The sequence below is a fragment of the Mucilaginibacter sp. cycad4 genome (assembly GCF_034263275.1).
In the GTDB taxonomy this organism is placed as follows: Bacteria; Bacteroidota; Bacteroidia; order Sphingobacteriales; family Sphingobacteriaceae; genus Mucilaginibacter.
In genome coordinates this window covers 2,363,363-2,421,033 of record NZ_CP139559.1, presented here as the reverse complement: position 1 = coordinate 2,421,033, position 57,671 = coordinate 2,363,363, and the positions used below count along the sequence as shown (strand labels likewise).

The following is a 57,671-nucleotide window of genomic DNA, read 5'->3' as shown; positions in this document are numbered from 1 at the left end:
TACCCAACTGGAAGGTATATTCCACGCTGTCCACATCACGCCCTGGCTGCAATGCAAAGCGCGGATTTGACTGGCCTAAATCAGTGAAGCCACAATATAGCGGCGCGGCATCATAGGTCATCCCCCAAAAAAACATACCACCGTCATATTGCCAGTGCGTACGCGCAAGGGTACCCGGAAAGCCATAGATTACCTCGGAATTAAGCGTAGTATTGGTATAATCAAAAGGAGCATCCCAGCGGGTATCAAGTTGATAAGCCCCGTATTTGCCGCTGATAATGTCCCGGCAAACAGCTTCGCATTCAGTGTATTTCTCAGTGCCAATATATACTTTGGCGTTGAGATAAAGGCGGGCCAGCAAAGAGGCGGCACCTGCTTTTGTCCACCGCCCAATGCCGGTGGCACCAAGTTGCTCACGCGTAGGCAGACCATCAATAGCACCTTTTAGTTCCGACTCAATGAAGTTAAAGGTTTCCTGCGGGGTAGACTGCGGATTGCCTTGTGTTGAGTTTTTTACATCGGTAACTATCTCGATATTGCGGTAAAAATCAAAAGCCCTCAGGTAAAACCAGGCCCTCATGGTGTGCAACTCAGATTTGAAATCGGTAAGCTCAGCATCAGTTACACTTAATTTCGATGGATCTTTGATACTTTCCATGTCCTGCAATGAGTTGGTTGACAATACAATACCCTGGTAAAAGTTTGTCCACGCACCGCTGGTGAAATTATCAGTAGGTGTCCATGTATGGTAATGCATCCGCTGGTAATAGCCACCGTCCTGCCAATCGCCCTGGCGGTTGTAGGTACCTATTTCGTCGGTGCAATCTTCGCCTGCAGCATATACATCGTTACCCTGTATACTCCAGTAACCGTGTTCAAAGGGGCGCAGAAAATCCCTGATCACGTCATCGCGCCTGGTCAGGAAACCTGCTGCATCTACCTTATCATATACGTGTTCATCCAGTTTGGTACAGCTGCCGGTAAGTAATGCCGACAGTAAAATACCGCTGATATATAGTTTATACTTTTTCATGTTGTAATTTTTAAAAGGTTGCCTGCAGGCCAAGGATCAGTTGCAGTGTTGATGGATAATAACTCAGCGAAGTGTTTACACCCGGTGTAAGCCCATTAACCTGTACCAGGTCAGGGTCACCGCCGGTAAAACTTGTAAATGTGTGCAGGTTTCGGCCGGTTGCGTAAAGCCTTACGGATTTAATGTATTTGGTTTTAATCGGTTGGGTATAGCCTAATGCCACATTATCTATCTTCACAAACGATCCGTTCTCCAAAAAATAATCGGAGGCGATAGATGTTGTTGCCGGATTGGTCAGGCGCGAATATTTGCTTTTGCTGTCATAGGCCGATTTTAGCACATTGGCATCACTCTGGCTCGACGGTGTGCCAATGTAAAAGGCAGATGTATTGAAGATCTTATAACCGAACGTTCCTCGCAGGAAAACACTCAGATCAAAGCGTTTATACCTGAAAGTATTACCTATAGAGCCGTTAAACTTAGGTAACCCGTTTCCTACAAATTGTTTATCATCGTTAGATGCCTGGTTAGCCTGGACTATGGTACCGTCTTTTTTGTAAACCTGCAGGGCGCCGGATTCGTTTACCCCGGCCGAGCGTAAGGTATAAAATTCACCAATGCTATGGCCTTCCTGAATCCGCTGAATATTACCTGGTGAGCCCGGGGCCGGTAAACCGGCTACCTCCTGGAAAATGGCACCTTTATATATATTATTTGAGAAAGAAATAAACTTGTTACGGTTATAGGACAATGCCAGAGTCAGATTATAACTGAAGTCGGTATGCCGGATGATACTGCCGTTCAACGCAAGTTCAATTCCGTAGTTTTTCATTGTACCTACGTTGGTGTAAGTAGTTGATTGAGAATTTGGCGGTAAGGGTACGTTATATGATCCCAGTAAATCCTTATTTCGACGGATGTAATAATCAAGCGAGCCGCTGATGCGGTTATCAAGGATAGAAAAGTCGAGGCCTGCATTAAAATTGATCGATTTTTCCCAGCGCAGGTCCGGGTTTACATTGGATGACGGCCCATAAACCTGGTAAACCTGGCCATTGTACGGAAAATAACCTGCACCGCCATATAATAATAACGACAGGTAATTATCAAAGTCCTGGTTACCCGTAACGCCATAATCAGCCCTTAATTTCAGTTCGTTTATCCATGGAAGCGCACCTTTCATGAAGTTTTCTTCCGATACGCGCCATGCAGCAGAAGCTGCGGGGAAATTCCCCCATTTATTGTTAGTGCCAAATTTTGATGAACCTTCACGGCGCAAGCTGGCAGTTACAATATACCGGTTATTGAAATCATAATTTAAACGCCCGAAGAAAGAGATAAGTGTAGAACCGTTTTGCGTTGAACCAACAGCCGATTGACCCTGCCCGGCGGCACCGCCATTGTATAAACCCGAACCAAGGTTGTTCCATAAATAAGAATCAAACGGGAAATCATAGTTCTGTGCATGGAATTCTTTGTAGTTGTATAATGAATAAGAATAGCCGCCAAGCAGCTTGAAATGGTTAGGCCCCAGGTCAAGCGAATAATTGCCCGTCCATTCAATGTTTTTCTGGTCGTTTTCCTGTTGTTGCTGCGAAGCAAAATTGGTTTGGTTAGCTTTATTGGCGTGGATAATAGATGAAAGGGTAGAAGGCGTGAAATTCATATTTCTTGCCGAGCGGCTGATCTCTGACAGTGTTACCGTTGTGCTCAGGTTCCGGAGGATATTTACTTTTAATGAACCGTTGATGTCCATCTCTTTGATATCGGCCTCTGCTTTGATAAGGTTGGCATTTTCAACCGGGTTGTTGGAAAAGAAGCCGGTATTGATGTAATTGTATTTGCCGTCTTTATCATAGATAGGATATGTTGGATTAAGCGTGAGCGCGTTGTTGAAGTTGCCCTGGTCGGAATTGCGGGTATTCATATACCTCGGGGCGATACTTAATGTACCTACAAAAATGTTATCGTCGGTAGCATGGTTTACGGTAATCCTGGCACCATATTCTTTTTTATGCGCGCGCAGATCAACACCATCGGCGTTGCGGTAATCGGCCGATGCGAAGTAATTCGTTTTACCAGAACCGCCCGACAATTGAACGGTGTGTTTTTGAGCAAAAGCCGGCGAGTTGGTAACGTTATCCATCCAGTTGGTTTTAGCCCCATAATCCTGCCCCTGGCTGTTTTTTACACGATCGGCAATAAACTCGTCGGGCGTAAGGTTTTGCAGCCGGTTGGTAAGGTAGTCGAAACTGGCGTATCCCTCATAAAACATGCGCGATTGTGATGAACCCCTTTTGGTGGTAATGATAATAACGCCATTACTGCCGCGCGTTCCGTAAATTGCTGATGCAGCGCCACCTTTAAGCACATCAATGCTTTCAATGTCATTTTGGTTGATGTTATCTATATTACCGCCCGGTACACCGTTTATCACGTACAGCGGACCTAAGCCTGCATTGCGCGATGAAACCCCCCGAAGCTGCACGTTAGGAGAGGAGTTGGGGTCGCCGCTGGCTGTATTGGTAATGCTAAGTCCGGCTACCTTACCCTGTAACGACATTAAAGGGCTGTTTGATGCAACAGGGAGCAAGTCTTTAGATGAAACGTGTGTGATGGCGCTTGATACCTCGCGCTTGTCGAGCGTGCCGTAACCAACGCTCACAACAACAACTTCCTGAAGTGTATTGCTGGAGGCCGTTAGCACTACATTAAGCGTAGCTTCATTGGTTACCGGTACCTGGCGGGTTGTGTAGCCGATATATGAAAAAGAAATGGTTTTTGCAGATGCAGGTATGCTGAGGGTATATATGCCTTTAGCATTGGTAGTAGTGCCTACCGACATGCCGGTCACCACAACGCTTACACCTGGTAATGGCGAACCGTCGGCGGCGTCTGTTACGGTGCCGGACACTGTTCTGTTTTGAGCCAGTGCGGTACTTGTAAATATACAACAGAGCGCGAAGGCGCTTAGCCTGAGTAAAAGTTTTTTGTACATAAAAAGAAATTATAGATTGATTTTTAAAGGTTAATTAAGCCCGGGGATGATGCCGCCGGCAACGGCGGGATACAAGCCGCTAAGGCGGCATATGTGCTTTCGTCATGTTTTTCATTATAATAGATTTTAGGCGATAACCGGGTGGTATTTCGCTAATAGGTTTCATGTGCAAATAAGCCTGATAGGCGCTAAGACACAAGCCCTGGCGGGTAAGCCAAAGAAAAATCTAACTCAAAAAAAATGCAATGTTTTGTTTTGTAGTGCTTTACAAAAAATGCAGGTTGGAAAAATCCAGGTTATTGGTACTGTAACTAAGCTGTTGGAGGGGCCAACTGAATACTCATGATACGTTGTTCGAACTCATCTGCCGGTACAATTGCCTTTGAGCGGGTACGGAAACGGTAGGTATAAACTGTGCTCACAGTATATTCAAGAATTGCCGCAATCATTTCATTGCTGTTAATGCCTAAACGCATTAGTGCAAAGATCCTTAAATAAGAATTTAAGGTACCGGCTTTTTTTGGCTTTACACGGTCTTCCTCCCGAAGTAAGGCATTAAAGGCATCCGGAAAATCGGGAAATAGTTTAAGAAATACACTGTCAAATGTGCGGAACAATTGCCTGCGTTCTGAGGCTATGTCTATGCCGTCAACCATTCGCAAAACATCCTCAGGGGTGGCAGTTTTTATTTTCCGGTGAAGATTGTTCTTTAATTTATCGATTTTGAGGATAAAGCCAGACAATTCATTAAAGAAGAAACCGATATACTCTTCCTTAATACGACCTTCCTCCCAAAGCTGTTTATTGATTTTTTCAAGTGCCCTGTTGTTTTCTTTAATAATACGCTCTGCCCGGCGAACTTTCTTTAATTGAAAAAAAATGATAAAGCAAACTAAGCCCGTGATTATGGCAATAACAAATACGGATATCAGATAGATCAGGAAGCGCTCCCGCTGTTGTTGTTCCAATAAAACACGTTTTGCTGCAACCACCGGCAGGACACGTGCTACCTCATTTTGGTTAAGGCGTGAACCAAATCGATTTGCCTGTGCCGAGGCCTGTTGTAAAAAATAAAAAGCTTCTTCCAGGTTCCCTTGTTCAGAAAGGGCTGTCCCCAGCGATAACATGGCCTGGGCGCGGTAAGTTGAAGTGCGAATGTCATCGATGGCTGCTTTTGTCAGAAGCTGTATCTTTTCATCACCGTTACGATAACGGCTCAAACCGGTAACCACCATAGCTTCTTCATGAACAGACAGTTTCCTTTTCATTAATGCAAGGTAATACCCATAGGGATGGGATCCTTTGCCGGGTTTTTGCTGGGCTTGCAGTATCAGCCGTTCAAAGGTGCCGGGCGTTGTTAAATTAATGGCTGAGTCAAGATAACGATATTTCCTGTCGAGATCGTCCGGCGAGTAGAATACGTCCCGATTATATTTGGCCAGGTCTGAATAAGCCCACGAATAAAGAATATAATATTGTTTTCTTGAGTCGGAATTCAAAAGTTTGGGTGATGTTTCTCTTAAACAGTCGAAAGTCTCTTTGAACATACCCGACGCTATGAGTGTAGTACCAAGCCTGAGCCGGTTTTCGGCAAGCCGGGTGCTGTTTTTTGACTGCCTGCTCAGCCCAATCAGCCGTTGTGCATAAACAAAGGTCGAATCATACCGGTAATCTCTGAACGCCTCAAAAAGTCGTTGAGTGGCCTGATATCTTGCCTCCACATATCCTGCAGGCAACGATTTCAACAGCTTACGCAGTTGTTCAATTTGTTTTTCTTTCCGGTTGTCATACTTTGTCCTCCCGGCAATTTCCCGTTTAAGAACATTCAGCAAACTGTCTGTTTTTGTTATGGCAGGTGTTGTTACCGGGCATAATACAAGAGTGAAAATGAACAGTATCGATAAAAGCAGGTTCTTCATGGCGTCGCTTCCCTAAATGGCAGTGGCGCAAAATTAACGCAATCGGCAGTCTATTGCTACTGCCGTAAATATGTTGCGTAAAATTATTTGTGTATCTGTCCTGAGAAATTATGTCACACCTGGTGCAAAGGTTGCTGAGAACTGTAATCCCAAAACCTTCAGGGGACGTAAGGGCCGCGCACGATCAGCTTGTCACCCGAGTCATCTACTTCAAATAAATGTGGGGTACGGCGGTAGTGGCCGTTAATATCCTGGTGACTATGTACCGCCATTAACAACCTGCCCTGCAGTGTTTTAAAAATCATACCATGTCCGAAATCAGGTGGTGTGACCGGTTCTTTTTCCTGTATCCAGGGACCGTCCAATGTACCACTTGATGAGTAAGCAACCCCCTGTGTATAAACTGAATATACCCAACTCGTCCAGATCATGCCCAGACGCCCGGTTTGGGTACGGAAAAGGTATGGCCCGTCAGTCACTTTATTGGGGTGAATATTTCCGTTTTCGTCCTTTTCTCTGCTCCAGGGGGAGTCGCTGGCACGGAATAATACTTTTCCTGTCCCAACCGATCCGCTCAAGTCAGGTTTTAGTTCAATTTTTTCGATAGTGCCGTTCCAGTTTTGCAGCCATTCATAACAATATACCATGTAGGGTTTTCCGTTTTTGTCAATCCAAAAAGTTCCGTCGAGGGTTGGTTTATCAGCAGGCAGATAAGCCGCATCTTTCATCGGCACATAAGGCCCCTCCGGCTGATCGCTCACCAGGATATGAGATGCCCGGCGTTCTATAACATTGCCCCTTACAGTATCAATCTTGATATCGCGGTTAGTGAACGTAGCAAAGTAATAGTATTTACCCTTATACTCATGCAACTCGGCTGCCCAGATCATTGGATGAGGCCCCATCCATGATTGGGGATCGGTTTTGGCAACCGGGAAAGGCCCTTCCCACAATTTAAGGTCCTTGCTTTTCCAAAGCATACCACCGGTGCCGGTCATATAATACATCGCAGTTTTATGGTCGGCCAAGATAAAAGGATCGCTCAGCCTGATGGAGTCAAGGGGGACATTTTTTTTAAGGATATTTGGCCTTTCCTGTGCGGAGATGAAATGGGAAAGTATTAAAAAATATAAAAGGGCTAAAAGCTTTTTCATTTTAATATATATGTACGTGGATCCAACCGGTTTATGGCTCTTTAAATTGTCCGGATACGAATTACGGTACTTTTTAATTCAGCTATAGGGGGCAAAATAATATTTTGAAGGGGCTATAATCATTGCTACTAAATTACCGGCTGTCGTGTTTATTAATTTAACAATATAAATTTTCCTTATCATAAAAAGAAGATACGGTTCATATGTCTATAACTGTTTTTAAATTCTATTTTCGCAAAAAAATCTCTTAATGAAAGAACAATTGGCTGATTTAATTACTGCCCTAAAAGAGGGTACTGTGACGTTTAATGAAGTTATCGAATTTATAGCTAATTATTACGATCATCAACCTACGGCATTTAAAAATGGCAATATTTATAACGAAACTACGCAGAACCAGGGCAGTGCCAGGGTTTTCGCTTTTGCTCAGATCAATAACCTGAGTGAGCCGGATACGCTTTATTTATTTGCTGAGCACTATAGGGCCGTATTGGCAAATCCGGATAGTACAGATCATCAGAATATCCGCCAGTTTATGGCCTATGGCTGGCCGGGAATCACGTTTGAGGGGGAGGCCCTTGTGTTGAAGCCGGGGCAGGTCTGAACGGTAGCTTAAGATTCTGTTATCAACACGTTTAGCAACGATGCGCGTTACATCACCCAAGTAATTCGGATGTGTCCTGAATTTTAAAACCCGCATTTATTTGATATCTAATTAGCTGACCTTGTGTAGAATGTATTATTAATTGTATTCTAAACAATCATTTATTCATTTGCTTATTGATTAATTGAATAATAGATTGTTACTTTATGATTCCAATTATAATATTGCATTGTTCAACCATTTGGGTTCATCCGGTATAGGTGACGAAATATCAACTTCGTTGCACCAACGTCTGTCATTGGGCGATGAGCTCGCTTTTAAGCTATTCTTCCAAAAAAACCAACCCCGGCTTTTCGCCTATATTTATAAAGTTGTCAAGTCGCGCGAAATTGCAGAAGAGCTGGTGCTTGATATTTTTGTGAAGATCTGGTCGGCCAAAGAGGTGTTAAGTGAAGTAGAAAACGTTGATGCTTTTCTTTACCGGATGGCTGTAAATAAATCACTCGACTTTTTACGGACAGCGGCGCGCGAAAAAAGAATACAACAGCTCCTTAACCAACATATGCTGCATGAGCAGGCAACTGCAGCCTCAAATCACGATTTTAAAGAATATAACCAGCATGTTATACATTGCCTGCAAAAGCTTACTCAACAGCAGCAATTGATACTCAATTTAAGCCGGGAAGAAGGGCTTACCCATGAGCAGATTGCCGACAAACTAAATCTGTCAAAAAACACGGTAAAAAATCATATTGTTACCGCTTTGAAAAAAATGCGCGAATTTATAAAGCATGGTCAGCTATCTATTTTGCTCACAATCTCTCTTTTTTTTATTTTTTTTCAGATCTGATTAGTCCTCTCTTCTTATTTTATCGTCATGTATATGAATTGGTTTTAACCAGCCAAGCGTAGCATGTCAACAGCCTCGGTTTTTCGCATAAAATACTTATTTCAAAAATACCTGGACGCCTCATGTACAGCAGAAGAGTTTGCCGAACTTTTTGAACTGATGGCCAAAGAGGATAACCTGGCAGAAATTGAAGGTTTATTGGAAAAACTATGGGCAGATACCGAAGTTAAACCTGGTGCTGACGCAGAAGGCGACCACCAGGAGGTTTTATACAATAAGCTGCTTGAGATTGTAAAAAAGGAAAAAAACGTTTACTCATTTCAAAAAAGAAGCTCCAAAACAATTATCCGTTCGGTTGCCGCTACCATTGCATTGTTAATATGCGCGGGCTTGTATTTTTTAAACACCCGGCCCAAACCAATACCCCTGCAGGCGCGGGTGGCTATGCCTAAACCAGTCCGTCATGTGCAGGAGATCAGGCTGGCCGACGGAAGCGTCGTTACATTAAATAAAAACAGTCATTTAGATTACCCGGCAAAGTTTATCGGGAAAACCCGGGAAGTGTATTTAACCGGCGAAGCCTATTTCGATGTCAGACATGATCCGCTTCACCCTTTCCTGGTACATACTGGGCAAATTACAACCCGCGTGTTAGGTACAGCATTTAATATTAAATCAACAGGCAGTTTGATTGAGGTAACGGTAACACGCGGAAAAGTTAAAGTATCTGCTCCTAAAAAAACCTTAGGCATTGTATTGCCCAATCATCAGATAAGCTATAACGAAATCAATAATCAATCTTCAATAAATATATTGAATGCCAAAACCACAATACTTTGGAAAGAGACCGACCTGGTAATGGACCATATGACCCTGAAAGAAGCCGCTGCCGTTTTAACAGAAAGGTATGGTATAAAAGTTATCCTTGATAACGAAAAGATTGGGAGCTGCCGTTTTAGCGCAACCTTCTTAAATACTACCGGGATGGAACAGGTTGTCAAAGTATTATCGCACCTGAATAATTTGAGCTATAAATGGAATGGAGCGGGTGAAGTTATACTATCAGGTTCCGGCTGTGAATAATAACCAATTTTTTACCTCTTAATCAAAAACCTATGAAACAATGATACTTTAAACCTCCAGATTAAAAAAGCCCCGTTGCTTACGACTTCTCACATCTTTCGGCGACAGGGCAAGTATTTAACCAATTATTATTAACCGATTAAAACCAATGCAAGTTATGAAAAAAACTCTTGCGTTTAAGCAGTGGCGCACATTATCCGGTGCCTCTGCACGCCAATTATTAAAAACATTCCGAAAAGTTATGCGATTCAGTTTTATTATCCTGTTGGTATTACTGGTCTCCGGCCAATTGCTCTTAGCTTCATCAAGCAAAGGGCAATCGCTCGATAAGATCAACGTCAAGCTGGAAGTGGGTAACGAAACACTAAAATCGGTAATCAAAAAAATTGAAAAGCAAACCAATTTACGGTTTGCTTACAAAGACAATGTGCTGTCACCCAACTCCCGTGTTACTCTTTCTTCGCGGGATAAATCGGTGAAAGATATCCTGGACGAGCTTTTTGCCAACCGGGGAATTGGCTACAGCCAGATAGACAATAATATTATTTTGTTTAATAACACAACTGCAGGGCCTGCAGCGAGCAACAACAATGGTCAAATTGAAACAATAACCATAAATGGCAAAGTAACCGACGAAAAAGGCGAACCACTGCCTGGTGTATCAGTAAAGATAAAGGACACTGATATAGGTGTTGCAACTAATGTTTCAGGAGATTTTACCATTACAGTTCCCAACGCCAATACTGTATTGGTATTTACTTTTTTAGGGTTCAGGCCATTAGAACAGAATGTTAACGGCAAAACATTTTTAAAGGTGGCTTTAGTGCCCTTAAGCAAATCGCTCGAAGAGGTTATTATTGTGGGTTATGGTGCAGTAAAAAAAAGGGACCTTACCGGTTCAGTTGTTTCTGTTAAGGGCGATGAGATCACCAAAGTTGCGGCATCAAACCCCATGGAGGCACTGCAGGGAAAGGTTTCGGGTGTAGATATTGTACGCACAAGCGGTGCCGCAGGTGCAAATGTAAGCGTAACCGTTCGTGGTAACCGGTCACTATCTGCAGGTAATGGCCCGCTTTATATAGTCGACGGGATCCAGTACAGCAATTATGAAGATATCAATCAAAACGATATCGCATCAATGGAGTTTTTGAAGGATGCTTCATCTACAGCTATTTATGGTTCGCGCGGAGCAAACGGCGTAATTATTATTACAACAAAAAGAGGCAGCAGCGGGCAACCTAAAGTAGCAGCAGGTTCATATTATGGAATTTCGGACGTTGCAGGCTATCCGGTACCCATGACAGGGCCGCAATATGCAAACCTGAAACGCGAAAGCTTCAGAACTATCGGAACATGGAATTCTCCGGCCGACGATCCGAAAGTTTTTACCAGTGCCGGTGACCTGGCTGCAGTTCAAAGCGGTCTGTCATATTACTGGCCGGGGTTTCTATTACATAAAGGCTCCCAACAGGACTATAATGCCAGTGTTTCCGGTGGAAGCGAAAAAACAAAAGCTTATTTTTCTTTTGACTATTTCAAGGAAAAAGGATTGTATGCTAATGATTATTCAAACAGGTATACACTGCGTTTAAATATAGATCACCAGTTATTCAAAGCTTTTAAAGTCGGGCTGCAAAGTCAGCTTGCTTATTATGATCAAAACCTTCGTAATGATGGCGTATTATCCGTAGCTAACAAAATTATTCCCTATTTTAATCCGTACAATGCTGATGGCAGTATAGCTAAATTTCCGGGTAACGGTAACCAGGCTAATCCTCTTTTTGATGATGATGCATCCCAGTTTGTAAATAAAAACAGAATTACGCATTTGCTTTCAACCGCCTATGCAGAATGGAAGCCAATAAGCAGCTTAACCATCCGGTCAAATTTAGGTATCACCCTGTCCGGTTCACGAAACGGGCATTTTGAAAGCGCCAATACTATAAACAGGGCCTTATCTTCCGGGTCATTAGCATCGGTAACCAATTCAAATGAAACTAATTTGCTTTGGGAAAATATTATCACCTGGCAAAAAAGAATAGCGAAGCATAGCATGGTTGTAACGGGTGTTACCAGTTATCAATCAAATGTTATGGACCAATCCTCGGCACAAGGTACCGGGCAATTAATACCCGACCAATCCTTCTATGCGCTGCAAAACAATCCGGCTAACTTAAAAATATCAAGCAATTACGTTGGGCAACATTTAACTTCAGGTGCATTACGTTTAAATTATGCATTTAAAGACAGGTACTTACTAACCCTCACCGGGCGTGCAGATGGTTCATCTGTATTGTCATCAGGGAATAAGTGGGCATTCTTCCCGTCGGCAGCGGCAGCCTGGCGTGTGGTTGATGAGGGATTTATGAAAACTCAAAGCGTGTTTTCTGAATTGAAATTACGTTTAAGTTACGGGGTTGCCGGCAATGCTGCAGTAAGCGCATACCAAACCCAAAGCAAGGCGGCGCTAATTCCATTTTCATGGAACGATATAACGGCATTAGCGTATGGCCTTGATCCCAATATCGGGAACCCTCAATTAAAGTGGGAGTTAACAGGAACCTTAAATGCCGGTATTGATTTCGGAATTTATAAAGACAGGGTTTCGGGCACTATAGATTATTATGATTCGCATACTAGGGATTTGTTGTTGCCACAGCAATTACCGGCATCAACAGGGGCATTGAGAACACTGGCCAATGTTGGCAAAAGTCGTAATACAGGTATTGAGATTGCGTTGAAAACCATTAACATCCAATCAGAAAACTTTACATGGACATCTAATATCACCTATACACGCAATAAGGAGCGCATAACGTATTTACCAAATGGCGTGAATGACCTTGCCAATGGCTGGTTTATAGGCTACCCGGTTGTATCTTTTTACGATTATCAAAAAACAGGGATCTGGCAAACATCCGAAGCTGCCCAGGCAGCAACCTATGGGTACAAACCGGGTGATATTAAAGTAGCTGATATCGATAATGACGGCAAATTTACAACAACATTTGACCGTAAAATACTTGGCTCAGCTGTTCCAAGGTATAGCTTTGGCTTTAGCAATGATTTTAAATATAAAGGCTTCGATTTGAATGTGCAGGTATTTGGGCGCATCGGGCAGATGTTCGTATCTCAATATGCATTAAAGTATGAGCCTAACGCAATTGAAAATGGTGCCAATGTAGACTATTGGACACCTGAAAACCCAACAAACGCTTACCCAAGGCCAAGTGCCAATATCACAAAGGCATCCGAGCCATTTGCTTCAACATTGGGCTACAAAGATGGTTCGTATGTTAAAATAAGGAACGCCACGCTCGGGTTTACTTTCCCGGCAAGTGTAACCAAACCCATTCATGTATCTAATTTAAGGGTATATGTGAGTGCAAAAAACTTTGCGACATTCTCAAAGATAAAGGATTATGATCCTGAGGGAGGTGGTTCGTTTGACAGGCCCCTTACTAAATTGTTCCTGGCCGGTGTAAACCTTTCCTTTTAACAAATACTAATATCTTAAAAAATATATTATGAAAAATTTACTAAAAAGTTGGGCGCTGTTGCTTATAGCCATTGCCACTTTATTTAGTGCCTGCAACAAAAAGCTTGAAGAATATAATCCCAGTAATTTAACCGCCACAACTGTTTATACCAAAGCAGTGGGTTTTGAAACATTGGTTAATGCAGCCTATACTTATACCCGGTTTTGGTATGGTAAAGAGGAGGGTTACCTGGCCTCCGAAATGGGGACAGATATCTGGACAAGCGGTACCGGCGATCCGTACCCTATGTTTACCCAATATATCAATTTACAAGGTACTGCAGATCCGCTGCCGCTTTTGTGGAACAATTTGTATGCCGGCGTAAACTTATGCAATACGGGCATAGCTCAGATTGCTGCTGTTACAGATTATACGGCAACCCAAAAGCTGAACCGCGAGGCCGAACTGCGTTTTTTAAGAGCATTTTATTACTGGCATATTGTTGAAACCTGGGGCGGTGTAAACTTTACCACCCAGCCAACCGCAGGTGCCAATACAGAAGCCAATAAAACGCCTGTAGAGACTTTTTACAAGCAGATATTTGAGGACCTCACATTTGCAGTAGCTAATCTGACCCCTGCCACCACCGATTATGGACGGGCAACAGTGCCGGTAGCTAAAGCCTTTTTAGCACGGATGTATTTAACCCGCGGTATGAATGCCGAAGCATTTAACATGGCAGATGATGTAATTAAAAACTACGGCTATGTATTGCAGCCTAAATATTCTGATCTGTGGAACATGGGGAACCTGAAAAACAAGGAAGTAATTTGGGCAATTGATTATTCAACCAACCTGGCCAATAATGACCTTACCTCGGCAACATATCCAAACGGTCATTATCGCGGCTCAAACAACGGGCACTTACTGTACCTGATGGTTTATGACCAGGTAAATTCAAGCCTCCTTATCAGGGATATTCCAAACGGAAGGCCATTTAACAGGTATATGCCTACTTTGGCTTATTTAAATATGTTCGATCAGCAAAATGATTCGCGTTATGCCGGTTCCTTCCAGAGTGTTTGGTATGCCAATAAAGCCGGCACCTATAATGGCAATGCTGTTAAAGTTGGTGATACGGTTTGCTACACCCCCAATGCAACAATACCTGCAGCGTCGCAAAGCAATAAATACGTTACATATGACCTGGCCAAGGTATATGCATCAAATGGGGTGCCCATTCAGCGTAAGTTTTATGTTTCTTTATCAAAATTTAAAGATTCAACACGCGCAAGCGTAGCTGAGGCCCAAAGTGCCCGCGATGTTTTTGTGATCAGACTGGCGGAGATGTACCTGATTGCTGCCGAGGCAAAATTAAACCTGGGCGATGCAGGGACTGCGGCAACTTATATTAACGTACTCCGAACAAGAGCAGCAAAAACAGGTCGCACGGCAGAAATGCAGATCACCCCTGCACAGGTTACGCTCGATTTTATTTTGGACGAAAGAGCACGTGAGTTAGGAGGCGAACAACTACGGTGGTTTGACTTAAAGCGGACGGGCAAATTGGCAAGCCGGATCCAGGCCATGAATCCGGATGCTGCTGCTAATTTCAAGCCCTATGAACTGGTACGGCCGATACCACAGGGACAAATTGATGCTGTAACCAACAAAGATGTGTTTAAACAAAATCCGGGTTATAATTAATTAAAAACGGTATAAAAGGGATCTGATAATAGATCCCTTTTTATAATTTTCTCTCCTGCTATAAGTATGCAGCAGGCGAGAAGAACATTGTGCTAAAAAACGAAATATGATGTACAGAAGCGGTAATTTTAAAATTAGAGGCTTATTATTTATCTGCGTTTTAATGAGCGCGGTGTTGCTGATGTCTTTTCTGATCACTCCCGGCCAGACCACTGTATACCTGGCAGGCGATTCAACGATGGCCAACAAGCAGCCAAAGGCTTTTCCGGAGACGGGCTGGGGGATGCCTTTCAGCTCTTTTTTTGATAGTACGGTACTTGTTGATAACCGTGCGCAGAATGGCCGAAGCACCAAAACATTCATTAGTGAAGGCTTATGGGATTCTATTATCAGCAGTTTAAAGGAGGGCGATTACGTATTTATACAATTTGGCCACAATGATGAGGTGCCGACCAAAAAAAGCTATATTAATGAGCAGGGGTACCGGGATAATTTAGCAAGGTTCGTCCGCGAAACGAGGGAAAAAAAAGCCACTCCGGTATTGCTGACGCCTGCAGCACGAAGAAAGTTCGATACAACAGGAACTATCGTCAGTACGCACGAAGTGTATTCGGCCATAGTACGTAAACTGGCAGCAGAACAAAAGGTTCCGCTGATTGACCTGGACAGGGAGAGCCAGGCTTTATTGCAAAGGCTCGGTCCCGAAGGATCAAAAAAGTTGTTTAATTACCTTGCTCCGGGAGAAAGTATTAACTATCCGGAAGGCCGGGCCGATGATACGCACTTTAGTGAGCTGGGGGCCCTGAAAATGGCCGAAATAGTTTTAGGAGGTATCCGGTCGTTAAAGCTTGGGCTTACCCCGCATATTGCGCATTCAAATGTTAAACCTTTATATGAAAAATAAACTGCTGTTCATTATTCTATTATTAATTATAAGCGGGCAGGTTCTTGCGCAACAAAAAAAGCGAATATCCGTAGCCGGTACCAATTATATCTCTAAAGTATGGGTGGCGGACCAGGGTAACGGCACCTATAAAAATCCGGTAATAAATGCCGATTATTCCGACCCTGATGCTATTCGCGTTGGCGATGATTTCTATCTTGTTTCTTCCAGCTTTGAAGCAATTCCCGGTTTGCCTGTATTGCATTCAAAGGACCTGGTTAACTGGAGCATCTTAGGCCATGCGTTATTGAAGCAACCTCCTTTTGATCATTTCGACGTACCGCGGCACGGCGACGGGGTTTGGGCTCCTGCTATCCGTTATTACCATAACGAGTTTTATATTTATTATCCCGATCCTGATTTTGGGATTTACGTGGTAAAAGCTAAAAATCCCGCCGGCCCTTGGAGTAAACCTGTTATGGTGATGGAAGGCAAAGGTATCATAGATCCCTGTCCGCTGCTGGATAGCGATGGCAGCATGTACCTTGTACACGGCTTTGCAGGCAGTCGGGCCGGTATAAAAAGCGTAATAGCTGTAAACAAATTGAACAACGACGGAACCGGGGTAGTTGACGATGGCGTGATTGTTTATGACGGACATGAAACTGACCCTACCATAGAAGGCCCGAAGTTTTATAAGCGCAACGGGTATTACTACATTTTTGCTCCTGCTGGCGGTGTACCCACAGGCTGGCAGCTGGTACTGCGTTCAAAAAATATCTATGGGCCATACGAGCGGCGGGTGGTAATGGATCAGGGGGAAAGCGCCATCAACGGCCCGCACCAGGGTGCATGGGTGGATACACCAACCGGAGAAGACTGGTTTTTACATTTTCAGGATAAGGGTGTGTATGGGCGCGTAGTGCATTTACAACCAATGACCTGGAAGGATAACTGGCCTGTTATTGGCGTGGATAAGGATGGTGATGGTAAAGGCGAACCTGTATCAACTTATAAAAAGCCCAATGTTGGTAAAACTTTTCCGGTAAACACTCCGCAAGAAAGCGACGAATTTAACGCCACATCTCCGGGCTTACAATGGCAATGGATGGCCAACGCGAAGCCCGTATGGATGTTTATGAATGCCAATAAAGGAACTTTGAGGCTTTATAGTTATCAACCGCCAAATGATGCCGCTAACCTGTGGTTTACGCCAAATGTGCTGTTACAAAAGTTTCCGGCTGATGAATTTATAGCTACTACAAAAATCACCTTTACGCCTAATTTAAAGCTGGAAGGCGAAAAAACGGGGCTTACTATTATGGGGTTCAGTTACGCTAACATAGCCATGCAAAGTAAAAAGGATGGCACATACCTGGTATTTACTACTTGTATGGAGGCAGATAAAGGCAAAAAAGAGCAGGAGGAAGTGATTACTAAGCTATCGTCGCCAACCGTTTACCTGCGTGTTAAAGTAACGAAGAATGCCGTATGTACCTTCAGCTATAGTACGGATGGAGTAGATTTTAAAAATACAGGCAGGCCATTTACCGCCGGGGCCGGCCGTTGGGTTGGGGCCAGGATTGGCTTGTTTTGTACACGCACGAGCCAGATCAATGATTCGGGTTATGCCGATGTAGACTGGTTCAGGATCACGGCTAATAATTAGCACAACATGTTGTGGATATATATTAAAACTGATATCAATAATTTGTTAATCAACAATAAAAAAAATAAAATGAGGATGATCCGGTTGGTTTATCATCACTAAAATGAATTTTGTATGAGGAGTGATCAGCTTATAAAAAGGTGCCTGTTTATTATTGCCATCTTTTCACAGTATTCGTTAGTATTACAGGCTCAAAATAAGCAGCCTTATTCACAGCGGATGGCACAAACGGTTATGACTATCTGGAAAGATAGCCTCACAACCGGCGACAAGTGGACTTATGACCAGGGAGTGATCTTGAAAGGCATAGAAGGCGTTTGGCAGCAAACAGGCGACAAAAAATACTTCAGCTATATACAGCAATGTATGGACAGATATGTTACGCCCGACGGCAATATCCGTACCTACCGGCAAGCTGATTATAATATAGATAACGTGTTGTGCGGCCGTAATTTGTTGACGTTATATAAAGTGCTGGGCACCAAAAAATACTATAAAGCGGCAACATTGCTGCGCGAACAACTGCGGAAACAACCGCGTGTACCCGAGGGGGGCTTTTGGCATAAAAACCGCTACCCAAACCAGATGTGGCTGGACGGTTTATATATGGGCGAGCCTTTTTATGCCGAATATGCTGCTGCCTTTCATGAAGATACCGCTTTTAATGATATAGCCAGGCAATTTATCCTGATGGAAGAAAAAGCCCGCGACGCAAAAACCGGGTTGTTATATCATGGCTGGGATCAAAGTAAAAAAGAACGCTGGGCTAACCCTGAAACCGGCCGGTCGCCTAATTTTTGGGGCAGGGCAATGGGCTGGTATGGGATGGCATTGGTTGATGTGCTTGATCATTTTCCGGCGCAGCATCCCAAACGCGCGGAGCTATTGGCGATACTTAACCGGTTTGCCGCTGCAGTTGTTAAATATCAGGATGAAAATTCCGGCTTGTGGTACCAGGTACTTGACAAAAGTGACGCCAAAGGAAATTATCCTGAAGCATCAGCATCATGCATGTTTGTATATACCATGGCAAAAGCGGTAAGGCTGGGATACTTACAACCAACCTATTTGCCCGCCATTCAAAAAGGCTATAACGGAATTATCAAAAAGTTTATTGAAACTGATGCAAATGGACAGTTAAATCTTAATGGCACGGTGAGCGTATCAGGTCTTGGAGGGAAGCCATACCGTGACGGGAGTTATGAATATTATTTAAGCGAAAAGGTAATAACTAACGATGCTAAAGGGGTTGGAGCATTTATATTGGCCAGCGTAGAGGTAGAGCGCCTGGCCGATCTGCATGGCGGAATAACAAAACCATAATTCCCGGTAGCCCAAAAAGGCCTTACAGGTATTATGATTATTACAAATTACGTTGCCGATTATAGGAATGGCACCTCTGCTAATACGCTTTAGATTTTTAACTTTGATCCACTATGAAATGGATCACGCGTGCCCGTCCTAAAATTGACCGTATTGCCTGCCCATGGCTCATCAAACGCTTCATTGATCCTGAAGGTGAAATCATCTACGTTCCATATGAGGAAGTGCTGACGAAAGCGGCGGAGCTGGATGCTATCCCTTTTGATATTCCCAATGTAGAGTATACTCATTATGAAGATCAATGCACTTTTGATTATTTCCTCAAAAAACACCAGTTAAAAGATGCAGCTTTAAGCCGGCTGGCTGCGATAATCAGGGGGGCAGATACCGACCGCCACGATTTTGCACCGCAATCTGCCGGGCTGGAAGCGGTATTTTCGGGGTTAAGATATGATATTGCCGATGACCAGCAACTCCTGGCATTAGGCATGGTGATCTACGACGGGCTATACAACTGGGCTAAATATCTCCATAAACAAAAGCATACCGATGGGCCTGTTGAACAAAGGCTTATACAGGTTTATCACCAGTACCTTAAAAGTAAAGGCGATAAAAAAGCACCATCCTGGACAAAGGAACTTAAAGAGATGATCCAGGATCAGATTGATACCAATATGAGCCTAGGGCCATTTTTCCAGGATTTTTAGGCAGCATACCGGCCAAAGCCCTTCGGAGTATAAAAAAAGCCTGACCAAAAAGTAAAATCCATCCAAATGGTAAATTTTATCCAAGCTTTTCCTGTAGATTGTTTATAGCGTTGCATCATAAATTTATATGTAGTGTATTCAAAAAACTATTCGAAATTTTATCAGGGTAAAACCTCAAAAATTATACGGTTGATGCTGGCCATAGGGCTGTTTTGTCAGCAACTTCATGCACAGCAAACCGGCAGCGTTTACCTTGATTCCCTGCTCAGCACGGCGACCCGTAATTACCCGCTGATTAAAGCCAAACGTTTACAAACCCAGAGATTGCAGTATGCCGTTAAATTGCAGCAAAACGGCATCATTCCTTCTATGAATGCATCTTACCAGCTGGATTATGCTACATACAACAACATCACGGGTATGATCTATCCGCAGTACATTACACCTATCAGCGGCCCGCCAAGCAAATCCAATGATTATAAAGGTACGCCGGGAAGTGCCGCGGCTCTGAACCTGCAATGGGAGCCTTTTACCTTTGGGCAGCGCGGAGCAGCAGTTGAATTAGCCAGGGGGAAACTCCAGAATGGGCAAGCAGATGAAACACTTACTATTTTTCAGCATAAGATATTTGTGATTAATGCCTGGCTCAATTACCTGCTCACGGCCCACCTGGTTAAAGTTTATCAAAGCAATATCAACAGGGATGCTTACCACCTGAAACAATCGCAGGCTGTTGTTTCGAGCGGGTTAAGGCCTGGAACGGATTCATCTACTTTTCATGCCGAACTGGCTAAAGCGCAGATCCAACTCATTGCTTTTGAACGGCGAAGGGATTCATGCCTGATCGTTTTAAAAGAACTTACCGGTGGAAGATTACCTGGTAACCCGGTTGCAGATTCTGCAATGTTTAAGGGCTTGCCTGTTACTATTCCTAATGCAGATAATACCGAACACCCGGAGTTAAGCCTGCAAAAAACCAATGTGCTCACCAATGAATTAACCCTGAAAACCTACAAACGGAGCCTTTTGCCTAAATTAACCATCTGGAGCGTGGGTTATGGCCGGGGATCAGGCGTAGCCGCCGATGGTTCGGCCAATAACAGTGACGGGTGGCGTTTTGAGCGGTATAATTATGGTATCGGCGCACAGCTTTCTTTTCCAATCCTGGAAGTATTTCGGCAGAAACCGTTATTTAAACAGCAGCAACTGAATATTGACGCAAGCCGGGAGCAACTCAAACAAACCGAACTGCATTTGAACACCGAGCGGGAAATAGCAGATTCTGCTTTAACTAAAGCCATACAATCTGCCCGCCTGGCACCGGAAGCATTGAAAGCTGCCCGGTATGCCTACCAGGCCACACAATACCGCTATCAGTCGGGGCTCATCAGTTATTACGATGTGATCCAGTCCCTGCAATTGCTTTACCAATCGGAAGCCTCGGTTAAGATCGCTTATTGGGCCGCCTGGAAATCTTTATTAACTAAAGCCGCCTACCAGGGCAATATAGATATCTTTTTAAATCAATACGGAAAATGAATATCATCCAGCTTATATATGGCTCATTAAGAAAACCGGTAACGATCATTGTCGCGGTTATCGCCATTATTTTCTTTTCCGTAATTTCTATTCGCAACATGCCCGTGGATATTTTTCCAAAACTGGGCACCCCGACTATTTATGTAGCGCAAACCTATGGCGGCCTGTCTGCGGAGCAATTGGAAGGTTATATCACCTCTTATTATGAATACCACTTTCTGTATGTTACCGGCATCAAATCGGTTGAAAGCAAGACTATACAAGGCGTAACCCTGCTCAAGCTGAATTTTCACGAGGGCACAGATATGGGCCAGGCCACCGGTGAGGTTGTTGCGATGGTGAACCGGGCCAGGGCATTTATGCCGCCGGGTACGATATCCCCCTTTGTTACCCGCTTTGATGGTGGCAGTGTGCCGGTAGGGCAACTGGTATTCAGCTCAACGCGATCCCTGTCTGAAGTGCAGGACCTGGCCCTGTTTAAGGTGAGGCCAATGTTCTCTACGCTGCCGGGCGTTTCCGCCCCGCCGCCGTTTGGGGGTAACCAGAGAACCGTGCTTATTAAAGCCGATCCTGATAAATTACGCAGCTATAACGTTACACCCCAGGATTTGGTAACTGCCATTGCCAAAGGGAATGTCATTACCCCATCGGGCAACATTCGTGTGGGCGACCAAACCCTGATCACACCGCAAAATACGGTTGTGGAGAATATCCAGGACCTGGCTAATATTCCCATCAAAACAGGGAGCGGCCCGGCTGTTTTTGTACATGATGTGGCCGCAGTGGATAATGGAGCGGATATTACATCTGGCTATGCGCTTATTAACGGCAAACGCTCGGTATATATCCCCGTAACCAAAAGGGCCGATGCCTCTACCTGGGATGTGGTTCAACGGGTTAAAGCGGCATTGCCGGATATGCAGGCGGCCATACCACCGGATATCAAAGTAAGCTATGAGTTTGACCAGTCAGGCTATGTCATCAACTCGATAAAAAGTTTAACTACAGAAGGGGTGTTGGGCGCTGTGCTCACCGGCCTGATGGTACTATTATTTCTGCGTGACTGGAGAGGCTCGCTCATTGTAGTGCTCACTATTCCGCTGGCTTTGTTATCAGCGGTTATTTGTTTGAAATTATTCGGGCAATCTATCAATATCATGACTTTAGGCGGCCTTGCGCTGGCCGTTGGTATTTTGGTAGATGAAGCTACCGTTACCATAGAAAATATCCATCATCACCAGGAAAAAGGCGAACCCAAAGGCCGGGCAATACTGGAAGCTTCTAAAGAGATAGCTTTACCCAAGCTGTTAATATTGCTGTGTATCCTTGCCATATTTTTCCCTGCATTTTTTATGTCAGGCATTCCTAAAGCGATGTTTTTGCCTTTATCGTTAGCGGTAGGTTTAGCCATGATCGCCTCATTCCTGCTTTCGCAATCCTTTGTCCCGGTCATGGCCAACTGGCTTTTTAAAGATCATCCTGGCGAAAATGCAAAAGAGGGGGAAAGGATGCTCAAATTTAAAGACCGGCATGGCAGATGGCTGACAAAAGCCGCCAGCTCTTCTACATTGATTGTCTCGCTATACCTGTTGGTATCTGTGATTGCCGCGGTTTTGTTGTTTAATGTTTTGGGTAAAGAATTATTTCCCAAAGTTGATGCCGGCCAGTTCCAGGTTAGGGTGCGTTTAGCCGATGGCACCCGTCTTGAACGTACGGAAACCAAAACCAAAGCTTTGCTGGCCTTGATAGATAGTTTGTCGGGCGGGCAAAAAATAGCCATTACCTCTGCGTTTATTGGCAACCAGGGATCGTCATATCCTGTTAATGCCATTCACTTATGGACAAGCGGCCCCCAAGAAGCCGTTCTTAAAGTCAATTTCATGGAGAATGCCGGCATACATCTCGAAGATTTTAAAGAAAGTTTAAGAAAAGAGGTGGCCCTTAAAATACCCGGTATGCAAATTTCCTTTGAACCGTCGGACCTGGTAGACCAGGTAATGAGCCAGGGCACCAATACCCCTGTGCAGGTTAGAATATTGGGGAAGAACCTGTTGCAGGACAGAGAATTTGGGCAACGGATCCTGGATCAATTACACAAGTTGCCATACCTGCGGGATATTACCTATGGCGCACCTCAAAGTTACCCTGCCATGAAGCTGGAATTTGACCGGGTTCGGTTAGGGCAGTTAGGTTTAACCGTTGATGATGCCAGTAAATCGCTGATTGCGGCTACGTCTTCCAGTAGGTTTACACAGCCCAATTACTGGCTGGATAAAGCTAACGCCACCGCCTACCAGGTGCAAGTGCAGGTGCCTGAGTTTATTATGAACGACCCCGGTAAAGTAGATAATATCCTGTTGGGCTCAAATGGCGGCAAACAGGTATTTATGCGGGACGTAGCCAGCTGGAAGATGGGTAGGATAGAAGGGGAGTATGACCGTTTAAACCAAAAGCGTTTTATCACGCTTACAGCTAACCTGCATGGCAAATCGTTAGGTGCGGCCATCCGCGATATCGATAAGGTTATTGCCGGTTTAGGGAAGCTGCCCGATGGCATGAAGATCCAGCAGCAGGGCCAGGCAGAAGTGTTTCAGCAAACATTTGATGAATTGCAAACCGGTGTTCTGCTGGCCATTGTCGTGATATTCCTGTTGCTGGCCGTTAATTTCCAATCATTCAGGGTTTCATTGATCGTGATCGGTATTATACCGGGTGTATTGACAGGATGTTTTTTACTTTTATGGTTAACCGGCAAAACCTTAAACATCCAATCCTATATGGGGTGTATCATGGCTATCGGGGTAGCAGTAGCCAATGCTATCCTGTTTATCATCCAGGCAGAAAACTACCGTAAACTAAGAACCGAAAATTCATTTTTGATCGGGATCAGGGACAGGACGAGGCCCATCCTGATGACCGGCCTTGCAATGATTGCCGGGATGGTCCCGATGGCATCGGGAATAGGTGAGGGCGGGGACCAAACCGCACCTTTAGGTATAGCGGTGATAGGCGGGTTAGTATTCGGGTTGCTATTAAGCCTGTTTATATTACCGTTGATTTACCAGGCCTTAGCCGGTGACCGCCCGGTTAAGCCAATCTCACTTGATCCCGACGATAAGGAAAGCAAATACTTTACCATTACTGAACCAAACGCATGAAAGCATTATATACATATTTAGGATTAGGCATGCTGCTGCTCGCGGCTTGCGGCAGCAATGAAAATAAAACGCCGGCAGCAACTACGGCAGCGCCGGCAAAACAACCTGTAGAGGTCGTTGAGCTTAAGGCAGATAAGGTGAGCAATAAACTCACCCTTACCGGAGAAATTATACCAAACGACCGTGCCAATATCTATGCCCGTACAGCGGGTTATGTGAAAGATGTAAAAGTGGATATTGGCAGTAAGGTGAGGAAAGGCCAGGTGCTTTGTATCCTGGATGCACCGGAACTAAAAGCTGGCGAGGCGCAGAGCCGCAGTAACAGCCAGGGAGCTTATTCCAAATTTCAGTCAAGCAAAAGCATTTATTCACGGTTGCTAAAAGCATCCAAAACACCTGGCGCCATATCAGATAATGAGCTAGACATTGCCCGTAACCAAATGAAAACGGATAGCTCGGCTTACGAGGCTTCCAAAGCTGCCAACCAGGCTAACCATGCTTTAGAAGATTACCTGGTTATCCGGTCGCCATTTAATGGAGTAGTTACCGCACGTAATATTTTTAAGGGCGATTATGTAGATAATACCGGAAAGATCCTGCTTTTTACGGTAGAGGATAACTCGTTGTTAAGGATTCAGGTGCCTGTACCGGAGGCTTATAATGCCACTAAAATAGAAGATAACCAGGCCTCGTTTACCGTTGCTGCTTTGCCGGGAGTTGTATTTAAAGCCAATCTTGCGCGAAAATCGGAAGCAATCAGCTCAGATACCCGGAGCGAAATATGGGAGTTTAATTTCCCCAATCAAAAAAGCCAGCTTAAACCCGGTATGTTTGCCCAGATCACCTTAAACTTAGATCGTCCTGCCCCCGGTTTTACAGTGCCTTTCAAGACTGTTGTAACCACGCAGGAACGCAAGTTTGTGGTGAAACTGGTGGATGGCAAAGCAAAATGGGTAGATGTAAAAACCGGGTTTACCGGTAAAGAAAAAGTGGAAGTTACCGGTGATCTGAAAGATGGCGACAAGCTGGTTAAACAGGCCAATGAGGAGATGAAAGAGGGCACAATCCTGCCTGTTAAGCAATAGCTAAACCAGCAGCATTCAATTTTAAACAGGGCGTTTAAATATGGCCTGACATTTAAAGAAGGAGGGTTTTGAACACCTTGGTTCAATCAGCATTTTTGCCACACCTGAAGATACTCAACGAAAAAGATTGCTCGAAACCAAATAATCTCCTGAGGATTTTCCTAAAAACACGATTCTGCGGGATGAATGGGAACCTATTAGAACACTTAGATGGTATTTTAATAGTAGTAAGAAATTGTAAAGCAGTCCTCTGATGTAAATTCAAAACAAAAAAAATGCAGAAAAGCTTGGATATATTCTAACTGTTTTAATCCTGGTATCGCACCAATTTTTGGGGATCAAAAAAATGATTCAATGGGCCATGGCCTTCACCGGTTTTAACATCCTTACCCTGCTCAATCGCCTGGTGAACATAATTTTTACTATTGGCGATGGCCGTTTGCAGGTCATTACCCAACGCGATAAAGCAAGCGATAGCCGATGACAGGCTGCATCCTGTGCCATGGGTATTAAAACTATCAATGGCGGTCGATCTGAAAATTCGTTCGTCGCCATTATAATCTAAGTAAACGTCGAAAAGATCGGGCCCCTGCAAATGTCCGCCTTTGATGAGTACGGCCTTGCAGCCGTATTGCATGATGCGCTTTGCGGCACCTTTCATGTCACCAAGGGTTTTAATCTTCATTTCAGCCAGGATAGCAGCTTCATCCAGGTTAGGCGTAATGAGTTGAGTCCGGGGGAACAAGTGTTTCTTTAAGGCTTCGGCTGTATCATCTGCTATCAGGCGGCGCCCGCTGGTAGCGGCCATCAACGGGTCAAAAATAACCGGGGTATTGGGGTATTCTCTTAAAGTCTCCGCAATGCCGATCGCCAATTCCGTACGGTGTACCATCCCGATCTTAATAACCAATGGTTTAAGATCGTCCATTACTGCTTTAATCTGAGCCTTTACCACATCAACCGGGATAGGATAAATATCACTAACCCCTAAGGTGTTTTGTACTGTAACCGCCGTAATGGCCGTTGTGCCGAAACAGCCCAGGGCACTCATCGTTTTCAGATCTGCCTGTATACCCGCTCCGCCACCGCTATCCGATCCGGCGATGCTTAATACCACAGGATACCTATATCTGCTCATTTTAAATCAACCCGTTTTTTAAACTGTACATTTCGCCTGTGAATAATGATTTTAATAGTTGAATCGCCATTTTACTGCGCTGGCCCGTTTGACAGCAGAAGATTAGCTTTTTTCCTTCGGGCAATTTTTCGATATGATCTTTAAGTTCATATAAAGGAATGTTGATCCCGCCGATATTATAATCTTCAAACTCGTAGGTTTCGCGTACGTCGATCAGCAGGATATTGTCCGGACATTCGCTTAACCAGTTATTCAACTCGTCCATCCTTATCTCAGGAACCTCAACAACGGTAGTTGCGTTTTTTGGCTGACGCTGTTTTTGCTGTTTGCCGATCTTAAAAATACAAGTTGAGTTATCAAGTGCGTTAATGGTCATTAGCTTACCCGATAGTGTTTCGCCAATGCCGCAGATGATCTTGATAGCCTCGTTAGCCATATAAGTGCCGATGATACCGGGTAACACACCCAATACACCGATTTCGGCACAGTTTGGAACTTCGTCCGAAGAAGGCGGTTCGGGGAACACATCCCGATAACCCGGCCCGTCCTGATAATTGAACACGGATACTTGGCCTTCAAACTTAAATATCGAGCCAAATACCAATGGCTTATTAAGAGCTACACATGTATCATTAACCAGGTAACGTGTCGCAAAATTATCCGATCCGTCTATAATCAGGTCATATTCCCTGCAAATGTTTTCAGCGTTTTCCGCAGTAAGGCGTTCGGCAAAAGCAGTGACAGATGTGTGAGGATTCAACAATACCAGTTTTTCCTTAGCTACGATGGCTTTAGGCCGGCCTGCATCTGCCACGGTATACAATATCTGACGGTGCAGGTTACTAATATCAACCCAATCGTCATCCACTATACCGATGATGCCAACCCCTGCCGCTGCCAAATATTGCAAAGCGGGGCAGCCCAGGCCACCGGCACCTACCATCAATACTTTGCCGCACTTTAATCTTTCCTGTCCGGATAAGCCTATCTCGGGTAAGATGGTCTGCCTGCTATACCGTTTTAACTCATCTGTTTGTAACATGATCTATCGAACTAAACTATGATCCCAATCCTTCCAAACCGGTTCATAGCCGTTTGTTTTGATAACCTGCGCAATTTGCTGCGGACTGCGTTCATCGCTAATTTCAAACTGCTCCAGCGACGCCGGTTCAACAGCATATCCGCCGGGGTTTGTTTTTGAGCCCGCGCTGATATGGGTAATACCCAATCTGATGATATTGTTCCTGAAGTTTTCAGATTCTCTCGTAGACATCGAGAGCTCAACTTCCTCGTTAAATAACCGGTATGCGCAGATCAGTTGTACCAGTTCACGGTCATTCATTTCTACTTTGGGTTCTAAACCTCCGCTAAAAGGCCTTAACCGGGGAAACGAAAGGCTGTATTTACTTTGCCAGTAATTTTTCTCGAGGTAATTAAGGTGCAATGCCGTAAAAAAACAGTCGGTGCGCCAGTCTTCAAGGCCAATCAACACTCCCAGGCCCATTTTGTGGATGCCTGCCTTTCCCAGGCGGTCAGGAGTTTCAAGGCGATAATCAAAATTCGATTTCTTGCCCCTGGGGTGATGTTTTTTATAATCTTCCTTATGATAAGTCTCCTGGTAAACCAACACTGTATTGAGCCCGTAAGGAGTTAATTGCTGATAGTCTTCCAGGTCGAGCGGCTGTACTTCCATCGAGATATGCGCGAAATGCGGGCGAACCAGATCGAGCGCTTTTTTAAAATAGTCTACATGCACATTTTCGTTATCTTCTCCGGTTACCAGCAGTACGTGGTCATAGCCCATTTTTTTGATCACGCTTACTTCCTGCATAATTTCCATCGGCGACAGCGTTTTACGCCTCACTTTATTATCATAGCTAAAACCGCAATAAGTACAAATGTTTTTGCACTCGTTGGACAGGTAGAGCGGTACGTACATTTGTATTGTTTTGCCAAAGCGCCTCAGGGTTAATTGCTGGCTAATAGTTGCCATTTGCTCCAGGTAAGGCGCGGCGGCAGGAGATACCAGGGCTTTAAAATCCTCTAATGTGCGTTTGCCTGCAGCCAATGCCCGTTCAACATCGCTGCTTGTTTTGGCATAGATACTGGCTTTAGTTTCCTCCCAGCTATGGGTTTCAAAAATATCTTTAAAACTATTCATCTAAAAACGAGGTTAAAGGGCTGCTGGCAACAGCATGGCTTACCGGCAGCGCCAATTTGGCCTGATAGGCCACACGTCCTGCTTCTACCGCCATTTTAAATGCTGCTGCCATTTGTGCGGGGTTACCCGAAACTGCAATGGCCGTATTCACCAGAACGGCATCCGCGCCGATCTCCATCGCCCTGGCGGCCTCCGATGGAGAACCTATCCCTGCATCCACAATAACGGGCACGTTGCTCTGGCTGATAATGATCTCTAAAAAATCGATGGTTTTTAATCCTTTGTTGCTGCCTATAGGTGAGCCTAAAGGCATTACGGCCGAGGTGCCCGCATCTTCCAGTCGCTTACACAATACCGGGTCGGCATGAATATAAGGCAAAACAATGAACCCCAATTTAGCCAGCTCTTCCGTAGCGTTTAATGTTTCGATAGGATCGGGCAGTAAGTACTTGGGGTCGGGGTGTATCTCCAGTTTGATCCAGTTGGTTTCCAGCGCTTCTCTTGCCAGCTGTGCCGCAAAAATAGCCTCTTTCGCATTGCGCACGCCAGAAGTATTGGGCAACAGGTTAATATGCGGATATTTAAGGTGGAGAAGCAAATCGTCCTGATCGTTATTTTTGATATCCACACGTTTTAAGGCAACGGTAACCAGTTCGGACCCCGATGCCAGCAAAGATTCTTCCATCAAAACAGATGAGCTAAACTTACCGGTTCCGGTAAATAAGCGGGAGTTAAAAGTTTTATCGGCTATTTTTAGCATGGCTTTAGTTCTAAATCAGTTCATTGATGGACGGAGCGTGCAAGCAGCAATAGCTGTAATCTACTACAGCTTTTTGGTCGGCGGCCCTGGTAATGCCGCCTGATACAGCCACACCATAAAGACCGGCGTCCATCAGTTGGGTAATATCTTCGGGCAGCACACCACCGATGGCGATCAAAGGAACTGTCATGTTTGCGGCACGCATTTGCCGGGCAATTGTTTTCAGGCCTTCTAAACCCAAAATGGGGCTTAAATTTTCTTTGGTTGTGGTAAACCGGTAAGGGCCGCAGCCTATATAATTTACGCCCTCGGCTACCCTTTGCTGAACGTGCTCAAAAGTATTTGCGGTGCCTCCAATGATCATTCGGTTACCGACGATCTGCCTGGCCTGAGCAACGGACATATCCTGCAAACCCAGGTGCACACCATAAGCACCGGCTTTCAGCGCTATCTCCGGATGATCATTAACGATGAGTTTTGCGTTATATTGATTGCACAGTTTATTGGCCCCGATGGCGTATTTCAGTATCACATCAGCGGGTTGGTGTTTGACCCGGAGCTGCACCCATTTGCAACCAGCCTCCAATGCCTGGGCAATGGCGCTCAGGTGCGACCCGTTTTCGGGCTGTTGTGAGATATAGTGTAGTTTATCGATCATGAATTAAATAGTTCGGTTGCTTTTTTAATTTTTACAAAATTGGAAACAGCTTGCTGCGGATGGTTCCAGATAGCCCCTAAAACAGCCGCTCCGTCAAAGTTCATATCATTAACCTGATGAAGATTTGATTCATTGATCCCACCTAAGGCTATCACTTTTGGCCCGGGTATGTTTTTATCCAAACAAAAGCCGCCGGGCAAGGTGCCGTGATAACCAGGCTTGGATATACTGTCGAATACCGGGCTATAAAAAACATAATCAAAAACGGTTAAGGATGACAGGTCCGACAGCTGATGTATGGAGGTACTCAATGTGTAATCATTATGAGCCTGGCTACTTAGTTTTAGTTTATCTGCTTTCGTCCTGCCTTTTTCGGTATAATGCAAATATTTCATCCCGAAAGTCTTCGCCAGTTGATGATGTTGATGAGAGGCTATGGCATGATGATGTGACTGATTTACCTGCGCAAGCAGTTCAGTACACCGGCCAATATCCCAATCCGGCTTACGCAAATGAAAACGCCTTAAACCGGCATCAAACAACCGGTTAATGATTTGCGCCTCATTTGCCACTGTGCCGGGATCGGATATCACCACCAGTTCCATTATAAATAGATCTCGCTGCCCTTTTCTGTAAACTCTTTTGATTTTTGCTCCATGCCCTTTGTTAGTGCATCCTGTGTATCAACACCGTTTTCCCTGGCATAATCCCTCACATCCTGTGTGATCTTCATCGAACAGAAATTAGGGCCGCACATGGAACAGAAATGTGCAATCTTGGCGCCGTCGGCAGGCAGGGTTTCGTCATGAAACTCCCTTGCCGTATCCGGGTCGAGCGATAGGTTAAACTGGTCGTCCCAGCGAAACTCGAAGCGGGCCTTACTTAAAGCATTATCACGGTATTGCGCACCCGGATGGCCCTTGGCCAGATCAGCGGCATGAGCTGCAATTTTATAAGTAATTACGCCGTCTTTAACGTCTTTTTTGTTTGGGAGGCCTAAATGCTCTTTAGGCGTTACATAACAAAGCATAGCGGTACCAAACCAGCCTATCATGGCTGCGCCGATAGCCGAGGTGATATGATCATATCCTGGCGCGATATCCGTAGTTAGCGGGCCCAATGTATAGAACGGGGCCTCGCCGCAATGTGCCAGTTGCTTATCCATATTCTGTTTGATCAGGTGCATTGGGATGTGCCCGGGACCCTCGATAATGGTTTGCACATCGTGCTTCCAGGCAATTTTGGTCAGTTCGCCCAAGGTTTCCAGTTCACCAAATTGTGCCGCATCGTTGGCATCAGCAATACAGCCCGGCCTTAAACCATCACCCAAAGAAAAGGCAACATCATAAGCTTTCATGATCTCACAAATCTCCTCAAAATGGGTATACAGGAAATTCTCTTTGTGATGGGCTAAACACCATTTTGCCATAATTGAACCACCACGCGATACGATGCCGGTAACGCGTTTAGCAGTAAGCGGTACATAGCGCAGCAATACCCCGGCGTGAATAGTAAAATAATCAACACCCTGTTCAGCTTGTTCGATTAATGTGTCCCTGAAAAGTTCCCAGGTAAGGTCTTCGGCTTTGCCGTTCACCTTTTCAAGGGCCTGGTAGATAGGCACGGTACCGATAGGCACCGGTGAATTCCGGATGATCCACTCGCGGGTTTCGTGGATGTTTTTGCCGGTTGAAAGATCCATGATCGTATCCGCGCCCCAACGGCAGGCCCATACAGCCTTCTCCACCTCTTCTTCGATACTTGAGGTAACGGCGGAGTTACCGATGTTGGCGTTGATCTTTACCAAAAAGTTGCGCCCGATAATCATCGGTTCACTTTCGGGGTGATTGATATTGGAAGGGATTACTGCGCGGCCACAAGCCACCTCCTGACGTACAAACTCCGGCGTAATGTAACCTTTAGGGGTATTAGCGCCAAAACTTTGACCGGGGTGCTGATGAGCCATAACCTCATACTGCCCGTTTAGTTGCTCTTTCAGCAAATCTATGCGCTGGTTCTCGCGTATGGCGATGTATTCAATTTCGGGCGTTATAATTCCCTTTTTTGCATAGTGCATCTGCGATACGTTCATTCCGGGCCTGGCCCGGTAAGGTTTGTTGATATGGGCAAACCTTAATGTATCCAATTTCTGATCATCGGCACGCAGCTTCCCGTAATCGGAAGAAATTTCTGTCAATTGCTCCACATCGCCCCGGCCAACAATCCATTGCTCGCGCAAACGCGGCAGGCCCTGTTTAACATTTATCTCAATATCAGGATCGGTATAGGGACCGCTGGTATCATAAACGGTAACAGGGCTATTGGGCTCGGTTTCGCCAAACCGCCCATGCAGTTTGGTGTCGCCGAGATTGATCTCACGCATGGCTACGGCAATGTCATGGAGTTGCCCTTTAACATATACTTTACTTGAGCCGGGGAAAGGGGTCCGGCTGATTACCTGCTCGCTTGGAGTTGTTTCAGTTTTCATTAAATGTTGTGTTTTATCCGCCCTGTGTTGCTTTGATGATGGTGAGGTTGTCGCCCGGGATTAAAAAATGGCTTGCCCAGTTGCCTTTGACAATAATTTCCTGGTTAATGGCAATCGCTATCCCTTTAGTTGATGGAATAAAGACAATATCAAGCATTTGCTGTAGTGAGCAAATCTCTGGTACAGAATAATTTTGTTGATTTACGGTTATTTCCATCCTGTTTATTATAAAAACGATAGGAATGGACCCGTAGGAGGATTGGTAAACAACAAAGAGTGTCGTTCTACTTTTCCCTTCGGCAGTACTAACTGCATCAGGTTCAAAGGGTATTTCTCAGCACAAGGCACCCCTAAAGTTTACGCAAATGTATAAAAAGTTTTGACTATTGAAACAGAATAACTATCAGATTGTGAAAAGAATTTAAACGGCCTATCCTTTATCACTGGAAGAGGGGCAAAAAGAGAGTCGTTTTAAACCAGACATCCCTTTGAATGAAAAGAGGGGGGTAGTTTAAAAATCCATCTTTCTCCAATGAATGTCCATTGGTAGTTTTTATCCGGCGACGTAACTTCAACACACCAACTATTCCGGAAGATAAATGAATTCCTTTTATTCAAAAAACTTCCGGGGTTCAGGTAAAAACCACTATATTGACTTACCACCATTCTTTGAATTATCAGCCAATAAATTATGAATATCAAACATCGCCAGTTTACCGAACACGTAAAGTGAATGAGTGAGCTGACTTTATATATTAGATTAACAGCGAGTTATGGAATTTAAAAAACCGAACAGAAATGGATTTTTCCAGTCAGTTCCAAGGAACCGCCGATTGCTGCAAATGAGGGTAATCAATTTGATTATGCTGTAGACATACATTACCTTTTTAAGCACATCCCTACTCGTGAAATTTTATTTGATAAGAGGGCAAATATCCTCAATATAACTGCCTATGCTTTTGCCATTGAAGAGAACCTGGAATGGTATGGCGATACGCTTAATCATTTCACCAATTTGATTGATATCGGCAAATTGATATGCCGGCGATTAATTATTATTATAGGTGATCTCGGTGTTGGCAGGCCCATCGCTTAATGGAAGCCAATCATGTTTACGGCGAGAAACTGGTTATGACAGCGAGTTGATTTTTTGATGACTGACCAGCTAACTTAATAGTGGAGATCATTTAACCAAAGTTGTGTGAAATTTAATTTAGGGGAATGGTTTCAACCGGGATATCCCAATGGGCTACTACCAGTTCAAAACGCGCTTGTTCGGCCTTTTTATAAGCTTCCTGATCAGGGTAAAGCTGCTTTTTTAAAGGATCAACTATGCTATAATCTAAAGCAAGGTGCTCCGTTTTAAATGTTAAAATTACCTTAAAGTCCCAGCGGGTGTCCTCACCACTATGCAGAACCGGTGCTTCGGCTTTAATATTCAGGATATCGCCTTTTTCCTGTAGCTTTTTGAGTAAGGGGTAATGGTTCTTTTTCCAAAGGGCAATAAACTCATCGGCATGGCCCCATTTTATTTTATAGTAATTTTCAATGGTGAGCGGTTTTGCGTCCTGCGCTTGCGCAATTAATCCGGTTACCATTATGAATAATATGATCAGGCCTTTTTTCATCAGAGAATAAGTTTAGACGAATGTTTACAAATAAATATAAATTATTCGACTAAATCTATGTTCTGTAACAAATTAAATATATAGTCTATAGATTTGGTAGTTTATTTTTTAATTTTTATGTTTGTCGCCGTACTAATAAAAAACAAGGGTGATGAACACTTCTTTTACTAAACAAACAGTACTTCCTGAACAAATAAAACGAATGCACGCTTCTCCAAAAGCATGTATGTGCAGTTGTTGTAAATAACGCTATCTATTCGTGAAATTGATTATAGCAGGTTAACAAACCGGCCCTGCATCGCTATGAAAAAATGTGATTTGAATTTTAAGGTACTTTAATACAGCTTATGAACTAAAATTTATACCCCTGATTAAGAAAATAACCGGCAAGGAAGCCTTGCCGGTGTGGCAATGACAAACCGGCTACGTAACGCCAATCACTCCGCCGGTTTGCATCTGAGCTAAACTAAACGCATTGAACATTTATTTTAACCTCGTTAAATATGGAAATATTTATCCGTAAAAACACAACTGTACTTTCCAAATATCTTTTCCTGCTGCTGTTCTTCTTACCCTTTGCAGCAGTGGCCCAGCAGGAGCCGCCTGCAACCGTTAATTCAATTTTAAAAGGACGTGTATTTGATGCTGCCACCCGGGATGTGCTCCCGGGTGCGGTAGTATCAATTAAAGGTACTACGCACGCTGTATCAACCAATGCCGAAGGCCGTTTTGATTTTGTTACCGGCCAAAAATTTCCTTATACATTAATCATTCGTTTTATAGGCTATGATCAGCAGGAAATTGTTGTGAATGGAAGCCCTGTTGAAATTTACCTGAAACCTATACCTCAACAGCTTAATGATGTGGTGGTTGTAGGCTACGGTACCAAAACCCGTAAAGACCTCATCAGCTCGGTAGCAACCATAAAGGCCGATGAAGTAAAGAAAACTCCGGTTGCCAGTTTTGATGCCCAGTTACAAGGCAAAGCATCAGGTGTGCAGATCAACTCCAATACAGGTGTGCCGGGCGATGGCATCTTTATCCGTGTACGTGGTACCACATCCATTAATGCCAGTAACGATCCGCTTTACATAGTTGATGGTGTATTTTTGAATAACACCAGTTTGCAAACTGTTAGCACCGGCGGAAGGGCAACATCGCCAATTGCCGATATCAATCCTGATGATATCGAGAATATTGAAGTATTAAAAGATGCCAGCGCCACAGCTATTTATGGTTCACGTGGTGCCAATGGCGTGGTTATCGTTACTACCAAACGTGGTAATTACAATACACGGCCCAAGATCAATTTCAACGTTTCGCAGGGATTGGCATGGCAGCCTAAAGACAAGCTTTGGAAGCTAACCACCGGCCCCCAGCATGCCGAGATCGTAAACGAATTTTATCGCAATTCTGAAGCTGACGCAATTGCGGCCGGTAATACAGCAGGTATCAATACTTATAGAAATGTACCGTTCCGCGCGGCTGATGATAATCCTACTGCTACGCCGGCACCACGCGGCTTACCATCCCAACAAAACACCTATGACCGTTTGAACGAACTGTTCCGCACTGGTAACCTGGCTAACTATGATCTTTCTTTAGAAGGTGGTTCAAAAGATACCAAGTACTATATAGGGGCGGGTTACACTAAACAGCAGGCTGATATCAAACCAATCGACTTTAGCCGCCTCGGTTTTAAAGTAAACCTCGATCAACGGATCAGTGATAGGGTACAGGTGGGTACAAGCAACAGTGTTTCGCGCTCGTACCGTAACCAGGCCCGTTCGGGTGATGGTCCGGCGGGAGGTTTGTTCCAATCGGCATTGCATACGCCAACTTATCTGCCCGAAACCAATCCTGATGGTACGCCTGCCCGGTATGCCGGTTTTGATAACCTGCAGGTGTTGTTGAATAACTACGATGTAAACACCACAAGCTTACGTTACATAGGCAACGTATATGCCGATGTCGAGATATTGAAAGGATTGAAGTTCCGTTCAAGCTGGAGTGTTGACTACAATAACTACAACGAATCTGAATACTGGAACGATAAAACACAGCTGGGTGCATCGCCTACAAACGGCCTTGCAACATCGGCCATAACCCAAAGCAGCGCCTGGATCAACGAGCAAACCTTAACCTATCACCATCTTTTTGGCCAAAAGCATACGTTAGATGTTGTGGCGGGTAATACCCTGCAAAGCAATATCGTACAGCTTACATCGGCACAGGGAACCGGCTTCCCAAATAATGCCTATACTGATATTTCGGCAGCGTCAACCCGTACCGCCAACCAAACCTGGACAAAGGCCAACCTTTCATCATACTTCTCGCGTATTTCATACAACTATGCCAGCAAGTATTACCTGGAAGTAAGTGCCCGCGCCGATGGCTCATCGAAATTTGGTGCTAACAATAAATGGGGATATTTCCCATCGGTAGGTGCTTCATGGCGCGCTAAGGAAGAAAGCTTTTTGAGAGATGTAAATGCTATCAGCGACCTTAAACTACGTGCAAGCTATGGTGTTACCGGTAACCAGGCAGGTATCAACAACTTTGCAGCCCAGGGTTTATGGAGCGGCGGTGCCGGTTATCCTGATAACACAACCGGCGGCGATAAAGCAGGTACAGCTCCGCAGCAATTGGCTAATCCAAACCTGAAATGGGAGCGTACAGCACAAGCCAACGTGGGTTTTGACCTCAGCTTGCTGAACAATCACCTGAATTTATCTGTCGACCTGTATTCGAAACAAACCAGCGATGTGTTGCTGCAATTACCTGTTCCGGAGATTACCGGCTATAGTACTTACTACAGCAACGTAGGTAAAATAAGCAACAAAGGTTACGAGGTAAGTATCAGTTCAAACAACATCAAAACCAAAGATTTTAGCTGGAGCAGCAGTTTCAATATCTCGGGCAATGTTAACAAGATCAAATCGCTGCCGGTGCCTATCAATCAATATAGCCGCGACTGGATCCGTATGCAGCAGGGCTATTCTATGTTCTCATTCTGGATGTATAAACAATTGGGGGTGGATCCGCAAACCGGTAACGCCATATTTGAAGACGTTAATAAAGACGGGGTTATCAATACTTCAGACCGTCAGATAGTTGGTAACGCACTACCTAAATATTTTGGCGGCTTAAGCAATACGATCACCTACAAAGGCTTTGACGCCAGCTTCCTGTTTAGCTTTGAGGAAGGTAATAAAGTGCTTAACCTTAACCGTTTCTTCGGCGAAGGTGGCGGTACCCGTGATGCTAACCGTGTGATATTTGCCAGCCAGTTGAACAGGTGGCAAAAACCGGGCGATATTACCGATGTGCCACGCTTAACTGCTTATGGCAATAACTATACGCTTGAGCAAAACAGCCGCTTCCTGGAAGATGGCTCATTTATCCGCCTCAAATCATTAAGCCTTGGTTATACACTGCCAAAGGCGCTTACCCAGAAAATTGATATTCAATCGCTGCGCATTTATGTGGTGGGTAGTAACCTACTGCTGTTCACGAAATATACAGGCCCCGATCCCGAGGCTAACGTAGGCGGAGGACAGGATGTGCAGGGTATTGACCTGGGTACGCCGCCGCAGCCGCGTTCAGTTCAGTTAGGTGTAAATATTACTTTATAAGGAGGGCAACGATCATGAAATTACTTAAAACTTTAAAATATACAATTCCGGTTCTATCGCTTGTGACGCTGGCTTCCTGCAAAAAGTTCCTGGAAGTACAGCCCAAGGATTCGGTATTCGATTCACAAACCATTGTCGACCGTGCATCTGCCGAAACCGCTGTTCGCGGTATTTACAGAGCCTTGTCTGCCGATAATTACTATGGTGTAAACTTTGTTTCGGTAGGCTATTTATCGGGCGATAATATCCAGTGGACGGGCTCGCAATCCATCGTACAGCAATTTATTGATCATAATGTAAAGGCAGATAATGCTACGGTATCAGGGATCTGGCTGGCTATTTACACTACTATAAATCGCGCAAACTATGTAATATCCAAATTACCAGGCGTTGCCGATGCTACACTGACAACAGCCGAAAGAAACCAACTGTTAGGCGAGGCATATTTCATCAGGGCCTTATGCTACTTTGATCTTGCCCGTACCTGGGGTGGTGTACAGATCGTAACTACGCCAACCATATCGGCTACTGATAAAAATGGCATCAAACGCAGTACCGTTGAGCAAACCTATGCACAGGTATTAAGCGACCTGAACGCTGCCGAACCATTGTTGCCCCTGCCAACCGCACAAAACCCGGTAAGAGCTAATAAAGAAACCGTTTATGCTTTAAAAGCAAGGTACTACCTGTATCAAAAAGACTGGACTAACGCCGAAAACTATGCTACGCTCGTGTTAGGCGATACACAAAATTATTCGCTGTTAAAGCCGTATAGCGCCTGGTTTGCCAATAATGTGGTTGGTACTAAGGAGTCGGTTTTTGAATTGTCATACAGTGCTACTTATACTAACGGTCACCGCGGGCAATGGCAGCCGCCTGCCAACAGCGGTACCCGCCAATGGGCGCCTAACAGCACGTTCTTAGCGCTTGTAAATGACCCTACGATAGGCGGCAACCGCAGCGCTTTGGTTGCCAAAACATCAGCAGGTTTATGGTACGGTAACCTGTACTACCGTAGCCCGGCAACTGACCCGGCTTACATTATCAGGATTGCCGAAGAATACCTGATCCGCGCTGAAGCCCGTGCCCAGCTTAACAAACTTGGCGACGCCCTTACCGACTTAAACACTGTACGTGACCGCGCAGGTTTAACAGCTACTACCGCCGTTTCGCAAGCTGATATTTTACTGGCTATCGAAAACGAACGCCGGATTGAGTTTGCATTGGAAGGCCATCGCTGGTTCGACCTCGTGCGCACCGGCAGGGCAGCTGCGGTATTGGGTGTAACAGACACTAAGAAAAACATATTGCCTATCCCGGTTGATCAGCTGAATGTTGATCCCGCATTAACGCAAAATCCGGGTTATTAACAGGACATAAAGCCGGGTGACTGAGTGGCTAAGTAGAGGTCTGCAAAACCTTGTACGGCAGTTCGAATCTGCCCCCGGCGTCTTCTGAACAATCAATTTAAAAACATAAAACAATGAGCACATTAACCACCAACCAAACCAAATGGAAGGAATACGAAAAGGGGGCTTTTCGGTTCTTCTTCATTTACTTTGTGCTGCAGGCCCTTCCGCTTGATTGGAAGTACTTCGGCAACCTGTTCCGCATTCAATGGGGCAGCCTTAGTTTTGGCGATATTTTTTACATCAGCAGGTATACGCCGCAATTTATATCGGGCAGTAGTACACCCGGCACGTGGGGCATTGGCACCCTTGCCGACTGGGCACTGATAGCCGGTATTGCACTGATCTGGGCGATTATCTGGAGCATTCGCGATAAAAAGAGCGAGAATTACAATAAGCTATATTACTGGCTGCGCGTGATCCTGCGCTATCGTTTGGCTATCGGCATCATAGCCTACGGCTTTATTAAATTCTTCCCGCTGCAATCGCCATTGCCTTCATTAAGTAACCTCAATACATCGTATGGCGATTTTAACCGTTGGAAACTGTTCTCGTTGAGCCTGGGTATAGTGCCGGGTTATGAGTCGTTTTTGGGTTTGGTAGAGATAATTGTCGGAGTGTTATTGCTATTCCGTAAAACAACAACTTTTGGCGCTGTAATTATCCTGGTATTTACCGGCAATGTGTTCATTTCCAATATTGCCTATGACGGCGGCGAGGCCATTTATGCGCTTTATCTCATCAGCATAGCGCTGTTCTTAACTGTTTACGACGCACTGCGCATTTACAACCTGGTTGCTTTACGTAAACCAACAGCGCCCAATACAGTGAAAATTTCATTAAGCGGGCAATGGCGTACATCACGTTTGGTGCTAAAAAGCTTGTTCATTTTCTTTTTCGTGTTCCTGTACGGCTATAAAACTTATGCCGCCTATCACCATGATATTTACCAGTATCCAAAGGCTAAGGGGTTAGCGGGCGTTGCCGGTTTATATAATGTAAGTGACTTTAAAGTTAACAACAAACAACTGCCATATTCGCAAACGGACACTATACGCTGGAACGATGTTGTTTTTGAAAAATGGGCTACCATTAGCATCAGTTCGTTAAAAAGATATAAGGCCGATACCGCTACTACCGAAGAGATCAGCAGCAGGGATAAAGACCGCAGATATGAACTTGACGGCACAACCGGTCGCGCTTATTATAGCTATGTAGCCGATACAGTAAACCAAGTTTTGCTGCTCAAAAACAGAAACAGCAATTACAAGGCCGATCAGTTTACACTCCACTATACCAAACCTGCAAACGGCACTATTATCCTGACAGGCGTTGATCATAACCGCGATTCGATATACGTACAGCTGGACAGGATCAACAAAAAATACCTGTTGCAGGAAGCCGCACAGGGCAGGAGCAAAGCACTTAAACTTTAAGATCTGAACTTTTAAAGATATTTATCATGGCAACAACAGTAATAAATCCGGAAGCAGAGCAAGTTGGCAACGCTGCACCGGAAAGCAAGCCCGGTAAACCGGCCCCTGCAACAGAACCGGCCGTAAAGAAGGAGTGGACAGCAACTCAGTGCGTGGCTTTCCGCATTGCTTTTATCTTTTTTATCATCATGTGTATCCCGGTAACGGGCGAGTGGTGGAATAACCTGGTTACTATCAACTGGTTCCATTTGCATTACCGCGATCTGTATGATATAGCGCGGTTTTCACCAAGCATTTACAAATTTCAAAACCCTGCATATAACCTGTTAGGTTATGTTGATTGGGTTGAAGCGCTTGCTATAGGTATCGTCGGTGGCCTCATCTGGACAGCCCTCGATAGTAAAAACAAGCAATATCATAACCTGTATTACTGGCTGCGCGTGGTGGTGCGGTACAGGGCAGGTATAGGCATAATCGGGTTCGGCTTTACAAAGCTGTTCCCGGTTCAAATGCCTTATCCTTCATTGGGCGTGCTCAACGCGCATTTCGGCGACCTTACCGCACAGAAGATCTACTGGCTTTCGGTTGGTATTGTACCCTGGTACCAGGTATTTGCCGGGGTTGTTGAGCTGGCGGCAGGAACCATGCTGTTCTTCCGCAAAACCACCACTTTTGGCGCGATATTATTGCTGGGCGCTTTAGGTGATATTACCTACGTAAACTTTGCTTATGACGGCGGTGTGCATGTTTATGCATCATACTTTGTGCTGTTTTCGGCATTTTTATTATGGTACGATGGTGTGCCGGTTTATAACCTGATCGTTAAAGAACGTTTCACCGTGCCACCGGTTTTGATCCCGGTGTTCACCCAAAAATGGCTTAAAACTACCCGCATTGTTTTAAAAACTGCTACCATCGGTATTTTCCTGGTTTGGTTATTCTATTTGCAATATGTAAACTTTAAATATGATCCGTACAAGCAACCAGGTACCAGCGGCGTAAAACAATTGCGCGGTAACTACAACGTAAGCGAGTTTAAGCTCAACGGGCAGGATATTCCTTATTCACCATTGGATTCTGTTCGTTGGCAGGGGGTAACGTTCGAAAAATGGTCGTCATTGACATTTAACGTTAACAAACCATTAAATCTCGATCTATCCAACGGCGGCGGCTCGCCAATGCGTGATATCAACCGTAATTTCGAGCTTACGGGAGTAGCCGGCGGCAAGCGGGTGTTTTATTACGATGCCGATACCGTAAACAAAGTACTTTATTTACAGGATAAATTGCCCCAGTTCACCAAACGCAAAGGCAAACGCGAAAACCGGGATGGTAACAAAGCAGGCGATAACAAACTTGCCAAGTCGTTTATCCCTGCCGAAGCAAAGGCCAATATCCGCAATGAGGTAACAGCAATTGATCCGGCAGCCCAATCAACCCGCCGTGAGCGTGGTGTGCCCCAGGAGCTGAAAGACAAGCGTAAACGCGCCCATATGGTGCTTAACTACACTGCGGATGCAACAGGATCGCACATTGTGTTGACTGGCAAGGACGACAAGAAAAATGATGTGTATATTGTGCTTGACCGCATAAACCGCCAATATGCGCTTACCGACAGTAAGTTAGTTGCGGGCAAATACTAAAAACAGATACCAATGAAACCGGAAAAACGTGATTATGATGCAGTGATAGTAGGTTCAGGGCCAAACGGCCTTGCGGCAGCCATATTGTTGCAGCAAAACGGGCTTTCGGTTTTATTGCTGGAAGGTAAGGACAAAATAGGCGGCGGCCTACGTACCGAAGAGCTTACCCTGCCGGGCTTTAAACATGACGTTTGTTCGGCAGTTCATCCACTGGCTGCAGGCTCGCCTTTTTTTGAAACGCTGCCCTTGGAACAATTTGGCCTGGAATATATTTATCCGGAAGTAGCGGCCGCCCATCCTTTTGATAACGGAACGGCGGCAGTACTCAAAAAGTCGATCATTGAAACTGCTGATTTGTTGGGTGCCGACAGGGATGCCTACATCAAACTGATGGCGCATTTAGTGAAATCATGGCCGGGTTTGGCACCTGATGTATTGGGGCCGCTTACCTTTCCTAAGCACCCGGTTGATCTGGCCATTTTTGGTCTGGATGCTTTAACCTCGTCAACCCATTTAGCTAAACGCTTCAAAACCGAAGAGGCCAAAGGGCTTTTGGCGGGTATGGCTGCACATAGCATTCAGCCTTTAACCAATCTGACAACATCAGCTATTGCTTTGGTGCTGATGGCTAACGGCCATTTAAAGGGCTGGCCGGTGCCTAAAGGCGGATCGGTAAAAATAGCGGATGCACTGGCTTCCTATTTTACATCAATAGGGGGTAAGATTGAAACCAGTACTTACATTACCTCTTTTGATCAGCTGCCATCAGCAAAGGCGGTTTTGTTTGATGTTACGCCAAAGCAGTTATTGCAAATTGCCGGGCATAAATTTTCATCGCTGTACAAATGGCAGTTGGAACGTTACCGCTACGGAATGGGCGTGTTTAAGGTAGATTGGGCGCTTGACGGTGTCGTGCCATTTAAGGCCGAAGGCGCAAGACAAGCCGGAACGGTTCACATTGGCGGTACACTAAAAGAAATTGCCGCAGGTGAACAGGAGATCTGGGAAGGTTTGCATCCCGAAAAGCCGTTTGTATTGCTGGCCCAGCAAAGCCTTTTTGATAGTACACGCGCACCCGAAGGTAAGCACACCGCATGGGCCTATTGCCATGTGCCTAACGGATCAAATAAAGACATGACCGACATTATCGAGAAACAAGTGGAGCGTTTTGCCCCCGGCTTCCGTGAACGCATCATCGGCAGGCATACTTTCAATACCCGGCAATTGGAAAACTATAACCCTAATTACATCGGTGGGGATATTAACGGTGGGGTTATCGATATCGGTCAGCTGTTTACCCGGCCGGTTTTGAGGCGTTCGCCTTATCGTACGTCGGCAAATGGAATCTATATCTGTTCATCATCCACTCCGCCGGGAGGAGGGGTGCATGGCATGTGCGGTTACCATTCGGCCAAACGGGCTTTAAAAGATGTATTTAACATCAGCATAAAATCATAACATATTATCACATTATAAAAACTAAAATTTATGTCAACCACCACTACTAAACTAACCCTGCACGAAGACTGGGCAGTAGTTATTTTAGGTTCATTGATCATTATCCTTTCATTAGCGGGCCTGCTTTTACCCGTGCCAAGTTTCGGCTGGAAGGACAGCGCGGAGCTAACCGGTAAAGTACTCGGTTCAGCCAATTTAATTAAAGTGCTTATCCAGTTTGGTTTTGTTATTATTATTGGCGGGATAGGCGCGCTCATCACCGGTAAATCCATCAAAAATTATACTCTGGGGTTCCCGCTGGTATACATTATTACAATCATTGCTTTAATACTTGCAGGAAGCAGCCAGGCTAAATCACTTAATCTTGAAGCCGTGATCTTCAGCCTTGTTTTGGGCTTATTGATCAGTAATTTCATCAAATTGCCCGAGTGGCTTAAATCGTCCCTTTCAACCGAGTTGTTTGTTAAAATAGGCCTGGTGCTTTTAGGTACAAGCGTTATTTTTGGTGATATCTTGAAGGCGGGCTCACTGGGCCTGATCCAGGCGCTATTGGTAGTAACCTCGGTTTGGTATTTTGCGTTCTGGATTTGCAAAAAGCTCAAGGTTGATGACGAGATAGCCATGATGATCTCAAGTGCGGTATCCATTTGCGGGGTATCGGCTGCTATCGCCACAGCAGGTGCCATCAAGGGCGATTCAAAAAAGCTTTCGTATGTGATTTCGATGGTGTTGATCACCGCCATCCCGATGATGATCTTCATGCCTATCATCGCCCATAAATTCCATTTTTCGCAGGAAGTTACCGGCGCATGGCTGGGCGGTAGTATTGATACTACCGGCGCGGTTGTGGCTTCAGGCTCGTTAGTAGGCGAAGTTGCCCTGAAGATCAGTACCATCGTGAAGTTTTCGCAAAATGTGCTGCTTGGTTTGGCTGCATTTGCTATCTCCATTTACTGGACATATACCAAACATCCATCGGCTCAGGATAAAGATACCAAACCAACGCTTAAAGTGATCTGGGAGCGTTTTCCCAAATTTGTGCTCGGTTTTATCGGGGCTTCACTGTTGTTCTCTTTCTTCCTGTCGCCGGCTGCAGCTGCAACGGTTAAGGATAGCCTGAAGAATTTGCAGGGGCTTTGGTTTGCACTGGCTTTTACCAGTATCGGATTGGAAACCAATTTTGCCGACTTGTTTAACGAAAACAGCAAAAAGCCATTATACGCATTCCTGATAGCACAAACTTTCAATATTTTCATCACGCTGGCTATAGCGTTTATACTGTTTTAACAGGTTATTACCATGTTCAAAAAATTCAAAGTAAGGCGGAGCCATGTCCTCATTTTTGCGGGGATCATCATTATTGGGGTGATGATTTGGCTTTGGCCTGCTTTTTTGTCGGGCCGGGAAAAATGGCCTCAAAGCTTTGGATACGGAAAAACGGCCACAAAAGAAGAGATTGCCGCCCTCGATATTGATGTACGGCCGGATGGTAAAGGTTTACCGGCCGGAAGCGGCAATGCCGAATTGGGCGAGGTGATCTACACAAATAAATGCGCATCATGCCACGGTGCCGATGGTAAAGAGATAAAAGGTGTTAAACTGCCGGGGCCGCCATTGGTTACCGGGAAAAGCAAAGCTAAAACCATAGGCAATTATTGGCCCTACGCCACCACTTTATTTGATTATATCCGCCGGGCTATGCCTTACAACGCGCCCGGCTCATTAACCAATGATGAGGTTTATAGTTTATCGGCCTGGTTACTAAGCGCCAATAAAGTGATTAAACCCGGTGAGGTTATGAATGCACAAACGCTGCCCAAAGTGGTGATGCCGGCACAAAAGCTATTTATTGTTGATGACCGCAAAGGCGGCCCGGAAGTAAAATAATATGGAACAGCAACAGGATAAACCGGTTAAAATTACCCAAAGAAAAATCAGTCGCCGTACTTTATTGGGCGGGGCTTTGGCGGCGGCTATTATCCCGGTAACGTCCGCATTTGCCAAATATGTACAGGTGGGCGTACCGCTGGTTTCCGATCCAACTAAACAACCCGGTCCGTTGCCGGGTACGCTGGGGAAACGGTCGTTGTTTGAAAACCCTGTTAAAAAACCCTCGGATATCTCTTCCCGGACCCCTTTGCAGGGCATGTATAGTACCATTACGCCTTCCGATCTGCATTTTGAGCGGCACCATGCCGGCATCCCAACCCTCGATCCAAACAAATATGAACTGCTGATCCATGGCATGGTTGAGCGTCCAATGAAGTTTAGCCTGCATGACCTTAAACGTTTTCCATCAGTAACCCGCACCTGCTTTATTGAATGCGCGGGCAATTTCCGTACAGGTAAAGAGGAAATGACGGTACAGGATATCCTCGGCCTCACCAGCCAAAGCGAGTGGACGGGTGTGATGCTTTCAACCCTGTTTCGTGAATTGGGTGTTGACCCCAAAGCAACCTGGTTTTTAGCCGAAGGAGGCGATGCCGCCGTACTTACCCGAAGTATCCCCATGCACAAAGCCTGGGATGACGCCATGATCGTATACGCTCAAAACGGCGAGGCTATCCGCCCGGAGCAGGGTTATCCTGCCCGTTTGTTGCTGCCCGGATGGGAAGGAAACACCAATGTAAAATGGATAAGGCGGATAGAAATCTCCGACGCGCCTTATTTTACCCGCGAAGAAACTTCAAAATATACCTATCCGGTTAAGGATAAGATCAGGATGTTCAGCTTTGAGATGGATGCCAGGTCTATCATTACTTATCCATCCTTCCCCCAAAAAATTGAGCGTGGCTGGATCGAGATCCGGGGAATAGCCTGGAGCGGCAGGGGAAAAGTGGTAAAGGTTGAAGTAAGCACCGATGCCGGCAAAAGCTGGAACGAGGCGAGGCTGCAAGGCCCTGTGCTGGAAAAAGCGCATACCTATTTTCGTCACCTATGGCAATGGAATGGCTCTGAAACGGAGATTTTAAGCCGTGTTACCGACCAAACAGGATATACCCAACCAACCCTGAAACAATTAATTGATGCCCGTGGAAAGGATATAGGCGGTTACCATATGAACCCGGTAACAGCATGGCGGGTTAAACGCGACGGTAGTGTAGCATTTAAACCGGAGAGCTATAAATAGTTGTTCCTAAATTCCGTAGACTTATGCAGGGGTGGAAATCGGAGATTGCCGATCTTTCAGAAGATTTGCCAGCTAAGATAAATGAACAGACTGTTTTTAATGCCTGAATTTGTTTGGCCTCTGACAATATTTGAACGAGCTATTCTGAACCAGCGACATTCAATTTGAAAAGGGTGCTCAAATATGGCCTTGCATTTAAAGAAGAAGGGGTTAGAACAGTTTGGTTTAATTTGCATTTTGGTCATAACTATAAGATATTGAATAGAAAAAGATTGCCCGAAACCGAATAATCTCTTGAGGGTTTTTCTAAAATTCCATTCGGCGGAGATAGGGAGCCGGATTGAACACCTTTGGAAGATCTGATTTCTATGGATTGTTATTGCAATAACCGATAGGCAATTGATCTGGCAGCTATCACAGCACCTTCCATATAACCTGAATGGATCTTAGCCGTCTCGGTTCCGCAGAAATACAATTTGCCGCCCAAATATGGTGAGTGTAGTGCAGGATGGCCATTATTTTGATGAGGCCGGCCAATAGCTGAGTGGCCATTCAATATGAATTCATCAGTCCAAGCTTTGTCCAGGTAAGTGGCGGGTTGCAGGATTTCCGGTCCAAATAGTTCGCTCAGCTGTTTTAATACCAGTTCTCTGCGTACTTCCTGGCTGTATCCGGCAGCAGCGCTGTTCAAAAATCCGGTAAACCCGAATTTATCTTCTTCGAGGTTGGTGTGATCATACATTTCCATTACGATCCCCGCATGGCTATATAGCATCCCCGAATAACCCGCCTGACGCCAAAACGGCTTACTATATTCCAGCGTGAATTTAACCGAACCGGCCATCCAGGTTTGTACAGCAGGTAATATTTCACTCACAACTTCCGGTAAATCCGGAACGAAATCAATCGTCGCTGATACTTGCGGCGAAAGGCAGATAATTGCACAATCAGCTCCATAAATATTACCGTCAGCTGTGTTTATTTTCAGGCCGTCAGCTATCTCGTAAATACCAGTTACTTTTTTATTTAAGTGAACCTGATCGCTGTTCAGTTGCTGAGCAAGTTTTTCGATCAGCAATTGTGTACCACCGGCAATCCTGTAGGATGGCTGGTCTGCCGCGGGTACGTAAAATTTTTGAGGAGGCTCAAATGACTTCGTCTGAAAAAGACTGATACCCTCTGAAAACTGAGGGTATTTGATCAATCCCAGGTCACCAATCAGTTCCAGCAAATTAACGTGCAGATCAGAAAACCAGGTGGCTCCAATTTCTAAAGGGGTGCCCAAAGCCCCGGTAATAGTTTGAATACGGCCACCAAGTCTGGGCGAGGCCTCCAAAATTGTTGCCTCAAGCCCTTTTTTTAACAGTAACCAAGCAAGAGTAAGGCCGCTTAAACCTCCGCCTATAATTATGATTCTTTCCGCAGATTTCATTAGGCGAAAATCCTGATTGTAGAATCGTGATTTAGTGTAGATGTCGGAAAATTTATGGTAAGAATCAGCAAATGGCATCTTAATGTCTGTAATTACAAACCCATTACCCCGAAGACATCCACAATCTTAATATCTTTGTAAGGATTTGACCCACATGAAAAAAACAGATGTTATTTCAGAATATCATTTAAATCATCATCAGCCAGATAAGGCCCAGTTTGCGATCTATGATCTGTATGATTATGTGAAAAGAAATATGGCTAATACCACCCGGCCGCACATTCACAGTTATTATCAGGTCATCTGGTTTAAGGCCGGACATGGAAATCATTTTGTAGATTTCCAATCTTATGAAGTAAAAGACGACAGCATTTTCTTTGTATCTAAGAACCAGGTGCATTACTTCGACAATAATTCAGATTACAGGGGGTATCTCATCCATTTTAATGAACCGTTTTTGATTCAAACCGACAGTGAAATGGAATTTTTTCTGAAATGCAACTTTTTTGGCAATCCCTATCAGTCACCGGTAAACTATATCGGCTCAAACTGCCATCAGATTTTAGAAACTTATATTAAGCAGATACAAGCTGAACTTAATTCGACTGATAGCCTGGGGCGAGAGGAATTGCTGCGCGGTTACCTAAAAGCCTTTTTGATACAGGTGCAACGACTTAAAAATGGCAGTGACTTAACAGCTTTTGTTAATGATGAGAAAAGGCTGCAACTGCTAAAATTTATCAACCTGGTGGACGAAAACTATAAAAAAGGGCTTTCTGTAAGCGAATATGCGGCCTTGATGTATATCTCTTCGCGAACACTATCTGATGTCACCGGGCAACTGATCAAAAAAACCCCTTCGCAGATCATCCAGGAAAGAATTATATTGGAAGCGCAACGGCTTTTACTGCATTCCGAACTCAACATTAATCAGGTTGGCTACCGATTGGGCTTTGACGATCCTTCTTATTTCGTAAAATATTTTAAGAAGCACACGCAACTATCACCTTCCGATTTTAGGAAATCCATTTCCTGAACTTACCATCTCTTTTCCGGGTTGACCATTTTGTGCCTACAGATTGTGCTGAACTTTGGGGACCGCGTCCTTTAGATGTGCAAATACAGATAAATGAAATGAAAGCCGCTCATGCAACATTTGAAAACATCAAGGTTTTCCTGCAGAACTGGTTTAATCGAGACAAAGGAACTTCCTTTTGCAACGAATTGCTGCAGTGCTGGAATGTATTAGAATAAATATTGAAAAACAAAGAATTGTGTGTTTAGGTAGGCGCAATGTTAAAATTTCAACCAGAAACCTCAACAGCAAGATAAATTACTGATAGATGAAATCCGGCCGGCGCACCATTTAATGGGCGAATTAAAAAAGCACAGCAATGTTAAGTATTACTTTGTTTTTCAGGTATTTATGTAATCAATCAACGAAAATTCTTTTGGTTATTTATGGTAGCAAGAGGAATAGGAAGGGTCATTGCTATTAAAGCTGCATGCGCTGCACGGGCGTTATTCTTGCGTACAATAATCATCCCAAACAGGGCGAAGCAGTTGCTGCAGAAAATAACCCAAGGTATCCGGGAAGATCTGATCAAAAGGATAACAATACCCCATTCTCTAATCCTTCATCATATTTCGGTTTATTGAATTTATATAAAAATGGCGAACGATGCCCGCCAATACTTTTAGTTTCATTAAGCTTTTCAATAATTTCTGTCGCTAACAGCCTGCGCAGAAAATTCCGAATATCAAGTTGCCGTCCCAGAATTGTTTCATACAAACTATGAATTTCAGGTATGGTGAACTTGCCTGGTAACAGTTCATAACCAATGGGATAATGGGCGATATGCAAGCGCAGCGCCTTTAACGCCTCCGCTATTAAAAGTTTATGGTCAAACATTAGCGGCGGTAAATCATTAACGGTCCACCAGGCACAATCCGTTTCAATTTCTGCTTTTTTTAATTCAACGGCAGAAAACTCGGTAAGCGTATAAAACCCAATGGATACGAAATAATCAAATATCCAACAATCGTCGGGCATTTGTGCATTTGTAAGTTCATTGATTCGGCGGGCATTAAAACCACTGTCAACTGTTCTTTCCGGATTTCCAAAGGATCGGAATTGTTGAAAGAATAAGTTCTTTAACCCTGTACGCGAAAACGCGATACGATCTGCCGCATCCTCAATTGATTCGGTTTTAAGAATATAGCCCCCGGTTACCGTCCATTTTTCTAAGACAATAGGCTTTTGTAATAAAACCTTCAATTCCTTATCATGATAGCCGAATATTACATTATCGACAGCGACATTTCTAAGATATTTATCCGGCTCCCATAAATATGGTTCTAAAATATTCAACTCCATTTACCTCAATTTTAAGCAAAATTAATCATTAATATCCATTATGTCTAAAAGACGTAATGAAATTTGGAAATGTCAAATCATACGCATATTTTTATTCCGTCAAAATGACATAATGAAATTTGAGACTAATTAAAAATCGACAGACATGAATAAGCTAAGTGTAATGCTAACCGTCATTGTGGGTACCTTATTAACCCTAACTGTAAAAGCCCAAACTAAAACTGATTATTACCCCGGAAAATGGAATGTATTGGTGATGGGTACGCCCAATGGTGATTCCAAAATGACCTTCGTACTTGAAAGAAAAGACGGCAAGCTAACTGGGGCCGTTCAGGATTCAACAGGAAAAGAACTGACTAAAATCACCCGGGTAGATGAAAAAGATAAGACGATAACAGCTGCTTTTACCGCTCAGAATTACGATGTTACCCTGACACTTGAGCCTGTAGACGATGACCATGTAAAAGGCAGCCTGATGGGCATGTTCGAAGCAAAAGGGGTTCGCGTTAAGGAAACTGAACAAATCCGGAAGTAAACGAATTTTAATTTTCATTCTTTGAACCCAAAAAACATGATCCCATTTTATTTTCGGTCAATCGGTTTGACCGTATTAACACTCTTCACTCTGGAGGCCCAGTCTCAAAGTAAATTACCTCAGTTTGGGAAAGACCCGGTCCCTGCAATCGTCAAAGCCATGACATTGGAGGAAAAGGTTAAGGTTGTAGTAGGAAAGGGCTTTTCGATTCCTGGGATGAGTATGGGAGCAAACGATAATACACCCGATAAACTCATAACTATATCCGGGCATACTATCCCGATTCCCAAATATGGAATACGCTCAATAGGCATGGCTGATGGCCCTTCAGGCATTCATCGCTGGGCCATGACTGCTAAGGACTCTGCAAATAATTTGTTTTCCACCGCCTGGCCGGTCGGGACACTTTTAGCTTCAAGCTGGGATACAGTTTTAGTAAAAAAAGTGGGGCGTGCCTTCGGCGAAGAGATCAAATCTTATGGCATCGACTTTATACTTGGGCCGGGTGCTAATATCCACCGCAACCCTTTAGGGGGCAGAAACTTTGAATATTATTCTGAAGACCCTTTGGTTTCGGGCTCAACAGCTGCTGCAATAATAAACGGGATCCAGTCGCAGGGGGTTGGGGCTACACTTAAACATTTTGCAGCAAATAACCAGGAAACCAACCGCAGTTCCGTAAACGAAATTATCAGTGAACGGGCTTTACGGGAAATTTACCTGCGGAATTTTGAAATCGCGATAAAGAAATCACAACCCTGGGCGGTAATGAGTTCCTATAACCTGGTTAACGGCACCTACACGTCGGAAAGCCATGATCTTATAACCAAAATATTACGTCAGGACTGGGGCTTTAAGGGCTTCGTAATGACCGACTGGTTTGGCGGTAAAGATGCAGTAGGGCAAATGAAAGCGGGAAACAACCTGCTGATGCCAGGTACGCCGACTCAGATAAAGGCAATTATGGAAGCTGTAAAAAACGGGCAGCTTTCGGAGGAAGCGCTGGACAAGAATGTGGAAGGTATTTTGAGCGTATTGCTGCACACACTGACCGCAAAGGGCTACGCCTTCAATAATAATGGCAATCTGAAAGCACATGCGCAAATTGCCAGGCAGGCCGCCGCAGAAAGCATGGTTTTGCTCAAGAACGATAACGCCACCTTACCTTTTTCTAATAAAGTGTCAGCCATTGCACTATTTGGTAATCACGGATATGATTTAATTGCAGGTGGTACAGGTAGTGGGGACGTTAATAAACCGTATGCGGTTTCTTTGGCTGAGGGATTAGCAAATGCCGGATATAAGATTGACAACGACCTGGCACAGCGCTACAAGAGTTTTTTAGCCGAATACACAGCAAAACATCCCAAGAAACCTTTGATGCAGGAGATCATGAACCCTACGCCATTCGCATCCGAATATAAAGTCGATGAGCGTACTGTTGGCCAAAAAGCGGATGCTGCCGATATGGCTGTTATCTATATTGGAAGAAATGCCGGTGAAGGAAACGATCGAAAGGTAGCAGACGATTATACACTGACAGATGTTGAAAAAGATATGCTTGCCACAGTAAGTAATGCTTTCCATGCCAAACATAAACGCGTAGTCGTTGTCCTGAATATCGGTGGCGTAATAGATTTGACACCTTTGCGCGACGAGGTAGACGCTATATTGCTTGCCTGGGAACCAGGTGAAGAAGGCGGTAACGCAATAGCTGATGTACTTAGCGGAAAAGTAAACCCTTCAGGCAAGCTGGCTACCACTTTTCCAGCAGCCTACGCTGATGTGCCATCGGCAAAAAACTTTCCGGGAAAAGAGTTTCCGGAAAAAGCAACCGTTGGTATGATGGGCCGTATGGTGCCCGCCGAAGTTACTTACCGGGAAGGGATCTATGTAGGTTACCGCTATTTTAACACGTTTAATGTAAAGCCGGCATATGAGTTTGGCTATGGCCTTTCGTACACTACTTTTGCCTGCACTAATCTTAAATTGAGTGGGAAAACATTTGCCGGAAAGCTGATCGCCACTGTAACGATTACAAATACGGGCAAAGTAGCAGGAAAACAAGTTGTGCAGCTATACCTGAGCGCTCCGGTAAAAAAACTGGATAAACCCGCAGAAGAACTGAAAGGGTTTGCAAAAACAAAACTCTTGCAGCCTGGTCAGTCGCAGACGCTGACTTTTACGATCATACCGCGGGACCTTGCTTCGTTCGATACTGCTTCGTCATCATGGGTAGCCGACGATGGAAAGTATACCGTAAAGATTGGGGCATCATCACTGGATATCAAGCAGACCGCAAATTTCACACTGGGCAAGGGATTGACCGTGGAAAAGGATCACAGGGCTTTAGTGCCGGAGGCTCAGATTGATGAATTGAAACCCAAGGCTGCACAAACTCCGCAAAACAACGGATCAGCGAACTGATTGGCAATTATGATAACACGTGAGTGGGTGCCAGACGATTTTGGCGGGCCAGGGCAAAAGTAATGGCCAAATTAAACTGTTTGCAGATCACAACTTAGCGGTATGGAAATCAGCCTTTAAACCCGTTGATGAGACCTGAATGATTCGGTTTTTATTGTTTGTAAATAGAGTATCAGAAATGGCAAGTGGAGTGTTTTTTTGAATGCTGTTTTGATGATATGTTTGAGGCCATAAACAATTATAACCCCTGCTATCCTAATCCTCTGTTATTTACCTGATGTTTAGGGCCGGTTGATATTAATGAAAGCACCGGACTTATAAAGTTTTTATTGAACATGTGATGTTGTTTAAGCAAACAATACTTTCGAATATAAAGGAGCAACAGTCAGGGGCTATTAATGTGTAGCTGACAGTCGGTAGCTATTTACCCGTAATTTTAATATGAAATTGAACGTGTCTGTGAATATTGTTTTTTTTAACGTGTTGGCAACAATATTTTTGTCTTTGGGTGCTACCCGTAGCGTTGGCCAGATAAAAGTTCAGAATATGTTGATTGAACATATGGCCAATCCAATCGGCGTGGCAACGGTAAAACCAAGATTCAGCTGGCAGCTCGTAAGCGATAAACGGAACCTGTTGCAAACGGCCTATGAAATTCGCGTTGCCAATGATTCTTCTGCGCTGTTTTTAGGCAAGGCCCTCGTTTGGAATTCTGGAAGGGTTTTTTCTGATTCTTCCATCAACGTTTCCTTCAAAGGAAGGTCTTTGCAGTCCGGGAGGCGTTATTATTGGCAGGTAAGGGTGTGGGGGAATTCGGGTAAAGTTTCTGATTGGAGTACCCCTGCCTTTTTTCAAATGGCGTTTTTGAACTCTTCCGATTGGAAAGCGAAATGGATAGCACCAGGGTTTACGGAAGACAGTCTTCGGGCCTCGCCTTTGTTCAGAAAACAATTCAATAGTCCCCGAAAAATCAAGTCTGCCACAGCTTACATTACGGCTCATGGATTATACGAAGCGCAAATCAACGGTAAGCGGATAGGAGATGCTTATCTCACCCCCGGATGGACCAGCTATCATAAACGTTTGCAGTACCAGGTATATGATGTCACCGATAAAGTGATACAAGGGGAAAACGCCATTGGTATTACACTGGGTAGTGGATGGTACCGCAGTCACATGTCGTGGGATAATATACCAGACAGTTATGGAAAGGACATTGCGCTACTTTTTCAACTGAATATTCTTTATGACGACGGCACAACAGAACAGATTATATCTGACGAAAGCTGGAAATCTTCAACTGCCGAAATTCGTTACTCAGAAATCTATAATGGTGAAACCATCGATTCACGTAAGGAAAAGAAAGGGTGGAACATGGCTGAATTCAACGACAATGATTGGAGTGGTGTAAAAGTTTCGCGCAATGCCATGAATATATTAGTAGCTACCGTGAATGAGCCTGTAAAGAAACATGAAACGTTTAAGCCAGTGAAAATATTGACTACACCGAAAGGCGAAAAGGTCATTGACTTCGGCCAAAACCTTGTAGGTTGGGTTGTTGTTAAAGCGTCGGGCCGAAACGGCGATACTATTAAGATTAATCACGCAGAAGTGCTGGATAAACTGGGTAATTTTTACACGACAAATCTACGATCAGCAAAATCTGAAAATAATTATGTGTTAAAAGGAGGAGGTGAGCAAACATTCGAACCGCATTTCAGCTGGCAAGGCTTCCGTTACATCAAAATAAGCGGATATACAGGGCAACTAATACCCGAGAACTTTACTGCTGTTGCGCTGTATTCGGATATGGAGCCAACCGGTACCTTCACAACTTCCAATCCGCTTATCAACCAATTGCAACGAAATATTGAATGGGGACAGAAAGGCAACTTTCTGGACGTGCCGACGGATTGTCCACAGCGGGATGAGCGGCTGGGATGGACGGGTGATGCTCAGGTGTTTTCCAGAACGGCTTTCTTCCTTCGCAACGGAAATAACTTCTTTGCGAAATGGCTCAAGGACTTAGCAGCAGACCAGTCCCCAAATGGCAAAGTTCCGGATGTTATTCCAAATGTATTAAATTATCCTAACGGTGGCGCTACAGGATGGTCTGATGCTTCTACAATTATTCCGTGGAACCTATATCTTGCTTACGGAGATAAACGTTTACTGAAAGAACAATATCCGAGCATGAAAGCCTGGGTAAGATTCATGACAGATTCCAGCCGGAATTATATATGGGCCAATGGCTTTCATTATGGCGACTGGCTTTCATATATGCTGGATAACGACCTGTATGGCCGTTCGGCCGTTACCGATAAATACCTTATTGCCCAATGTTTTTATGCGCATTCAACACAACTGTTAATTAATACGGCAAAGGTTTTGGGTAAAACTAAGGATGTAACAGACTATCAAAAACTGCTCGTTCATATTAAGGATGCCTTTATGAGGGAATATGTTACAGGTAACGGCCGCCTTGTTTCTGGCACTCAAACAGCATATGTTCTGGCGCTGAACTTTGATATGCTTCCGATACATTTGAGAAAACAAGCGGCCGACCGCCTGGTTAAAAATATAAGAAGTTATGGTAATCACATTACCACGGGCTTTTTAGGAACGCCCTACATTTGTCAGGTACTTTCCCGATTTGGCAAAACAAATGTCGCGTATGATCTGCTTTTGCAGGAAAGTTTTCCTTCCTGGCTATATCCCGTAAAGATGGGCGCTACTACAATTTGGGAGCGCTGGAACGGCATTCGTCCCGACGGAACATTTGAGCCGGCTTCGATGAACTCTTTCAATCATTATGCCTATGGTGCAATTGGCGATTGGATGTATAGTCAAATGGTTGGGTTAGATATTGATGAAAATGGACCCGGGTACAAAAAAATAAAAATACAGCCACATATTGGTGGCAACCTAACCTATGCAACGGCCACACATATCACACCATATGGCAAGCTAAGTTCGGGTTGGAAAGTGGAGAACGGCAAGTTGATAATCGATTCTGAAATTCCTGCTAATACAACTGCCACCATTTACATTCCTGCTAACCGCGCTGATGCGGTTACTGAAGCAGGAAAAAGTATAACAAAATCCAAAGATATCCGGGTTGGGAAATTAAGGAATGGGTATCTTGAATTACAGGTTGGGTCAGGGAGATATATTTTTTGCGGGGAATGGCCCCTAAATACAAAGAAAGAATCACGTTGATTCTTTTATTCTCAAAGCAGGCCCTTTAAATAAACTGTTCCTATAGCAGTTGATGGCCAATGTTAAATGGTTTCTTAATCAGGCATTCTTTTGCTGAAATTATGGTGTTCGTTTATGCTTTATTAATAACGATATGATAGTTAAAGATAATATGGCAATTGGATTGGTATTTAGGAACAGGTACAGGAAATCTATAACTAATCATATAATTTCCTGTATTCAAAGGGCGATTTATTCGTGAATTTTCTGAACTGTCTGTTAAAATATGAAAGGTTATTAAATCCGCATTCGTAGCAAATATTCGCTATACTTCTATTTTTATCTTGTAGTAATGAGGTAGCGTGGGTGACTCGCACCTTATTGACAAATTGGGAAAATGTATTTTTAGTCTGCCGCTTGAAATACCGGCAAAAAGCAGTTTCATTTAAACAGGCAAGTCCCGCAGCTTTTTGGGAATTAACGTCCTGTTTAAAGTTTTCGAGCACATAACGGTATACAGCGTCCAATTTGGAAAAACCCTTAGCGTTTTCAATAGTTTTTGGAGCATCGATCGTTAGTACATTAAAGCTCTTTTTGGGTAGTGATGCCATGTAGTCAAGCAGCTCCAGTAAAAGCAGGATTTTTTTGACCCCTTGCTGTTTTGTCAGTTGTACAAACCTTTCCTGGATCTCATTACTTGATATTGTAAGTTTAAGACATGCCGACTGGGCAAACTTCAAAAGGTCCTTTATTTTACCAAATTCCGGTTTTTCATAGAGCTCTTTACCCAGGAAATCTTCCTGAAACTGTACTGCAATTGAATGGGCCATTTGATTGACGTTTTCGGAATACTTTTCGTTGACAAAATAGTGCGGGAATAGCGGTCCGAAGAAATACATGTCTCCCTCTCCGAAATTCAATAACTGGTTCCCTCCATAAAATTTCCCTTGCCCACGGATAATAAATG

Annotated in this window: 40 protein-coding genes, 1 tRNA gene and 1 riboswitch (2 of these 42 running past the window's edge); of the genes, 25 read left to right on the top strand and 16 right to left on the bottom strand. The window is 44.4% G+C overall.

Features of this window, described 5'->3' with window-relative positions; all coding sequences use genetic code 11:
• From SNE26_RS09750 to SNE26_RS09735, 4 genes are all read right to left on the bottom strand, one after another.
• A protein-coding gene (locus SNE26_RS09750; RefSeq protein ID WP_321559170.1) for a RagB/SusD family nutrient uptake outer membrane protein crosses the window boundary here: on the bottom strand, window positions 1-1,033 show its 5' portion. The gene continues 698 nt to the left of window position 1, outside the view; only the first 1,033 of its 1,731 coding nucleotides appear in the window; the start codon lies at window positions 1,031-1,033; its stop codon lies off the left edge, out of view.
• Window positions 1,034-1,043: 10 nt separating this feature from the next.
• The gene (locus tag SNE26_RS09745; RefSeq protein WP_321559169.1) at window positions 1,044-4,031 is read right to left on the bottom strand and encodes a SusC/RagA family TonB-linked outer membrane protein; all 2,988 of its coding nucleotides are present in this window, start codon (window positions 4,029-4,031) and stop codon (window positions 1,044-1,046) included.
• 311 nt (window positions 4,032-4,342) lie between these two features.
• On the bottom strand, window positions 4,343-5,950 hold the full coding sequence (locus SNE26_RS09740) for a DUF6377 domain-containing protein (protein ID WP_321559168.1): 1,608 nt from the start codon (window positions 5,948-5,950) through the stop codon (window positions 4,343-4,345).
• Between the two features lie 158 nt (window positions 5,951-6,108).
• Window positions 6,109-7,104 carry a glycoside hydrolase family 43 protein gene (locus SNE26_RS09735; protein ID WP_321559167.1) on the bottom strand — a complete coding sequence of 332 codons (996 nt, stop codon included), beginning with the start codon at window positions 7,102-7,104 and terminating at the stop codon, window positions 6,109-6,111.
• 250 nt (window positions 7,105-7,354) lie between these two features.
• On the opposite strand from SNE26_RS09735, the gene SNE26_RS09730 reads away from it, so the two are divergent.
• From SNE26_RS09730 to SNE26_RS09675, 12 genes are all read left to right on the top strand, one after another.
• Window positions 7,355-7,708 carry a HopJ type III effector protein gene (locus SNE26_RS09730; RefSeq protein ID WP_321559166.1) on the top strand — a complete coding sequence of 118 codons (354 nt, stop codon included), beginning with the start codon at window positions 7,355-7,357 and terminating at the stop codon, window positions 7,706-7,708.
• Between the two features lie 229 nt (window positions 7,709-7,937).
• Entirely contained in the window at window positions 7,938-8,558 is a 621-nt protein-coding gene (locus SNE26_RS09725) for an RNA polymerase sigma-70 factor (RefSeq protein ID WP_321559165.1), read from the top strand.
• A 63-nt stretch (window positions 8,559-8,621) separates the two neighbouring features.
• Window positions 8,622-9,641 (top strand): FecR domain-containing protein, encoded by a 1,020-nt coding sequence (locus tag SNE26_RS09720; protein WP_321559164.1) that lies wholly within the window; start codon window positions 8,622-8,624, stop codon window positions 9,639-9,641.
• A gap of 157 nt (window positions 9,642-9,798) precedes the next feature.
• Window positions 9,799-13,140 (top strand): SusC/RagA family TonB-linked outer membrane protein, encoded by a 3,342-nt coding sequence (locus tag SNE26_RS09715; protein WP_321559163.1) that lies wholly within the window; start codon window positions 9,799-9,801, stop codon window positions 13,138-13,140.
• A 28-nt stretch (window positions 13,141-13,168) separates the two neighbouring features.
• Entirely contained in the window at window positions 13,169-14,827 is a 1,659-nt protein-coding gene (locus tag SNE26_RS09710; protein WP_321559162.1) for a RagB/SusD family nutrient uptake outer membrane protein, read from the top strand.
• 106 nt (window positions 14,828-14,933) lie between these two features.
• Window positions 14,934-15,731 (top strand): rhamnogalacturonan acetylesterase, encoded by a 798-nt coding sequence (locus SNE26_RS09705; RefSeq protein ID WP_321559161.1) that lies wholly within the window; start codon window positions 14,934-14,936, stop codon window positions 15,729-15,731.
• Window positions 15,721-17,379 carry a glycoside hydrolase 43 family protein gene (locus SNE26_RS09700; protein ID WP_321559160.1) on the top strand — a complete coding sequence of 553 codons (1,659 nt, stop codon included), beginning with the start codon at window positions 15,721-15,723 and terminating at the stop codon, window positions 17,377-17,379. The genes SNE26_RS09705 and SNE26_RS09700 overlap by 11 nt, the downstream gene beginning before the upstream one ends.
• 114 nt (window positions 17,380-17,493) lie before the next feature.
• Window positions 17,494-18,702, top strand: coding sequence for a glycoside hydrolase family 88 protein (locus tag SNE26_RS09695; RefSeq protein ID WP_321559159.1), 1,209 nt, complete (start codon window positions 17,494-17,496; stop codon window positions 18,700-18,702).
• Between the two features lie 113 nt (window positions 18,703-18,815).
• Entirely contained in the window at window positions 18,816-19,409 is a 594-nt protein-coding gene (locus tag SNE26_RS09690; protein ID WP_321559158.1) for a chromate resistance protein ChrB domain-containing protein, read from the top strand.
• A gap of 192 nt (window positions 19,410-19,601) precedes the next feature.
• Window positions 19,602-20,948 (top strand): TolC family protein, encoded by a 1,347-nt coding sequence (locus SNE26_RS09685; protein WP_321559157.1) that lies wholly within the window; start codon window positions 19,602-19,604, stop codon window positions 20,946-20,948.
• The gene (locus tag SNE26_RS09680; RefSeq protein ID WP_321559156.1) at window positions 20,945-24,106 is read left to right on the top strand and encodes an efflux RND transporter permease subunit; all 3,162 of its coding nucleotides are present in this window, start codon (window positions 20,945-20,947) and stop codon (window positions 24,104-24,106) included. The genes SNE26_RS09685 and SNE26_RS09680 overlap by 4 nt, the downstream gene beginning before the upstream one ends.
• Window positions 24,103-25,191 carry an efflux RND transporter periplasmic adaptor subunit gene (locus SNE26_RS09675; RefSeq protein ID WP_321559155.1) on the top strand — a complete coding sequence of 363 codons (1,089 nt, stop codon included), beginning with the start codon at window positions 24,103-24,105 and terminating at the stop codon, window positions 25,189-25,191. The genes SNE26_RS09680 and SNE26_RS09675 overlap by 4 nt, the downstream gene beginning before the upstream one ends.
• Before the next feature lie 307 nt (window positions 25,192-25,498).
• Here the strand turns inward: SNE26_RS09675 and thiD are convergent, their stop codons facing one another.
• From thiD to SNE26_RS09630, 9 genes are all read right to left on the bottom strand, one after another.
• Window positions 25,499-26,329 (bottom strand): bifunctional hydroxymethylpyrimidine kinase/phosphomethylpyrimidine kinase, encoded by an 831-nt coding sequence (gene thiD / locus SNE26_RS09670; protein ID WP_321559154.1) that lies wholly within the window; start codon window positions 26,327-26,329, stop codon window positions 25,499-25,501.
• A gap of 1 nt (window position 26,330) precedes the next feature.
• A complete protein-coding gene (locus SNE26_RS09665; protein ID WP_321559153.1) occupies window positions 26,331-27,371 on the bottom strand; it encodes a HesA/MoeB/ThiF family protein in 1,041 nt (346 codons plus the stop codon).
• Window positions 27,372-27,374: 3 nt separating this feature from the next.
• On the bottom strand, window positions 27,375-28,490 hold the full coding sequence (gene thiH, locus SNE26_RS09660; RefSeq protein WP_321559152.1) for a 2-iminoacetate synthase ThiH: 1,116 nt from the start codon (window positions 28,488-28,490) through the stop codon (window positions 27,375-27,377).
• On the bottom strand, window positions 28,483-29,250 hold the full coding sequence (locus SNE26_RS09655; RefSeq protein WP_321559151.1) for a thiazole synthase: 768 nt from the start codon (window positions 29,248-29,250) through the stop codon (window positions 28,483-28,485). Before SNE26_RS09655 ends, thiH begins: the two co-directional genes overlap by 8 nt.
• Window positions 29,251-29,260: 10 nt before the next feature.
• Entirely contained in the window at window positions 29,261-29,908 is a 648-nt protein-coding gene (locus tag SNE26_RS09650; protein ID WP_321559150.1) for a thiamine phosphate synthase, read from the bottom strand.
• Window positions 29,905-30,513, bottom strand: a complete 609-nt coding sequence (locus tag SNE26_RS09645) for a thiamine phosphate synthase (protein ID WP_321559149.1) — start codon at window positions 30,511-30,513, stop codon at window positions 29,905-29,907. The genes SNE26_RS09650 and SNE26_RS09645 overlap by 4 nt, the downstream gene beginning before the upstream one ends.
• Window positions 30,513-32,396: a phosphomethylpyrimidine synthase ThiC gene (gene thiC, locus SNE26_RS09640; protein ID WP_321559148.1), complete on the bottom strand. Its 1,884-nt coding sequence runs from the start codon at window positions 32,394-32,396 to the stop codon at window positions 30,513-30,515. Before thiC ends, SNE26_RS09645 begins: the two co-directional genes overlap by 1 nt.
• Before the next feature lie 13 nt (window positions 32,397-32,409).
• On the bottom strand, window positions 32,410-32,613 hold the full coding sequence (gene thiS, locus SNE26_RS09635) for a sulfur carrier protein ThiS (RefSeq protein WP_321559147.1): 204 nt from the start codon (window positions 32,611-32,613) through the stop codon (window positions 32,410-32,412).
• 57 nt (window positions 32,614-32,670) lie between these two features.
• Window positions 32,671-32,758, bottom strand: a riboswitch (TPP riboswitch).
• A gap of 846 nt (window positions 32,759-33,604) precedes the next feature.
• The gene (locus tag SNE26_RS09630; RefSeq protein WP_321559146.1) at window positions 33,605-34,024 is read right to left on the bottom strand and encodes a hypothetical protein; all 420 of its coding nucleotides are present in this window, start codon (window positions 34,022-34,024) and stop codon (window positions 33,605-33,607) included.
• A gap of 503 nt (window positions 34,025-34,527) precedes the next feature.
• Here SNE26_RS09630 and SNE26_RS09625 point away from each other — a divergent pair.
• The 9 genes from SNE26_RS09625 (at window position 34,528) to soxC (ending at window position 46,735) form a co-directional block, all read left to right on the top strand.
• Window positions 34,528-37,659: a TonB-dependent receptor gene (locus tag SNE26_RS09625; RefSeq protein ID WP_321559145.1), complete on the top strand. Its 3,132-nt coding sequence runs from the start codon at window positions 34,528-34,530 to the stop codon at window positions 37,657-37,659.
• Window positions 37,660-37,673: 14 nt separating this feature from the next.
• Entirely contained in the window at window positions 37,674-39,029 is a 1,356-nt protein-coding gene (locus SNE26_RS09620) for a RagB/SusD family nutrient uptake outer membrane protein (RefSeq protein ID WP_321559144.1), read from the top strand.
• A 10-nt stretch (window positions 39,030-39,039) separates the two neighbouring features.
• A tRNA-Cys gene (locus SNE26_RS09615) sits at window positions 39,040-39,110 on the top strand.
• A gap of 32 nt (window positions 39,111-39,142) precedes the next feature.
• Window positions 39,143-40,504 carry a DoxX family protein gene (locus tag SNE26_RS09610; RefSeq protein ID WP_321559143.1) on the top strand — a complete coding sequence of 454 codons (1,362 nt, stop codon included), beginning with the start codon at window positions 39,143-39,145 and terminating at the stop codon, window positions 40,502-40,504.
• 26 nt (window positions 40,505-40,530) lie between these two features.
• A complete protein-coding gene (locus SNE26_RS09605) occupies window positions 40,531-42,147 on the top strand; it encodes a hypothetical protein (protein ID WP_321559142.1) in 1,617 nt (538 codons plus the stop codon).
• 12 nt (window positions 42,148-42,159) lie between these two features.
• On the top strand, window positions 42,160-43,605 hold the full coding sequence (locus SNE26_RS09600) for an NAD(P)/FAD-dependent oxidoreductase (protein ID WP_321559141.1): 1,446 nt from the start codon (window positions 42,160-42,162) through the stop codon (window positions 43,603-43,605).
• Between the two features lie 30 nt (window positions 43,606-43,635).
• Window positions 43,636-44,892: a putative sulfate exporter family transporter gene (locus SNE26_RS09595; RefSeq protein WP_321559140.1), complete on the top strand. Its 1,257-nt coding sequence runs from the start codon at window positions 43,636-43,638 to the stop codon at window positions 44,890-44,892.
• A 12-nt stretch (window positions 44,893-44,904) separates the two neighbouring features.
• Window positions 44,905-45,492, top strand: a complete 588-nt coding sequence (locus SNE26_RS09590) for a c-type cytochrome (protein ID WP_321559139.1) — start codon at window positions 44,905-44,907, stop codon at window positions 45,490-45,492.
• 1 nt (window position 45,493) lies between these two features.
• A complete protein-coding gene (soxC, locus tag SNE26_RS09585) occupies window positions 45,494-46,735 on the top strand; it encodes a sulfite dehydrogenase (protein WP_321559138.1) in 1,242 nt (413 codons plus the stop codon).
• Between the two features lie 376 nt (window positions 46,736-47,111).
• Here soxC and SNE26_RS09580 read toward each other — a convergent pair whose 3' ends face one another.
• Window positions 47,112-48,245 (bottom strand): flavin monoamine oxidase family protein, encoded by a 1,134-nt coding sequence (locus SNE26_RS09580; RefSeq protein WP_373695592.1) that lies wholly within the window; start codon window positions 48,243-48,245, stop codon window positions 47,112-47,114.
• A 76-nt stretch (window positions 48,246-48,321) separates the two neighbouring features.
• On the opposite strand from SNE26_RS09580, the gene SNE26_RS09575 reads away from it, so the two are divergent.
• Window positions 48,322-49,203, top strand: a complete 882-nt coding sequence (locus SNE26_RS09575) for an AraC family transcriptional regulator (RefSeq protein ID WP_321559136.1) — start codon at window positions 48,322-48,324, stop codon at window positions 49,201-49,203.
• A 567-nt stretch (window positions 49,204-49,770) separates the two neighbouring features.
• Here the strand turns inward: SNE26_RS09575 and SNE26_RS09570 are convergent.
• Window positions 49,771-50,544: an NUDIX hydrolase gene (locus SNE26_RS09570; protein WP_321559135.1), complete on the bottom strand. Its 774-nt coding sequence runs from the start codon at window positions 50,542-50,544 to the stop codon at window positions 49,771-49,773.
• A gap of 145 nt (window positions 50,545-50,689) precedes the next feature.
• Between SNE26_RS09570 and SNE26_RS09565 the strand changes: the two genes are divergently transcribed.
• From SNE26_RS09565 to SNE26_RS09555, 3 genes are all read left to right on the top strand, one after another.
• Window positions 50,690-51,079: a hypothetical protein gene (locus SNE26_RS09565; RefSeq protein WP_321559134.1), complete on the top strand. Its 390-nt coding sequence runs from the start codon at window positions 50,690-50,692 to the stop codon at window positions 51,077-51,079.
• A gap of 36 nt (window positions 51,080-51,115) precedes the next feature.
• Window positions 51,116-53,506: a glycoside hydrolase family 3 C-terminal domain-containing protein gene (locus SNE26_RS09560; RefSeq protein WP_321559133.1), complete on the top strand. Its 2,391-nt coding sequence runs from the start codon at window positions 51,116-51,118 to the stop codon at window positions 53,504-53,506.
• A 546-nt stretch (window positions 53,507-54,052) separates the two neighbouring features.
• Window positions 54,053-56,725 (top strand): family 78 glycoside hydrolase catalytic domain, encoded by a 2,673-nt coding sequence (locus tag SNE26_RS09555; RefSeq protein WP_321559132.1) that lies wholly within the window; start codon window positions 54,053-54,055, stop codon window positions 56,723-56,725.
• Window positions 56,726-56,922: 197 nt separating this feature from the next.
• Here the strand turns inward: SNE26_RS09555 and SNE26_RS09550 are convergent, their stop codons facing one another.
• Window positions 56,923-57,671, bottom strand: the 3' portion of a protein-coding gene (locus tag SNE26_RS09550) for an AraC family transcriptional regulator (RefSeq protein WP_321559131.1). Its footprint extends 115 nt past the window's final position; 749 of the gene's 864 nt are visible here — the last part of the coding sequence; the start codon falls outside the window, past its right edge; its stop codon occupies window positions 56,923-56,925.

Excerpts from the sequence above, each read along its gene's own strand:
- SNE26_RS09745 (WP_321559169.1), bottom strand. The coding sequence starts at position 4,031 with ATGTACAAAAAACTTTTACTCAGGCTAAGCGCCTTCGCGCTCTGTTGT.
- SNE26_RS09740 (WP_321559168.1), bottom strand. The coding sequence starts at position 5,950 with ATGAAGAACCTGCTTTTATCGATACTGTTCATTTTCACTCTTGTATTA.
- SNE26_RS09735 (WP_321559167.1), bottom strand. The coding sequence starts at position 7,104 with ATGAAAAAGCTTTTAGCCCTTTTATATTTTTTAATACTTTCCCATTTC.
- SNE26_RS09730 (WP_321559166.1), top strand. The coding sequence starts at position 7,355 with ATGAAAGAACAATTGGCTGATTTAATTACTGCCCTAAAAGAGGGTACT.
- SNE26_RS09720 (WP_321559164.1), top strand. The coding sequence starts at position 8,622 with ATGTCAACAGCCTCGGTTTTTCGCATAAAATACTTATTTCAAAAATAC.
- SNE26_RS09715 (WP_321559163.1), top strand. The coding sequence starts at position 9,799 with ATGAAAAAAACTCTTGCGTTTAAGCAGTGGCGCACATTATCCGGTGCC.
- SNE26_RS09710 (WP_321559162.1), top strand. The coding sequence starts at position 13,169 with ATGAAAAATTTACTAAAAAGTTGGGCGCTGTTGCTTATAGCCATTGCC.
- SNE26_RS09705 (WP_321559161.1), top strand. The coding sequence starts at position 14,934 with ATGATGTACAGAAGCGGTAATTTTAAAATTAGAGGCTTATTATTTATC.
- SNE26_RS09700 (WP_321559160.1), top strand. The coding sequence starts at position 15,721 with ATGAAAAATAAACTGCTGTTCATTATTCTATTATTAATTATAAGCGGG.
- SNE26_RS09695 (WP_321559159.1), top strand. The coding sequence starts at position 17,494 with ATGAGGAGTGATCAGCTTATAAAAAGGTGCCTGTTTATTATTGCCATC.
- SNE26_RS09690 (WP_321559158.1), top strand. The coding sequence starts at position 18,816 with ATGAAATGGATCACGCGTGCCCGTCCTAAAATTGACCGTATTGCCTGC.
- SNE26_RS09685 (WP_321559157.1), top strand. The coding sequence starts at position 19,602 with ATGCTGGCCATAGGGCTGTTTTGTCAGCAACTTCATGCACAGCAAACC.
- SNE26_RS09680 (WP_321559156.1), top strand. The coding sequence starts at position 20,945 with ATGAATATCATCCAGCTTATATATGGCTCATTAAGAAAACCGGTAACG.
- SNE26_RS09675 (WP_321559155.1), top strand. The coding sequence starts at position 24,103 with ATGAAAGCATTATATACATATTTAGGATTAGGCATGCTGCTGCTCGCG.
- thiD (WP_321559154.1), bottom strand. The coding sequence starts at position 26,329 with ATGAGCAGATATAGGTATCCTGTGGTATTAAGCATCGCCGGATCGGAT.
- SNE26_RS09665 (WP_321559153.1), bottom strand. The coding sequence starts at position 27,371 with ATGTTACAAACAGATGAGTTAAAACGGTATAGCAGGCAGACCATCTTA.
- thiH (WP_321559152.1), bottom strand. The coding sequence starts at position 28,490 with ATGAATAGTTTTAAAGATATTTTTGAAACCCATAGCTGGGAGGAAACT.
- SNE26_RS09655 (WP_321559151.1), bottom strand. The coding sequence starts at position 29,250 with ATGCTAAAAATAGCCGATAAAACTTTTAACTCCCGCTTATTTACCGGA.
- SNE26_RS09650 (WP_321559150.1), bottom strand. The coding sequence starts at position 29,908 with ATGATCGATAAACTACACTATATCTCACAACAGCCCGAAAACGGGTCG.
- SNE26_RS09645 (WP_321559149.1), bottom strand. The coding sequence starts at position 30,513 with ATGGAACTGGTGGTGATATCCGATCCCGGCACAGTGGCAAATGAGGCG.
- thiC (WP_321559148.1), bottom strand. The coding sequence starts at position 32,396 with ATGAAAACTGAAACAACTCCAAGCGAGCAGGTAATCAGCCGGACCCCT.
- thiS (WP_321559147.1), bottom strand. The coding sequence starts at position 32,613 with ATGGAAATAACCGTAAATCAACAAAATTATTCTGTACCAGAGATTTGC.
- SNE26_RS09630 (WP_321559146.1), bottom strand. The coding sequence starts at position 34,024 with ATGAAAAAAGGCCTGATCATATTATTCATAATGGTAACCGGATTAATT.
- SNE26_RS09625 (WP_321559145.1), top strand. The coding sequence starts at position 34,528 with ATGGAAATATTTATCCGTAAAAACACAACTGTACTTTCCAAATATCTT.
- SNE26_RS09620 (WP_321559144.1), top strand. The coding sequence starts at position 37,674 with ATGAAATTACTTAAAACTTTAAAATATACAATTCCGGTTCTATCGCTT.
- SNE26_RS09610 (WP_321559143.1), top strand. The coding sequence starts at position 39,143 with ATGAGCACATTAACCACCAACCAAACCAAATGGAAGGAATACGAAAAG.
- SNE26_RS09605 (WP_321559142.1), top strand. The coding sequence starts at position 40,531 with ATGGCAACAACAGTAATAAATCCGGAAGCAGAGCAAGTTGGCAACGCT.
- SNE26_RS09600 (WP_321559141.1), top strand. The coding sequence starts at position 42,160 with ATGAAACCGGAAAAACGTGATTATGATGCAGTGATAGTAGGTTCAGGG.
- SNE26_RS09595 (WP_321559140.1), top strand. The coding sequence starts at position 43,636 with ATGTCAACCACCACTACTAAACTAACCCTGCACGAAGACTGGGCAGTA.
- SNE26_RS09590 (WP_321559139.1), top strand. The coding sequence starts at position 44,905 with ATGTTCAAAAAATTCAAAGTAAGGCGGAGCCATGTCCTCATTTTTGCG.
- soxC (WP_321559138.1), top strand. The coding sequence starts at position 45,494 with ATGGAACAGCAACAGGATAAACCGGTTAAAATTACCCAAAGAAAAATC.
- SNE26_RS09580 (WP_373695592.1), bottom strand. The coding sequence starts at position 48,245 with ATGCCATTTGCTGATTCTTACCATAAATTTTCCGACATCTACACTAAA.
- SNE26_RS09575 (WP_321559136.1), top strand. The coding sequence starts at position 48,322 with ATGAAAAAAACAGATGTTATTTCAGAATATCATTTAAATCATCATCAG.
- SNE26_RS09570 (WP_321559135.1), bottom strand. The coding sequence starts at position 50,544 with ATGGAGTTGAATATTTTAGAACCATATTTATGGGAGCCGGATAAATAT.
- SNE26_RS09565 (WP_321559134.1), top strand. The coding sequence starts at position 50,690 with ATGAATAAGCTAAGTGTAATGCTAACCGTCATTGTGGGTACCTTATTA.
- SNE26_RS09560 (WP_321559133.1), top strand. The coding sequence starts at position 51,116 with ATGATCCCATTTTATTTTCGGTCAATCGGTTTGACCGTATTAACACTC.
- SNE26_RS09555 (WP_321559132.1), top strand. The coding sequence starts at position 54,053 with ATGTTGATTGAACATATGGCCAATCCAATCGGCGTGGCAACGGTAAAA.